At 34.1% G+C, this 57671-nt stretch carries 52 protein-coding genes and 1 pseudogene (2 of these 53 cut by a window edge); 28 read left to right on the forward strand and 25 right to left on the reverse strand.

Annotated elements, in window-relative coordinates; all coding sequences use genetic code 11:
* The 4 genes from H510_RS0105920 to H510_RS0105935 all read left to right on the forward strand — a co-directional run.
* Positions 1-1478, forward strand: partial view of a 3-hydroxyacyl-CoA dehydrogenase/enoyl-CoA hydratase family protein gene (locus tag H510_RS0105920; RefSeq protein ID WP_026903473.1) — the 3' portion only. The gene continues 928 nt to the left of window position 1, outside the view; 1478 of the gene's 2406 nt are visible here — the last part of the coding sequence; the start codon falls outside the window, past its left edge; the stop codon is at positions 1476-1478.
* A gap of 123 nt (positions 1479-1601) precedes the next feature.
* A complete protein-coding gene (locus H510_RS0105925) occupies positions 1602-2777 on the forward strand; it encodes an acetyl-CoA C-acyltransferase (protein WP_026903474.1) in 1176 nt (391 codons plus the stop codon).
* A 148-nt stretch (positions 2778-2925) separates the two neighbouring features.
* Positions 2926-3276 (forward strand): four helix bundle protein, encoded by a 351-nt coding sequence (locus tag H510_RS0105930; protein ID WP_245584792.1) that lies wholly within the window; start codon positions 2926-2928, stop codon positions 3274-3276.
* A gap of 104 nt (positions 3277-3380) precedes the next feature.
* Positions 3381-5171, forward strand: a complete 1791-nt coding sequence (locus H510_RS0105935) for an acyl-CoA dehydrogenase family protein (RefSeq protein ID WP_026903476.1) — start codon at positions 3381-3383, stop codon at positions 5169-5171.
* 679 nt (positions 5172-5850) lie between these two features.
* Here H510_RS0105935 and H510_RS0105945 read toward each other — a convergent pair.
* The 3 genes from H510_RS0105945 to H510_RS0105955 form a co-directional block, all read right to left on the reverse strand.
* The gene (locus H510_RS0105945) at positions 5851-6555 is read right to left on the reverse strand and encodes a hypothetical protein (protein WP_026903478.1); all 705 of its coding nucleotides are present in this window, start codon (positions 6553-6555) and stop codon (positions 5851-5853) included.
* Between the two features lie 182 nt (positions 6556-6737).
* Complete coding sequence (locus H510_RS0105950; protein WP_026903479.1) at positions 6738-7094, reverse strand: helix-turn-helix domain-containing protein; 357 nt, start codon at positions 7092-7094, stop codon at positions 6738-6740.
* A complete protein-coding gene (locus tag H510_RS0105955; protein ID WP_026903480.1) occupies positions 7094-7402 on the reverse strand; it encodes a type II toxin-antitoxin system HigB family toxin in 309 nt (102 codons plus the stop codon). The genes H510_RS0105950 and H510_RS0105955 overlap by 1 nt, the downstream gene beginning before the upstream one ends.
* A 293-nt stretch (positions 7403-7695) precedes the next feature.
* Between H510_RS0105955 and H510_RS0105960 the strand changes: the two genes are divergently transcribed.
* Together H510_RS0105960 and H510_RS0105965 are read left to right on the forward strand one after the other, a co-directional pair.
* Positions 7696-8901, forward strand: coding sequence for an ATP-binding protein (locus H510_RS0105960; protein WP_026903481.1), 1206 nt, complete (start codon positions 7696-7698; stop codon positions 8899-8901).
* A 121-nt stretch (positions 8902-9022) separates the two neighbouring features.
* A complete protein-coding gene (locus H510_RS0105965) occupies positions 9023-9487 on the forward strand; it encodes a hypothetical protein (RefSeq protein ID WP_026903482.1) in 465 nt (154 codons plus the stop codon).
* Positions 9488-9566: 79 nt separating this feature from the next.
* On the opposite strand, the gene H510_RS0105970 is transcribed toward H510_RS0105965, so the two are convergent.
* Positions 9567-9917: a Dabb family protein gene (locus tag H510_RS0105970; protein WP_051291080.1), complete on the reverse strand. Its 351-nt coding sequence runs from the start codon at positions 9915-9917 to the stop codon at positions 9567-9569.
* A gap of 202 nt (positions 9918-10119) precedes the next feature.
* A complete protein-coding gene (locus H510_RS0105975) occupies positions 10120-10977 on the reverse strand; it encodes a transglutaminase-like domain-containing protein (RefSeq protein ID WP_026903484.1) in 858 nt (285 codons plus the stop codon).
* A gap of 122 nt (positions 10978-11099) precedes the next feature.
* Between H510_RS0105975 and H510_RS0105980 the strand changes: the two genes are divergently transcribed.
* Complete coding sequence (locus tag H510_RS0105980) at positions 11100-11885, forward strand: O-methyltransferase (protein WP_026903485.1); 786 nt, start codon at positions 11100-11102, stop codon at positions 11883-11885.
* A 6-nt stretch (positions 11886-11891) separates the two neighbouring features.
* Here H510_RS0105980 and H510_RS0105985 read toward each other — a convergent pair whose 3' ends face one another.
* A complete protein-coding gene (locus tag H510_RS0105985; protein WP_026903486.1) occupies positions 11892-13013 on the reverse strand; it encodes a BamA/TamA family outer membrane protein in 1122 nt (373 codons plus the stop codon).
* A gap of 424 nt (positions 13014-13437) precedes the next feature.
* Here H510_RS0105985 and H510_RS0105990 point away from each other — a divergent pair, with 424 nt between their 5' ends.
* Positions 13438-14925, forward strand: coding sequence for a tetratricopeptide repeat protein (locus tag H510_RS0105990; RefSeq protein WP_026903487.1), 1488 nt, complete (start codon positions 13438-13440; stop codon positions 14923-14925).
* Between the two features lies 1 nt (position 14926).
* Here the strand turns inward: H510_RS0105990 and H510_RS0105995 are convergent, their stop codons facing one another.
* The 12 genes from H510_RS0105995 to H510_RS0106050 all read right to left on the reverse strand — a co-directional run bounded on the left by H510_RS0105995 (position 14927) and on the right by H510_RS0106050 (position 24670).
* Positions 14927-15580, reverse strand: coding sequence for a 1-acyl-sn-glycerol-3-phosphate acyltransferase (locus tag H510_RS0105995; RefSeq protein ID WP_026903488.1), 654 nt, complete (start codon positions 15578-15580; stop codon positions 14927-14929).
* On the reverse strand, positions 15570-16397 hold the full coding sequence (locus H510_RS0106000; protein ID WP_026903489.1) for an alpha/beta fold hydrolase: 828 nt from the start codon (positions 16395-16397) through the stop codon (positions 15570-15572). Before H510_RS0106000 ends, H510_RS0105995 begins: the two co-directional genes overlap by 11 nt.
* A gap of 6 nt (positions 16398-16403) precedes the next feature.
* Complete coding sequence (locus H510_RS0106005; protein WP_036692096.1) at positions 16404-16799, reverse strand: holo-ACP synthase; 396 nt, start codon at positions 16797-16799, stop codon at positions 16404-16406.
* A complete protein-coding gene (locus H510_RS0106010) occupies positions 16789-17598 on the reverse strand; it encodes an enoyl-ACP reductase FabI (RefSeq protein ID WP_026903491.1) in 810 nt (269 codons plus the stop codon). The genes H510_RS0106005 and H510_RS0106010 overlap by 11 nt, the downstream gene beginning before the upstream one ends.
* The gene (locus H510_RS0106015) at positions 17588-18940 is read right to left on the reverse strand and encodes a beta-ketoacyl-[acyl-carrier-protein] synthase family protein (RefSeq protein ID WP_026903492.1); all 1353 of its coding nucleotides are present in this window, start codon (positions 18938-18940) and stop codon (positions 17588-17590) included. Before H510_RS0106015 ends, H510_RS0106010 begins: the two co-directional genes overlap by 11 nt.
* 1 nt (position 18941) lies before the next feature.
* On the reverse strand, positions 18942-19202 hold the full coding sequence (locus H510_RS0106020) for an acyl carrier protein (protein ID WP_026903493.1): 261 nt from the start codon (positions 19200-19202) through the stop codon (positions 18942-18944).
* A 5-nt stretch (positions 19203-19207) separates the two neighbouring features.
* Positions 19208-19756: a hypothetical protein gene (locus tag H510_RS0106025; RefSeq protein WP_245584793.1), complete on the reverse strand. Its 549-nt coding sequence runs from the start codon at positions 19754-19756 to the stop codon at positions 19208-19210.
* Positions 19757-20479, reverse strand: a complete 723-nt coding sequence (locus tag H510_RS0106030; protein WP_026903495.1) for an SDR family NAD(P)-dependent oxidoreductase — start codon at positions 20477-20479, stop codon at positions 19757-19759.
* Between the two features lie 294 nt (positions 20480-20773).
* A complete protein-coding gene (recA, locus tag H510_RS0106035; protein ID WP_026903496.1) occupies positions 20774-21787 on the reverse strand; it encodes a recombinase RecA in 1014 nt (337 codons plus the stop codon).
* Positions 21788-21880: 93 nt separating this feature from the next.
* Complete coding sequence (gene nth / locus H510_RS0106040; protein WP_026903497.1) at positions 21881-22633, reverse strand: endonuclease III; 753 nt, start codon at positions 22631-22633, stop codon at positions 21881-21883.
* A gap of 9 nt (positions 22634-22642) precedes the next feature.
* Positions 22643-23695 (reverse strand): TerC family protein, encoded by a 1053-nt coding sequence (locus H510_RS0106045; RefSeq protein WP_026903498.1) that lies wholly within the window; start codon positions 23693-23695, stop codon positions 22643-22645.
* 3 nt (positions 23696-23698) lie between these two features.
* The gene (locus H510_RS0106050; RefSeq protein ID WP_026903499.1) at positions 23699-24670 is read right to left on the reverse strand and encodes a polyprenyl synthetase family protein; all 972 of its coding nucleotides are present in this window, start codon (positions 24668-24670) and stop codon (positions 23699-23701) included.
* A 113-nt stretch (positions 24671-24783) separates the two neighbouring features.
* Between H510_RS0106050 and H510_RS0106055 the strand changes: the two genes are divergently transcribed.
* From H510_RS0106055 to H510_RS20375, 3 genes and pseudogenes are all read left to right on the forward strand, one after another.
* Positions 24784-25350 (forward strand): hypothetical protein, encoded by a 567-nt coding sequence (locus tag H510_RS0106055; protein WP_155977868.1) that lies wholly within the window; start codon positions 24784-24786, stop codon positions 25348-25350.
* A gap of 135 nt (positions 25351-25485) precedes the next feature.
* On the forward strand, positions 25486-25788 hold the full coding sequence (locus tag H510_RS0106060) for a nucleotidyltransferase family protein (protein WP_026903501.1): 303 nt from the start codon (positions 25486-25488) through the stop codon (positions 25786-25788).
* A 113-nt stretch (positions 25789-25901) separates the two neighbouring features.
* Positions 25902-26117, forward strand: a pseudogene (locus H510_RS20375) (HepT-like ribonuclease domain-containing protein); the annotation flags it as partial.
* A gap of 73 nt (positions 26118-26190) precedes the next feature.
* Here the strand turns inward: H510_RS20375 and H510_RS0106070 are convergent.
* Complete coding sequence (locus H510_RS0106070; RefSeq protein WP_026903502.1) at positions 26191-27030, reverse strand: endonuclease/exonuclease/phosphatase family protein; 840 nt, start codon at positions 27028-27030, stop codon at positions 26191-26193.
* A gap of 98 nt (positions 27031-27128) precedes the next feature.
* Between H510_RS0106070 and H510_RS0106075 the strand changes: the two genes are divergently transcribed.
* The 8 genes from H510_RS0106075 (at position 27129) to H510_RS0106110 (ending at position 41025) form a co-directional block, all read left to right on the forward strand.
* Positions 27129-30011 (forward strand): triple tyrosine motif-containing protein, encoded by a 2883-nt coding sequence (locus tag H510_RS0106075; RefSeq protein ID WP_026903503.1) that lies wholly within the window; start codon positions 27129-27131, stop codon positions 30009-30011.
* Positions 30012-30275: 264 nt separating this feature from the next.
* Positions 30276-33284, forward strand: a complete 3009-nt coding sequence (locus H510_RS0106080) for a SusC/RagA family TonB-linked outer membrane protein (protein WP_026903504.1) — start codon at positions 30276-30278, stop codon at positions 33282-33284.
* 18 nt (positions 33285-33302) lie between these two features.
* A complete protein-coding gene (locus H510_RS0106085) occupies positions 33303-34844 on the forward strand; it encodes a RagB/SusD family nutrient uptake outer membrane protein (RefSeq protein WP_026903505.1) in 1542 nt (513 codons plus the stop codon).
* A 12-nt stretch (positions 34845-34856) separates the two neighbouring features.
* Entirely contained in the window at positions 34857-35753 is an 897-nt protein-coding gene (locus tag H510_RS0106090) for a LamG-like jellyroll fold domain-containing protein (protein WP_026903506.1), read from the forward strand.
* A 132-nt stretch (positions 35754-35885) separates the two neighbouring features.
* Positions 35886-37244, forward strand: coding sequence for a glucoamylase family protein (locus H510_RS0106095; RefSeq protein ID WP_026903507.1), 1359 nt, complete (start codon positions 35886-35888; stop codon positions 37242-37244).
* Between the two features lie 5 nt (positions 37245-37249).
* Entirely contained in the window at positions 37250-39577 is a 2328-nt protein-coding gene (bglX, locus tag H510_RS0106100) for a beta-glucosidase BglX (protein WP_081659205.1), read from the forward strand.
* Entirely contained in the window at positions 39574-40353 is a 780-nt protein-coding gene (locus H510_RS0106105; protein WP_036692098.1) for a carboxylesterase family protein, read from the forward strand. Before bglX ends, H510_RS0106105 begins: the two co-directional genes overlap by 4 nt.
* 6 nt (positions 40354-40359) lie before the next feature.
* Complete coding sequence (locus tag H510_RS0106110) at positions 40360-41025, forward strand: GDSL-type esterase/lipase family protein (protein ID WP_026903510.1); 666 nt, start codon at positions 40360-40362, stop codon at positions 41023-41025.
* Here the strand turns inward: H510_RS0106110 and H510_RS0106115 are convergent.
* The 5 genes from H510_RS0106115 to H510_RS18370 form a co-directional block, all read right to left on the reverse strand.
* Complete coding sequence (locus H510_RS0106115) at positions 41015-42466, reverse strand: ATP-binding protein (RefSeq protein ID WP_026903511.1); 1452 nt, start codon at positions 42464-42466, stop codon at positions 41015-41017. The genes H510_RS0106110 and H510_RS0106115 overlap by 11 nt on opposite strands.
* Positions 42467-42725: 259 nt before the next feature.
* Positions 42726-43616 carry a hypothetical protein gene (locus H510_RS0106120; protein ID WP_026903512.1) on the reverse strand — a complete coding sequence of 297 codons (891 nt, stop codon included), beginning with the start codon at positions 43614-43616 and terminating at the stop codon, positions 42726-42728.
* A gap of 26 nt (positions 43617-43642) precedes the next feature.
* A complete protein-coding gene (locus H510_RS0106125; RefSeq protein ID WP_026903513.1) occupies positions 43643-44368 on the reverse strand; it encodes a YebC/PmpR family DNA-binding transcriptional regulator in 726 nt (241 codons plus the stop codon).
* 119 nt (positions 44369-44487) lie between these two features.
* Positions 44488-45435, reverse strand: coding sequence for an NAD-dependent epimerase/dehydratase family protein (locus H510_RS0106130; RefSeq protein ID WP_026903514.1), 948 nt, complete (start codon positions 45433-45435; stop codon positions 44488-44490).
* Between the two features lie 2 nt (positions 45436-45437).
* Complete coding sequence (locus tag H510_RS18370) at positions 45438-48047, reverse strand: lamin tail domain-containing protein (RefSeq protein ID WP_051291081.1); 2610 nt, start codon at positions 48045-48047, stop codon at positions 45438-45440.
* Between the two features lie 66 nt (positions 48048-48113).
* On the opposite strand from H510_RS18370, the gene H510_RS0106140 reads away from it, so the two are divergent.
* On the forward strand, positions 48114-49109 hold the full coding sequence (locus H510_RS0106140) for an aspartate-semialdehyde dehydrogenase (RefSeq protein WP_026903515.1): 996 nt from the start codon (positions 48114-48116) through the stop codon (positions 49107-49109).
* 103 nt (positions 49110-49212) lie between these two features.
* Entirely contained in the window at positions 49213-50592 is a 1380-nt protein-coding gene (gene dacB / locus H510_RS0106145; protein ID WP_026903516.1) for a D-alanyl-D-alanine carboxypeptidase/D-alanyl-D-alanine endopeptidase, read from the forward strand.
* Here the strand turns inward: dacB and H510_RS0106150 are convergent.
* On the reverse strand, positions 50585-51619 hold the full coding sequence (locus H510_RS0106150) for a sensor histidine kinase (RefSeq protein ID WP_026903517.1): 1035 nt from the start codon (positions 51617-51619) through the stop codon (positions 50585-50587). The genes dacB and H510_RS0106150 overlap by 8 nt on opposite strands.
* 121 nt (positions 51620-51740) lie before the next feature.
* Between H510_RS0106150 and crtD the strand changes: the two genes are divergently transcribed.
* The 7 genes from crtD to hemH form a co-directional block, all read left to right on the forward strand.
* On the forward strand, positions 51741-53210 hold the full coding sequence (gene crtD, locus H510_RS0106155) for a 1-hydroxycarotenoid 3,4-desaturase CrtD (protein ID WP_036692101.1): 1470 nt from the start codon (positions 51741-51743) through the stop codon (positions 53208-53210).
* A 35-nt stretch (positions 53211-53245) separates the two neighbouring features.
* Complete coding sequence (locus tag H510_RS0106160) at positions 53246-53869, forward strand: lysophospholipid acyltransferase family protein (protein WP_026903519.1); 624 nt, start codon at positions 53246-53248, stop codon at positions 53867-53869.
* Entirely contained in the window at positions 53870-54964 is a 1095-nt protein-coding gene (locus H510_RS0106165; RefSeq protein ID WP_026903520.1) for a glycosyltransferase family 2 protein, read from the forward strand.
* On the forward strand, positions 54961-55605 hold the full coding sequence (locus H510_RS0106170) for a carotenoid biosynthesis protein (RefSeq protein WP_026903521.1): 645 nt from the start codon (positions 54961-54963) through the stop codon (positions 55603-55605). The genes H510_RS0106165 and H510_RS0106170 overlap by 4 nt, the downstream gene beginning before the upstream one ends.
* A gap of 69 nt (positions 55606-55674) precedes the next feature.
* Positions 55675-56523: a 4-hydroxy-3-methylbut-2-enyl diphosphate reductase gene (locus H510_RS0106175; RefSeq protein ID WP_026903522.1), complete on the forward strand. Its 849-nt coding sequence runs from the start codon at positions 55675-55677 to the stop codon at positions 56521-56523.
* A gap of 11 nt (positions 56524-56534) precedes the next feature.
* Entirely contained in the window at positions 56535-57224 is a 690-nt protein-coding gene (locus H510_RS0106180; protein WP_026903523.1) for a fatty acid desaturase, read from the forward strand.
* A 6-nt stretch (positions 57225-57230) separates the two neighbouring features.
* Positions 57231-57671, forward strand: partial view of a ferrochelatase gene (gene hemH, locus H510_RS0106185; RefSeq protein ID WP_026903524.1) — the 5' end (the start) only. The gene runs 579 nt beyond the window's last position; the window shows 441 of its 1020 coding nt (coding positions 1-441); its start codon is at positions 57231-57233; its stop codon lies off the right edge, out of view.

A 57671-nucleotide genomic window follows, 5' to 3' on the forward strand; every position in this document is an offset into this window, starting at 1 on the left:
AAGATGCTGAAGGAAAATCAGAAATATTGGCGCTTGATTTAAAAACCCTTACTTATAGAAAGCAAGAGAAAGTAAAATCTGCAACCCTAGAAGCTACAAAATCTATAGAGAATTTAGCAGAACGCATGAAGGTTTTTGCTAAAGGGAAAGACAAAGCTGGCGAGTTCTTTAGAGTATCTTTTGCAGGTTTATTCGAGTATGTTTCTAACCGTATTCCAGAAATTTCAGACGAGCTTTTCCGTATTGATGATGCTATGAGGGCAGGTTTTGGTTGGGAACTTGGTCCGTATGAAGTTTGGGATGCCGTTGGCGTTGCCGAGGGAATAGCTATTATGCAACAGCATGGTCACCAACCAGCAGCATGGGTAAAAGAGATGCTTGATGCCGGAAATACTTCCTTTTATAAAGTAGAAAATGGTATTAAGAAGTATTACGATATCCCCTCTAAATCTTATCAGATTATCCCAGGCAGAGAAGCTTTCATCATATTGGATAATATACGTAGCACCAAAACGGTTTGGAAAAATGCTGGAACAACACTTACTGATTTAGGCGATGGTATTTTAAATCTAGAATTCCACACCAAAATGAACACTATTGGTGGCGAGGTACTTACTGGCATTAACAAAGCTATTGATATTGCCGAGAAAGATTTTAGAGGTTTAGTTATAGGTAATGATGGCGCTAATTTCTCGGCCGGAGCCAATGTAGGGATGATTTTTATGATGGCTGTAGAGCAGGAGTGGGATGAGGTAAATATGGCTGTTAAGTTATTCCAGAATACATCCATGCGTATCCGTTACTCTTCTATCCCGGTGATTTTAGCACCTCACAATTTAACGCTTGGTGGTGGCTGCGAGTTTTGTTTACATGCAGACCATGTACAGCTAAGTGCAGAAACCTATATGGGCTTGGTAGAGTTTGGTGTTGGTTTAATACCTGGCGGTGGCGGAAGTAAAGAGTTTGCCCTCAGAGCATCGGATGAATTTACCGATGGACAAATAGAGCAAAACGTCTTGAAAGAGAGATTTTTAACCATTGGTATGGCAAAAGTATCAACCTCTGGCCTTGAAGCTTATGATTTAGGCTATCTGCAAAAAGATAAATTCTCTATCAGCATGAATAAAAACAGATTGATTGCTGATGCTAAAGAAAAAGCGCTTGAGTTAGCCAATAATGGTTATACCCAACCCGTAAGAAGAACAGATATTAAAGTTTTAGGAAAAAGTGGTCTTGGGATGGTTTATGCCGGTGCCAATACCATGAAATCTGGAAATTACATTTCAGAACATGATCAGAAAATCTCCCAAAAATTGGGTTATGTGATGTGTGGCGGAGATTTATCAGCACCAACATTGGTAAGCGAGCAATACCTGTTAGACTTAGAACGCGAAGCTTTTTTATCTCTTTGCGGAGAGAAGAAAACACTCGAACGCATTCAAAGCATCATCACAAAAGGTAAGCCTTTAAGAAATTAGGGTAAAGAAAAAGGAACAAGGAACAAAGAAAAAGGAACAAGGAACAAAGAAAAAGGATTTTAAAACGGATGATAGGTAAGGTGTCTTTATTCCTTGCTCCTCATCCTAAATAAAAAGATAAATATGGAAGCATACATCATAGCAGGATACAGAACAGCAGTAGGAAAAGCTCCAAGAGGGGTGTTTCGATTTACTCGAGCAGATGATTTAGCTGCCGAGGTGATACAGCATTTAGTAGCCTCTGTACCGGGTTTAGACGTAGAAAGAATAGACGATGTGATTGTAGGTAATGCAACTCCGGAAGCAGAACAAGGACTTAACATCGGAAGAATGGTATCCCTAATGGGTTTAAAAACTGATAAGGTGCCGGGTGTTACCGTTAATAGATATTGTGCATCGGGTTTAGATACCATTGCTACAGCAGTAGCAAAAATAAGAGCAGGAATGGCGCATTGCATTGTTGCTGGCGGAGTAGAAGTGATGTCGGGTATGCCTTTTGGTGGATGGAAAATAGTTCCAAATGCTAAAGTGGCTATGGAAAATCCTGATTGGTATTGGGGCATGGGCTTAACCGCAGAAGCAGTTGCTAAAGAATTTGAAGTTAGCAGAGAAGATCAAGATAAATTTGCTTTTGAATCGCATCAGAAAGCTGTAGCAGCTTTAGAAAATGGGCATTTAAAAGACGGTATTGTGCCTATTAAAGTGTCAGAAACTTATCTAGACGAGCAAATGAAAAAGAAAACTCGAGAATATGTGGTTGATACAGATGAAGGCCCAAGAAAGGATACAAATCTAAAAGCTTTAGCTAAGCTGAAACCAGTTTTTGCAGCCGGAGGCTCTATTACTGCTGGTAATTCTTCACAAACATCAGACGGAGCAGCTTTTGTTTTAGTAGTTTCTGAAGAGATGCTAAAAGAGTTAAATGTTAAACCTATTGCCAGATTGGTAAGCTATTCTGTTGCAGGTGTACCACCAAGAATTATGGGTATTGGCCCTATAGAAGCTATTCCGAAAGCCTTAAAACAAGCCAATTTAAAACAAGATGATATTGATTTAATTGAGCTGAACGAAGCTTTTGCATCGCAATCTTTAGCTATCATCAGAAAATTAAATCTAGATACTAGCAAATTAAATGTAAACGGGGGCGCTATAGCACTAGGGCATCCACTAGGTTGTACAGGAGCAAAATTATCTGTACAAATTTTTAATGAGTTAAAAAGGAGAAATCAAAAATACGGTATGGTAACCATGTGTGTAGGTACCGGGCAAGGTGCAGCTGGGATTTTTGAGGTTTATTAGAAAAAAGAACAAGGAGCAAAGAACAAGGAGCAAAGAACAAGGAGCAAAGAACAAGGAAAAAAGAACAAGGAAAAAAGAACAAGGAAAAAAGAACAAGGAGCAAAGAACAAGGAACAAAGAGTAAGGAACAAAAGAATAAGGATAAAAGATGATGCACAATTTTCGACAGTTAAATATATGGAAGGATGCAATAACGATTGTTAAAGATGTATATATACTTACTGCTAAGTTCCCTGTTGATGAAAGATTTGGATTAATAAGTCAGATAGACAGATGTTCAATCTCAGTTCCTTCAAATATTGCAGAAGGTTCTGCAAGGGGAACCAATAAGGATTTCGCTCACTTTCTAAAAATGAGTTTAGGCTCACTTTATGAGTTAGAAACCCAACTACTTTTAGCTGCTGACTTAAATATGATTTCAGAATCAGATGAAATTTTTGAAAAAATAATCATCCTGCAAAAGATGATCGTAAATTTTATTAAAACATTGAAAGAATAAAGAACAAAGAAAAAGGAGTAAAGGATGTAATACAATTTAGTATTTGAAACTATTTAAGGCTTCTTTATTCCTTGTTCCTTATTCCGTCATCAAATAAAAAAGATATGGCAACAATAGAAAAAAAATCAATCAAAGGAGGTGAGTTCATAATCACCGAAACAGATTTTCAGGATGTTTTTATTCCAGAAGAGTTTGATGAAGAACAATTAATGATTAAGAAAACCTGCGAAGACTTCTTACAAGCAGAAGTATTCCCAAATTTGGATAGGATTGATAAGTTGGAAGAAGGTCTTATGCCATCTTTAATGGATAAGGCAGGAGAACTGGGTTTACTAGCTGTTTCAATTCCGGAAGAATATGGCGGTTTTGGTAAAAACTTCAATACTTCTATGTTGGTAGCTGATGCTGTAGGTGCTGGTCACTCATTCGCGGTAGCTTTATCAGCACATACCGGAATTGGTACTTTACCTATTCTTTATTATGGTAACGAGGAGCAAAAAGCTAAATACATTCCTAAACTTGCTTCTGGCGAGTGGAAAGCGGCTTATTGTTTAACAGAGCCAAACTCTGGTTCTGATGCTAATAGCGGAAGAACAAAGGCTAAATTAAATGCAGAGGGTACACATTACATCATTAACGGACAAAAAATGTGGATTACCAATGGTGGTTTTGCCGATGTTTTCATTGTTTTTGCTAAAATAGATGATGATAAAAATTTAACAGCTTTCATCGTAGAGAAAGATTTTGGTGGCGTAACCATGAACCCGGAAGAGCATAAAATGGGTATTAAAGGTTCTTCTACCCGTCAGGTTTTCTTTAACGATTGCCCTGTTCCGGTAGAAAATATGCTTTCAGAGCGTGAAAACGGCTTTAAAATAGCGGTTAACATTCTTAACATTGGTCGTATTAAATTAGGGGCTGCGGCTATTGGCTCATCCCGTAAGGTGATAGATTATGCTGTTAATTATGCAAATGAGCGAGTTCAATTTGGGCTTCCAATTTCGAAATTTGGAGCTATCAGATATAAATTAGCAGAAATGGCCACCCGCAACTTTGCGGTTGAAAGCGCTGCTTACAGGGCCGGACAAAATATTGATGATGCTTATGATAGATTAGTTGCCGGTGGTATGGATTCTGGTAAGGCTAAACTTAAATCTACCGAGGAATTTGCTGTAGAATGCGCCATCTTAAAAGTTTGGGGTTCAGAAATGTTAGATTATATTGTTGATGAAGGCGTACAAGTTTACGGCGGCATGGGCTTCTCTGCAGATGCTCCTATGGATAGAGCTTACCGCGATAGCCGTATCAACCGTATCTTTGAAGGCACCAATGAGATTAACCGTTTGCTTCTTGTAGATATGCTCTTGAAAAGAGCTATGAAAGGCGAACTAGATTTGATGACACCAGCACAAGCGGTAGCGGGCGAGTTAATGTCTATTCCTGATTTCTCTGAGGAGGATGATACTTTATTTGCAGCAGAAAAGAAAGCGCTTAAAAATATCAAAAAAGCAGGTTTAATGATAGCCGGTGCTGCTGTACAAAAACTGATGATGACTTTAGCCAAAGAGCAAGAAATCTTGATGAATATCGCCGATATTATTGGTGAAGCTTACATTGCTGAGTCGACTATTTTAAGAGTAGAGAAATTAGTAGCCATGCGTGGCGAGGAGGCCGCCGCCGGACAAATTGATATGATGCGTATTTATATGCAACAAGCTGTTGATAAAGTTTATTTAGCAGGTAAAGAAGCATTAAATTCTTTTGCCGAAGGCGATGAATTAAACATGATGTTGATGGGCTTAAGAAGGTTTACCAAAGTTGCACCTTTTAATATCAAGGATGCAAGACAAAGAGTAGCAAAACAATTGATAGAAGCTAATAAATACTGCTACTAGAAGAAAAAAGTATAAAAACTAACTAACTAAATTTTATACTATAGTTCGGGGTGGAATATCACCTCGAACTTTTTTGTTTTTATAGCGTCTGTTTCTCATATTTAAGCCAGCCTGTAACGAGTGCCTAACATGGCTTACCCCATGCTATCGGTTCTAATCATTCTTATTTGAATGAAATTATTAAAGTAATACTAATTTTACCTATGGTAATATATGAACATTTCAAAATAAGTTGACGAACTTTGAAAGTAATTCTTCCCCAAACACCCAAACTATTCCGGGGCCAACAGCCCATAAAAAGCAAACCAAAGCCCCAAACATAATAATAAGTAAGTTTTTCAAGATTTTATTTCTTTGAAACTTATTCGGAAAAAAATAATCAGTGGTTAAAGTACCAAGAAAAAGAATTAGAAATATTATTGGGAGGTATAAGATGATTAACAGAAGTAATTGAATTAATTTTTGTAGACCGACTATTATTAAATTATTCGAGTGTGATTTGATAACATAAATAAATAATATGTAACCTAAAGCGCATAAAATTATTACAGAAATAGCATAAAAGTATCTTTTAAAATCTTCAATTTTTCTCATGTTTTGTTGATTTTTAAATGTGATCTAGCTCAAATTCAATCAAGAATTATAATTTTTAATTGCCATTTTGATTAGATTTTAAATTTTAAAGCCAACTATCATTTATTTTTGAATAACAAATTTCGAAATTCAAGTTATGCTCTTTTTTTATTTGTTCAATTAACTTAACAAATTCAGGTTTTGAACTTTGGGATATATGAACTTTCTTAATTAAAGTTTTCAAATCAATATCCACAAGATTTTCTTTATTCTTCTCATAGTCCTCATTTACTGTTATGCATCTTAATTCATTTTCAAATGAATAAAAATCAAATTTTGTCATAAATGGATAGAATAGATTTCCTAAATCAAAAAAATATTTTTTTTCGTGGATATAATTTATCTCTCCAATATAAATGGATTTTGTTGTCATATTGAATGACTCCTTTAATGAATATAAATCAGTTTGGATGGCAACGCCTGATTTATTTTTAGCATACATTTTCCATAATGCAAAGGACTCTCTTTCAGCATAACTCCAACTAGAAATTAAAAAAGTCTTCCTACAAACATTTTCAATATAATTGATAATTTCTTCACTTTTAGAGCCTGTTTCTTCGTCTCTTAGTTTAATCTTTTCTAACACAAAAGGTGGGATTCTGCCTTCAAATCTATCGCCTAGATTCTCCGAGTTTGAAAAGAAAAGAGCCTTATTATCTAATAAGTTTAAGAATTTCCAGAAATCCATGTATCTCCAAATTGATATATCTAGAGATTTGGATTCTTTAAAAACAGGGTGTTTTACATACATAGTTTAAATTAAATATAATTAAAATTGGTTTTTTTATAGTAATTTATATCAAAATATTTTTTAATAATACTGGTTTTATTAACATATAATTTAAATTAAGATAGAAAACTAAACAAAAATGTTTTTCCGTATTGGTAGTCCCGGATTAAAATTAGGGAAATATCCAGAATCTCTAATCTATCTCAAGCCAAAAACACCTCAGCCGGAATACCCAATTTCTGGTGCAAAACTTTGGCAATCTTAAGCGTTAAAGGTTTTTTACCACTCAATAAAGAAGAAACATAGCTTTTGCTCCCAATCCATTCGGTTAAATCTTTATTTTTTAAACCTTCATCTTCCATTTTTTGCTTTACTACCGCAATAGGGTCTGGTTTTGGAATAGTGAAATGGATATCTTCATATTGTTTTACCAATAATAATGCAACTTGTAAATCTTCACCAGTTTTACTATCAGGCGAAACATTTAAATCAAATTGAGTATCTATCCAAGCCAGTAATTCTTCGTACTCTTCTTCGGTTTTTAAAATATGTAAATTCATCAGTTTTTAAATTTTACAGTAGCTACATCAATTTTATCATACTCTGTATGAGTTCCAAACCACTTAATTTGAATCACTTTATAAATAAAAACAACCCTAATGACTAACCTGTAATGATTACCCATAATATTAATTACCACACGGTCATCACCAATTAAATTCACACTTTTATGTATTGCCTTTAATTCTTGAAAATTTTTAAAATCAGCATTCAGAAATTCATAATACCACTCTAATAATGCATTTTTTGCCTTTGGATATTTAATTGTATAGGCCAAAAGGGTTTTTCTGTTGATGATATTGAACATCTAAAGTTTACTGATGGAGAATATATATAAAAAGTTTACTAATAGAGAACGAATGTGTTTTTAAAAATTATTTCATCTTAAGCTCCCTTATAACCAGTTCTTAATCTATTTAACCACTACTTCTATCTTTCCAATTTGATTTACTAGTAAAAATATCGGATAATTTATCTTATGTATTAGTAAAAATATCGGATAATTTATCTTATGTATTAGTAAAAATATCGGATAATTTATCTATTGCATTAGTAAAAATATCATATTTTGAGTATCTTTGAGTTTAAATATCAGGATATATGAGAAGGATAATGCTAGAGAAACTCAAACAGCATTTGCCCAAAAAAGAGTTTACCATATTAACCGGAGCGAGGCAAACAGGTAAATCAACCTTGCTTAAAGAGTTGGAAAAATATTGTAAAGAAGAAGGTATGGCTGTTACGTTTTTAAACTTCGAGTTTAAAACTATTCTGGCTGATTTGGATGAAAATCCTTTGAATTTACTTAACTACTTGCCACAAAGCGAAGGTAAAAACGTGGTTCTGATAGATGAAGTACAGTATTTGAAAGATCCAACTAATTTTCTGAAACTCATTTATGACGAATACGCCGCCGACATAAAAATTGTAGCTACTGGAAGTAGCGCTTTTTATATGGATAGCCGTTTTGAAGACTCGTTAGCGGGCAGAAAGAAGATATTTACACTGCTCACTTGTTCTTTTGATGAATATTTGACTTTATTAGGTAAAGATGATTTATTGGCAGAGAAAAGCAGAATCATCCAGAATACGAATGCAAAAAGCTTAAAAATTACTCAACTAAAGACCGAGTGGGATAATTATATGATATATGGTGGTTACCCCGCAGTAATTACAGAAACAGATGTGAATGAAAAAGTAGCCCGACTACGTGAATTAAGAGATTCTTTTGTAAAGCGAGATATTTTAGAAGCTGGTGTGCAAAATGAAGCTGTTTTTTACCAATTATTTAGATTAATTGCCGCACAAGTAGGAAGTTTAATTAATGTAAATGAGCTATCAACCACTTTGAAAGTAAGAAGCGAAACCGTTACTCATTATTTGCAGGTGATGCAAAAGTATTTCCATATTTCATTAGTGAAGCCGTTTTATAGAAATTTAAGGAAAGAATTAGTGAAAATGCCCAAAGCATACTTATTGGATACAGGCTTAAGGAATTGTTTAGTTAACAATTTTCAATCGGTACAAATGAGGTTAGATAAAGGCGAACTTTGGGAGAATATGAATTTTAAATTACTTGCCGAGCAATACAATTTTGATGAGCTTAAATTTTGGCGAACGGCAGATGGTAACGAAGTTGATTTTGTTTTACCAGAAGCTGACATTCCTGCTGCCATAGAAGTTAAGTTTGATGAAGCACAAATTAAACCTAATAAATATCAAAAGTTTAGAGACGCTTATCCCGAAATTGATTTTAGATTTAGTTGGTATAATGCTTTTAATGAAGGTTTTTTTAGGAGGATTTGATATGAAATCATTTAATTCCTAAAATTAAACCAAGCTAACATTTTAATTGTAGGACTTTTTTGTGCTCATTTTAGGCTATACTTAATTATTAATTATCTTTAGTGATACTAAATTTAAATACATGAAAAAGATAATTTTAATGATGTGCATGGCTATGGCTTTAAACGTAGCAGTAATGGCTCAAACCAATTCAGAAAAACTGGGCGAGTGGAAGATAGTAACCGTTGTGGAATCTATTGTTCCTATGGGTTTGGGAAGATCACGGATGATTGAAAATACAACTGAAGTGAATACAGAACAGTTTCGTACCGCTCGAACAGATGGAAAGAAATCTAACCAACAAAGTGTAAGTAGAAGCGAGTTAAAAGTTGAGAATTTTGATGAAGCCAAATTGTTGAACTTTTTTAGCGCAGCGGGTATCAATTTTCAAAATATCGCTTCAAACGATGCTATGATTGGAGCAAGAATTATGGAATTAGAGGCAGATGGTTATAAGTTAATTTACGTTACCAGTGCTGTAGAAAGCCATGCCGGAAAGGATGATCCAGGAGGGATTTTTATTACCCGAATGTTCTTTAAAAAGTAAGTTTAATATTTTTAAGCTAGCCTATAATCATTTAGGCTAGCTTTTTTTCTTGATTCCAAAATATATATCCTACGATAATTTATTTTAGGATATTCTCAGAATCATAAATCAAAACCTTCTTCCATAAGTTTTCACTTTCTTTAATAAACACCTTATGGGCAGCTTCTTCCTGATATAAATCATGTGCTTCTTTAGAAACAAAAGTTACCATCAAGCAATAGCTGTAAGAATTATCTACGACAGGTCTGTTAGTGCTAGCAGGAGTTCCTAAATGCATACTAGTAATATGTTTAGATGCTTTTAAGAAAGTTGTAAGAGAGGTTTCAAACTTTAAACGGTCTTCTTTACTTTCTGGGTTTTTTAACCAAAATAGCACAGTATGTACAAATTTTCCATTTTCTTTTTGCGCCATAACAGATTCGGATTTCATCAGACAAAATAAGCTTATGATAAATGCTATGCAATACTTTTTCATTGTTTCTACTTATAAAGTTTAAATATACATTTTAGACGAGGTGTTATTAAGGAATTTGAAAAATTGATATTTCTATAAACACTTAAGGTAATTATAGATGAATATTTTATACAACATTAATTTTTATAAATAGGGTAGGCACTAGGTTGTTATAACATTAGTCTAGAACCTCCAGTAAACCAATTAACTCTTTAACTTTTTCGGTACTACCTAATTCTTCATAAGCACTAATCAGGTTTCTAATCACTCTTTTAATAATTTCTGTATGCGAACAAGGTTCATAAAAATGCTTTTCTGGCTGAATTTGTAATTGTTTTAAAAACATATCTATATCTCTTTTACCAAAGATATAGCCCTTGTTAAAAACATTGATGTAAAATAAAATACCGCTTTCTTCACTTTGTTTTTCTTGTTCATCCTCGTAAGCTAAAATAAAATGCTGCGGAAGGTTCACTCCATAAATGGGAATATCCAGTTTCTGTGCTATAACGGCATAAATAATAGCCAAACTTATTTGATTTCCTTTTTTGCTTTCTAAAACCTGACTGATATAGGAGTTTTGCGGGTCTTTATGATTACTGGTATTGCCAGAAAAACCGTAAATATTATAAAAAATATGGTTAATGAGTTTTACCTTCTCAACCGGACTAGCTTCGTACATCATCTGAAGCCAAATATCTCTTTTAATAGCTTCAATCTGGTTAATGATTTTTTGCTCGTTTAAATCAGGGTACTGATACCTGTTGATGATCAAGGCTCCCCGAAGCAAATCAAAAGCACCGCTTTGATACCATAAAGCTAAATCTTCACGTACATTTTGATATTGGATTTTATGAACTACATTTTCTATACGTTCTTGTAAAAGTGTATCTAGAGATTGCTCCCAAGCACTTTCTAAAAAGCCTATAGCTTCGCTACCATAAGATAAAATTTTATCCTCGATGTGCGAGAAAATCTCCGGATCCGGATCATCCAGTAATTTTATTAAAGAAGCTATTTCTTTTTCGTTAATCATGATTAAAAATTCTAAAATCTCACATCTAGTATCTCAATACTCAATACTCACTACGCAATACTCACTACGCAATACTCACTCCTCTATACTCAATCACAACGCAAATTCATATCTTCGCCATCATGTTTAATATACAGTTCGCCTTAGATTACATCGCCCACAGAATCAATGCCAAAACACGTCATGGTGTACATTCGCCATTTGTGTATAAGCTTATTGATGAAGTCATATATGATTTCAAAGATAAACCCGAATACAAAAGTATCGAAGAATTACGTAAAAATTTACTTCAAGATCATCGAAATATAACTATTACAGATTTAGGAGCTGGCTCGCAGCTTAATAACCAGAAAGTTAAAGCAGTTAAAGAACTGGCTAAGAATGCGCTTAAGGCACCACGTTTAGCTAAGTTGTTATTTCGTTTAGTACAATATACCCAACCTAAAACTTTGATAGAGCTTGGAACATGTTTAGGTGTTACCACAGCTTATTTAGCTAAAGCCGATGAACATTTACAAGTGATAACCATGGAGGGTTGTCCGCAGACGGCTGTAGTAGCACAAGAAAATTTTGATAAATTAGGTTTAAAACATATTCAATTAGAAGTAGGTAATTTTGATGAACGCCTGCCCGTGTTGCTACAAAGTCAAGAACAGTTAGATTTTGTTTTTGTAGATGGCAACCATCGTAAAGATGCAACTTTGAATTATTTTAATTGGTGTTTACCAAAAATACACGAAAATAGTTTGCTCATTTTTGATGATATTTACTGGAGCCAAGGCATGAAAGAAGCTTGGGCAGAAATTAAAGCAAACCCTCAAGTAAGTGTAACGGTTGATTTATTTTGGATAGGTTTAGTTTTCTTTAAAAAAGGGATAGCTAAAGAAGATTTTAAAGTTAAGTTTTAGGAGAGTTTAGAAAGACTCTCCTAAAGAAATATATAAACCAGAGTTTCTTTTTTCGCCCATAGGCTTATTTCCAAAACCATAATCAACTCTTAGGGCTAAACTCTTATCCAAATCAAAGAAAAACCTACCGCCAATACCATAATTAGGTTTTAACCTGTTTATAGAAAAGTTGTTTTTTGCATAAACGGTTCCGGTGCCCCCAAAAGCTACAATACCAAAACGGTCTACCGGGCGGTATCTTATTTCTGCTTGTATGGCTGTATAGTTTTCATCCCTATATCTACCCATGTAATACCCTCTCATGATTTGGTCGTTCCCCATTTGTCTAAGCATATAAAACGGAATTTCTTTGTTACTACTCACAGCTTCCATAAAACCCTGTGCTGCAAGAGTGATTTTTTTATGAGGAGTGTAAAAATACCGGCTATCTAATGTAAACAAAGTGCCCTCAAATTGCTGTTGTTTAAAAAAATCTGGGGCATAACCATAACGTAATCTGGTAAAAAAGCCTTTTGTAGTATAGGTATTGGTGTTTCTGGTATCTATCAACTGTGTTATTTTAAATAAGATAAAGTTTCCTCCGTCTTTATCAAAGAAAGGAGTATTGTTGTAAAATCCGCCTAGTTCTACATCTTTAAAATTTTGTGATTCAAACTCAACACCTAAACCCGGATAATAAGATTTAGCCAGTTGCCTTTCTACTTCAGCATTAAGCCTAAAGCGTCTTTGTATCAGTTTATCTTCGTTACTCCTTAAAGTAGCATCACCAACTCCGTAAAAATTAAAGGGTAAATTATAAAATCTGGCATCGTATAAATGGTGCCATTTATTCCCTCTCGACCATAAATCAGATCTTATAGAAACCTGCGATTGGCCTTTGGTACTGGTATAAGCCAATCCGTATAGTTGCGAAGGTCTAATTAAGCTATCCGTTTTATCAAGATAGAAAGAATATAAACCAGCTCCACCAAATTCAAAACCGGCTTCTTGCGTGTAAGCGATTACAGGAACAGGTATAAAGCTATTGTGTCTGTTGGTATCGGGCGAGAAAAATTTATCAATAAGTTTTTTTTGCGAGAAGCTGTTTAATGATAAGCCAAGCAAAAATAAAAGGAGAATCTTTTTCATATTTAGTCTCAAAGATAATTATCAAAACGAGATTTAGGAGGTAATAGTTTTGATTTTAGTATCTAGTTTATTAAATACTAGAAAGACAAAAGTAGATTAGCTAGGGCTTTTCAGTATGCTCAATCAGTTCTGGCAGACCCAAAAAAGAGGCTGGAAGTTGTAGCTCATACGCCATCAGGTAAATTTTTTATCATCAAGCCATGAGAGATTATATAGAGTCAACTAAAGATTAATTATACTTTTAACGTAAGAATAACGTAAGACTAACGTAAGATAAACGTAGGATAAGACTATGTGAATACATAGAGTATAAATATTTTTTAATCATCAAAACTTACAACATCAGGCATTTTTATTGCTCCTATCACCAAGTTTTACAAATAAACCCTGATATTTACCCATGTTTATCTACTAGATATTAACCATGTTCAAAAAAGTATTTTTATTCACCGTATTTTTTGCCCTTTTAACCACACAGCTTAAAGCAAATTTCGATTTTAATAACAATTGTATCAAAGCCTATCAGGCTATTTTTGATTTAAGAATTCAAGATGCTCAAGCGCATTTAAGAATAGAAAAACAACAACATCCGCAAAACGGAATCATTATTTTATTAGAAAATTATATAGATTTTTTTAGTCTCTTAGTCTCAGAAAATCAAGCCGACTATAACCGCCTTAAAAATTTAAAAAGTACTAGGCTTAGTCTTTTAGAAAATCAAGATCCAAAATCTCCTTATTACCTTTTTGCTCAGGCAGAAATCAATCTACAATGGGGGATGCTGAAAAGTAGATTTCAAGATTATCTTTCTTCTGGCTTGGACATTAAAAAAGCTGATAACTTATTAAAAGAGAATGAGAAAAAATTTCCTACTTTTTTACCAAATCAAAAAAGTATAGGCTTGGTAAATGTTATTATGGGGTCTATTCCGGCTAATATAAAAGGGCTTTTGCAATCTTTTGGTTTTAGAGGTAATGTAGAACAAGGTATAAAAAAGCTTGATCATCTTACCACATCTTTAGCGCAAACACCCTACAACTTTTACAAAGAAGAAGTTATATTTTTACTGTGTTACATAGAAACAGACCTTATACAAAGTAAAAATAGCTATCAAAAAATTCTAAATCTTACGTCTTCTTTTGGTGATGATAGCTTATTGAAAACCTATTTGCAAGGTTATATAGCTTACAGAAATGCTCATAATGATGATGCTATAAAATTTTTGCAGAGAAGACCAACTAAAACCGGGCAATACCTTAATTTTCCTAAACTAAATTATCTTTTAGGTAATGCCAAATTAAACAGAAATGATTCTGATGCTTACGTTTATCTGGCTAAATATATTAACGAGTATAGGGGGATTAATTATGTTAAAGATGCCTACTTAAAACTTGCTTATTACTATTATTTAAAAAATGACATTGCTAAATATCAAACCTTTATCAAGATGGTTAAAGTGAAAGGTAATGTATACGATGAGAAAGATAAACAAGCTTTGAAAGAAGCTAATGATAGCGCTCCCGATGTTTCTTTGTTAAGAGCCCGTTTAAGTTTTGACGGAGGATATTATACTAAGGCTTTGGTTTATCTTAAAGAAAAAAATCAGACTGATTTTAAGTTAGTTAGAGACCAAATAGAGTATTTTTACCGCCTAGGTAGAGTTTATGATGCTTTAAATAGAACACAGGAAGCTTTGGTTCATTATCAAAAAACCATTTATGCAGGTAAACAAAGTGCGTACTATTTTGCTGCAAATGCAGCACTTCAAATGGCTTTAATTTTTGAGGAAAAGGGAGATAAAAACAGGGCTGTAAACTTTTATAACCAAGCTATTGCTATGAAAAATCATGAGTATGAAAACAGTATAGAAAACAAGGCTAAAGAAGGTTTAAAAAGACTTGGTGCCGATTAACCTATTCAGGCTCATCTGTATACCTAAATTGTTTTTTTATAGCTTGCAGATGATGCTGGTTAACTTGATTTTTAAATTCTTCGAAATTGAAATCTTCATGGCTACCACAATCTAGCATGTGAAAATAAATTGATGGCTTTAAACTCTCAAAATACTCGGTTAAATTACTGCTCCACAGCAATTGACATTTACCTTTTACCATAGGTAATAGCTTACAAATACCATCTTTCATATCAATATGTCTAACATACTGCGATTCTAAATTTCCTTGCGGATACATGAGTAATATGTTACCAGGTTTACTTAATATTTCGGCGGCATAGCTTAAACTTTCTAAATAGGTTCTAGAATGAGGGACAATAGAAAAACTTCCAAAATATTTCATCCACGGGTTCTTTTGTAATTGCTTTTTCAAAGACATAAAGTAAAAACCGTTAATTTTTTGTTTAGGATAGATAGCGCAATAACATAAATAAAATGCCCAAAAGCCATCCCAAAAACCTGTATGGTTACACATCAACAAATAAGAAGATTGGTTTTGAAGTTTTACATCATGTATAACCAACTTATTAAAAAGCTTTCTCATACACCACCTCAACAAACGTAAAGAAGCCATAAAAATAGGACGAGGTAATAGCTTAGCTTTAATAATCATACAATAACCTTTTTAAATGATGAGGAAATTGTGCATTTACCAATTCATGGTTAGCATCTAACACTTCTTGTTTGGCTAGGTATATTTTTTTGATAGCAGCTTCTGCAATTTTAGCTGGATAATTTTTATCCCTTGCTCCAAAAATAAAAATACTTTTAATTTGATATTGATTAAGATTTTCTATAAACCTTTGATGATTCATTTTTAGCTGCTTTAAGTAAGTTAAACAAGCATAAAAGGCAAATCTAAGCTCGTAAGTAGCTATTTCTTTATATAAAATTTCGTAAATATTATCATCTATAACCCTTAGTTTTTTGATGGTTTTTAGTAAGTTAAGCATTCCTTTATCACTTAACGCTAGTTTTTCTAATGCTTTGTTACCAAGTTTTTTACTACTTAAAAAAGTTACTAGCCAGCCAGGTTTAAAGCATGATGGTGCTGCAGTAATAAAATCTAAAATTCTTTCTGGTACTTCTTCTACAAGTGTAGTTGCATAATGCGAACCCATAGAATAAGATAAAACAGAAAATTTTTGAAGATTTTGCTCATCACAAAAATCAGTAAAAAGGGTGGCTAGTTGCAATTTTGTGATACCTTGTTTAAGGATAGCTAAATCCTGGTTTTTAAGTTTAGTTTCTTGATGAAAAAATAAATCAAAGCCGTAAAAGGTATAATCAGCGCCTAAATGCTCCTCCAAAATTTTAAACTGTTTACCATGCATACCATAACCGTGGAAACAAAGCATAGCCTTTGGTCCGTTACCAAATTTATAGTAATGAAGTAATGCTATAGGGTGGTTAAAGTAATGATTAGTCATGAGTACTTATTTTTTTACAAGCGCAGCTGCCCAAATATAATCAGCATCATGACTTATGGTAAGACTAATGATTAAATTTTTATAATCATGGGGTAAAACAACCTGTGGTTTACCTGCTATTTTTTCTCTTACTATCTCTATTTTTTTAAAAGGTAATGCTTGAGGATATAGCTGTTTTACAGCTTTATAAACAGCTTCTTTAGCTGCCCAAGTAGAAGCGTACCTAAGCATGCTATCTTTGAAAAGCTCGCAGTAGGCCATTTCTGTTTCACTATATACTTTTTGCTTAAACAAGGGATTAAAAGAAAGTTTAAAATCAGGAAGGAAAACTACATCATTACCTAAAGCAAAATCTTGGTCTGAAATAAGTTGAATAAGCTTCTCTTCCAAATTATCCTTCATCTATGGCTACTCCCATAATATTAAAGCCCCCATCAACAAAATGGATATTGCCTGTAACTTTTTTAGATAAATCGGAAAAGTAGTAAAGTGCGGTATCCGCAACGTCGGCAGCACTTACATTGCCTAACGGAGCAGTAACTTTTCCAATTTTGCGTAATTTTCTTACCCCATTTACGCCACCTGCAGAAGTTGTCATCACTAAACCTGCCGAAACTGCATTAATCCTTACTGCTGTGTTTCTAAAATGATGTGCTAAATATTGCATGATATTTTCCAATGCCGCTTTATTAATAGCCATACCTGCATAATTTGGAAAAACCCTTTGAGATGCATTATAAGTTAAGGTTAAAATAGAAGCCTGTTTAGCCAGTAAAGGTTCGGCAACTCTGCAAACTCTTAATAAAGAATAAGCACTTATATTAAAAGAATCCATTAAATCTTCAAAAGGGATATTGATGTAGTTAGGAGCCTGTTCTGAGGAACCAGGAAAACTACTACACATAACCTGTTGGTTTCCAAAGGCCACACCATGTAAAATATAGTCTATAGCACCCCATTGTTGATAAACTTGGTTAAGAAAAGTTTTGATTTCTAACTCATTTCTTATATCAACCTGATGGCAAATGCCATCTATTAGATGTGTATCAAGTAATATTAGCACCTCGTCTTTGGTTTCAGCTGTATAGCTTACCGCAACCTTGCATCCTGAGGCATGAAGTTTTAATGCGATTTGAAATGCAATAGAACTTTCGTTTCTAACACCAAAAACTACTGCTATTTTATGTTGATTATTGATCATCTCTGGAGATTAATATGGCACTATTGGTACCGCCAAATCCATAATTTAAACAGGTAATACTATTAATTTCTTTGGTGAAACTTTGCTGTTGTAATAAATCTCTGTAATATGCTAATGGCTCTTTAGAGCCTTCCCAAGTAGAAGAGGTTTGAAAGGTTTCTTGCTGTGTATTTAAATTAACAGCATTTAGACAAGGTAAAACCTCTTGCCTTTTTAACATCAGCAAGGCAGTAATAAACTCTACTGCTCCGGCCGCACCTAACATGTGCCCAAACTGTGATTTTGGTGCCGCAATATGATAATTTTTATCTCCTAAACTATCAACAACACTTAATAGCTCTATCGCATCTCCGGTAGGGGTAGAAGTACCATGTACCTTTACTACATCTGGTTTATAAGGTATATTTTTTAAAAGACCTTGCCACAGTCTGCGTTGCCCGTTAAAAGATGGTGCGAACATATCACCATCTCCATCAGAATTATTAAAATAATTATCTATCACCGCTAGGATATTTGCGCCTCGGGCTTTGGCTAAGTCATAAGCCTCTAAGCAAACAATACCGGCGCCAAAAGAGCAAACAAAGCCGTTTCTATCTTTATCAAAAGGTCTTGAGCTTTCATGAGGTTCAAAACCTCTGCTCAATACCTGCATACCATCAAAACCCAAAAAACTTTCTAAGGCTGTACCTTCTGCACCACCTGCTACAACACGGTCTTGTAAGCCAAAACTTATTAAACGGTAAGCGTAGCCAATATTTCCAAGGCCTGTAGCACAAGCAGAACCTATAGCTTCACAAATCCCCTTGTTTTTTATAAAGCAGGAAAGATTAGCAGCCTCACGATAAACCATGGCTCTATCTACATTATGACCACCTGAAAAACGAGTTTTTTTACCTAAAACAAAAAAGCTATGCCATGCTATACGTTGTATTTCATTACCACAGCTACCAGATCCAACTACTACACCCGTTTGTTCAGATTGTACTTCTGAAGTACTCCAACCTGCCATTTTTATTGCGTCAGCAGCACCAAGCATGGTCCATATACTACCAATATCAGCGGTAGCCAAATGTATGTCTGGTATACGGTTAAGTAAATCTATATAAGTTTCGGGGTAATCTTCAACTAAGGTAGAGTAAACGGGTTTTAAATGAGCTTCTTCTTCTGTAATAAAACCTGCAACATGCGAACGTATATTTTTTCCATGTGCTAAGGCTTTATCCCAATATCTGATAAGGGATTGATTGCTGAATAGCTTATGCTCAAACTCCTCTAAATGATTACAAGTAGGGAAAACCCCACCCATGCCCACAACCGCTACTTTTCTGCCTTGGATGCTCATATTAATTTGATGCTTTAGACTTGATGATCAAATCTACTATGTCTTTTACTTTAGAGCCTAAATCGTCAATATCTTCATCCTCAAACTCAATATCAAATTTTTGCTCGGCTTTAGCGGCAATGTTAATCATCTCGGTAGAAGGCGTTTTTAAATCAGCAATAAAATCTGTTTCTTCGCTAACATGATTTAATTTCTCCTGATCTATAGTTCTAATAGTTCTTAAAATCTCTACAATACCATCAATAATTTCTTGTCTTTCCATTTTGTTTATTTATTATTCTTTTTAATGGCTCTACCAGTGATACCTAAAAGCTCGGCTACTAAGGTAAAGCCATCTCCAACTTCATAGTTATTTAAATTCTCTTCGGTAAAATCTTTAAAATGACTGTCTAAATCTATCCCTTTTGGACATTTATAAATGCGGCCATCAACAACCATTTGCCTAAATTTATAAAATATAATTTTACCTATACTGATAAAAGTATCTCCTTCTTCTAAATAGGAATGAAAAGTAACTCCACCTACACTAATAAAAGTTGGGATAAACTCGTCATCATTTTTTTTTTGTGGGTTGCTGTTTTTCTTTGCGAGTTGAAGAAAAGCCGCACAAGAACCTGTGGTGGCTTGTGCAAAAGCTTCTATTTGGTCAACTCCTCTAAAAATACCGAAATGATCTTTAACATCGAGTGCATTCGGGGTGTAACTAGCAATAATACCGGTATTTGGATGATGCCAATGATAATGATGTACCAATAACTTACTTGGCCCGTGTATCAACATGCTACTAGGGTGGGCACCTACCAAGCTCTCCATCATTTAAAAAATCCCTCCATTGATATTGATATTACTACCATTAATATAAGCCGCTTTCCTAGATAGAAGAAAAGCTACAGTTTCTGCAATATCATCTGCTTTTCCAAAACGTTTTAGTGGAATATTACTTAAATATTTGTCTTGTTCTTTTTGCGGAATGGCTGCTGTCATATCTGTTTCAATAAACCCAGGAGAGATACTTAATATCCTAATTTCATGATGTTCATAAATGGCACCTACTTCTTTAGCTAATGATTTTGAGAATGCAATAAGACCAGCTTTTGTAGCGGTATAAACAGCCTGAAAAGCATTTCCGGTTTCGGCAACGCAAGAACTCATATTGATGATTACACCTTTTTGATGTACACCAAAAATTTTTAATGCAGTTTTGGCAATTTGTATAGGTGCTTTTAGGTTTACTTGTATCAGTTTATCAATATCTTTTTCTGGCTGATAAAGTAAAGGTTTATCTAATGTAATACCTGCATTATTGATAATAGCATATAAATCGTCTCCATGTTCTGCTTTAAGGGTTTTGCAAAATGAAGAAACCTCTTCAGGATTAGATAAATCTGCTGCTAGTATATAATTCCCCTCTTTTAATTGAGTAATATTTTCTGCTTTAGAAGCATGTAAAATAAGACAATAGTCTTTATTTAATGCTTGTGCTATGGCTAATCCTAGTCCTCTGCTTGCTCCTGTTATTAAAACTTTTTGTTTGCTCACGGTATGCCTGTTACCTATTTACTGTAAGCATCAAAAATAAAAAATCTTAATAGATTAACAATTTTTAAGGGAGATATAAAATTTAAACAAAAGTTTAGGGACTAAACACTTGTTTTTGAATAACCTGCTAGCTTTTAAAAAGCATAAATATCGGTTAAAATAATTCTTGGGTATCTGATTTGTATCCATAGCTTGTGGTTTTTTATCTTTTTTAAATTAAATTATTAAGGATAAAAAACCACAAGCTATCATAACTTTATGGATACTATTTCTGAAATACGAAGATGATAAAGATTACTCTTTCTCTTCTAAAGGTGCAGCCATTACAGCGGCTCTTATTTTTGCTTCTAGTTCATCAGAAAGTTCTGGGTTATCATGTAATAATTGTTTAACACCATCTCTTCCTTGGCCTAATTTGGTATCGCCATAGCTAAACCAAGAGCCCGCTTTTTTAATAATTCCGTAATCAACACCAAGGTCAATAATTTCACCAACTTTAGAAATACCTTCACCAAACATAATGTCAAACTCGGCAATACGGAAAGGAGGAGCTACCTTATTTTTAACAATTTTAACCTTAACACGGTTACCAGAAACCTCGTCGCTATCTTTAATTTGTGATATTCTTCTGATATCTAAACGTACAGAAGCATAAAACTTCAAGGCGTTACCACCTGTAGTAGTTTCTGGGTTACCAAACATCACCCCAATTTTATCTCTTAATTGGTTGATAAAAATGCAGCAACATTTAGTTTTACTGATGGTTCCTGTTAACTTTCTTAATGCTTGAGACATTAAACGAGCTTGTAAGCCCATTTTAGAGTCGCCCATCTCGCCTTCTATCTCTCCTTTTGGAACAAGAGCAGCAACAGAGTCAATCACGATAACATCTATAGCACCAGAGCGAATTAAGTTATCCGCAATTTCTAAGGCTTGCTCGCCATTATCTGGCTGTGAGATTAAAAGGTTTTCTATATCAACACCTAATTTTTTAGCATAAAATTGGTCGAAGGCATGTTCGGCATCTACTATAGCAGCTATACCACCAGCTTTTTGCGCTTCTGCAATTACATGTGTTGCTAAAGTTGTTTTACCAGATGATTCTGGTCCATATATTTCTATAACTCTACCTTTTGGTAAACCTCCAATTCCTAGGGCTATATCTAACCCAATAGAACCTGTAGAAATAGCTTCCATCGGCTCTATTGCAGCATCTCCTAATTTCATTACGGTGCCTTTACCGTATGATTTTTCTAGTTTATCCAGCGTAAGCTGTAGGGCTTTTAATTTTTCGTTTGAGGCACTCATGTATATTTTTTAATGAATATGAAAAACAATAATACTAATTTTTTTAGCAAATATAAAATAATTCTGTTAATCTCAAATGTAAGGAATAGAAAATTATTTGATAGCTCTTTTTTTCAACGCTTTAGCTATTTGTTTCTTTTGGGCAAGTTTTTTCTTTTGAGCAGCCTTCTTTAGTTCAGCTTGTTCTTTCCTTAACAAAGCAGCTGGTGTATTTTGTAAAGCGTAATATTTGCAGAAATAGCTGATAGGACAAATCTCGCATTTAGGATTACGAGCAATACAAACATATCTGCCATGTAAAATAAGCCAGTGGTGTGCAATATGTATTTTATCTTGTGGCAAGTATTGGGTTAATTGTTTTTCTACAGCTAAAGGTGTTTTTGCTGCAGATGTTAAACCTAAACGATTAGAGACTCTGAAAACATGTGTATCTACCGCCATGGTAGGGGCATTATAAATAACCGATGCAATAACATTGGCTGTTTTACGGCCTACACCAGGCATTTTCTGTAAATCTTTCACATCTTCTGGTACAATACCACCAAACTCTTCTACCAAAATTTTAGCCATGCCCACCAAATGTTTTGATTTATTATTAGGATAGCTAACAGAGCGTATATAAGTAAAAACTTCTTCTGCGGTAGATGCCGCTAGAGATTCTGGCGTTGGATAGCGCTCAAAAAGTTTTGGTGTTATTTGATTGATACGTTTATCCGTACATTGTGCTGATAGAATAACCGCAATGAGCAATTCAAACGGATTGCTATAATGCAATTCTGTTTCTGCTTGCGGCTGATGTTGCGAAAAATAAGCTACAAATTCTTGATAACGCTCTTTCTTAAGCATAAAGCACCATTAATAAATTGTTTTTTCTTTTTTAGGAAATGCTAATGATGCAACAACACTAATCACCAATATACCAATGATGATGTATAAAGAATGCGCTGTGGTAAAGCCCCATTCTTTTAAGTAATGATGCCCTAACATTTTAATACCAATAAATACTAATAAGAAGGCTAAACCTGTTTTTAAGTAATGGAATTTATGGATCACATTTACCAATAAGAAAAACATAGAGCGTAAGCCGAGTATGGCAAATATGTTAGAAAAGAATACAATATAAGGGTCTTTAGTTACCGCAAATATAGCTGGGATAGAATCTACTGCGAAAATTACATCTGTAAACTCTATAATTAATAATACCAAAAAAAGAGGAGTGATATATTGTTTACCATCTACTTTATGGAAGAACTTATTACCAACAAAATCTGGATAAACAGGGAAAAACTTAGAAGCTAGCTTTACTACTTTGTGGTTTTCGGGGTCTATCTCATCTTCTCCTTCGCGGTTGATAAACATCATAATACCCGAATAAATTAAGAATGCTCCAAAAAGATAAAGTATCCATCCAAACTTACTAATAAGGGTTGCGCCAATAAATATGAATAGAAAACGCATGATAACAGCACCCAAAATCCCCCAAAATAATACCCGATGGTAATATTTCTCTTTTACGCCAAAAGCAGAGAATATCAATACCATTACAAAAATATTATCTACAGAAAGGGCATATTCAATAACATAGCCTGTTATAAATTCAAGAGATAAATTATTTTTGTATTTGATGAGATTTTCTTCAAATGAAGTGCCGTTTAAGACAATATTATGTTGGTTTTTTTGAACAACTTCTACCAGATGGGCTCCATCCTGAATATCATGAAGGATATGACCTTGTACCCTTAAAAAGAAATAAAAACCAATTGCACAACTTACCCAAATGGCACTCATGATACCGGCTTGATTTAAAGATACGGGTTGGTCTTTTTTATTAAACAAACCTAAATCAAGAGCCAACATCAAAATGATGAATAAGGCAAATGCACCAAAAAATATAACTTCGTTACTCATGTATTATTTCTTTCTTTCTGTTGTAAAGCGTACTAAATTTTCTAATCCTGTTAAAGATTCGCTTGCCGGAAATTGAGCTAAAATTTTAAAAGCTTCTTCCTGATAGCTCATCATTTGCTGCTCGGCGTAAGCCAAACCGCCACTATTTCTAACAAAATTAATGATGGTATTAATTTTATCAGGGTCATCGTTGTGGTTTTTAACCAAGTTGATGATTTTCTTTTTCTCCGCCTTTTCTGCTTTATTTAAGGCATATATCAGTGGAAGCGTAACCTTTTTTTCTTTAATATCTATACCTTTTGGTTTGCCTACATCATCAACACCAAAATCAAATAAATCATCTTTAATTTGGAAAGCTATACCAATTTTCTCTCCAAAATTGTGCATGAGTTGTATGGTTTCTTCAGTAGCACCGGCTGATGCCGCACCCGCTGCACAACAAGAGGCTATTAAGGAAGCTGTTTTTTGTCTGATAACTTCATAGTAAACATCCTCGCTAATATCCATACGGCGAACTTTTTCTACTTGAAGTAGCTCTCCTTCGCTCATTTGCTGTACTGCATCTGATACAATTTTGAGAATGGTGAATTCTTGATTGTTAACGGATAGTTGTAAGCCTTTGGCTAAGAGGTAATCGCCAACTAAAACAGCAATTTTATTTTTCCAAAGGGCGTTAACAGAGAAAAAGCCTCTTCTCTCGAAAGAATTGTCTACTACATCATCATGAACCAAGGTTGCGGTATGTAGCAGTTCTACCAAAGCCGCACCACGATAAGTAGACTCGGTTATGCCGCCACAAACGTTGGCAGCAAAGAATACAAACATCGGACGAATTTGCTTCCCTTTCCTCTTTACAATATAATGAGTAATGCGGTCTAAAAGCGGAACTGAACTTTGCATAGAAGTTTTAAACTTCTCTTCAAAAGCATCAATTTCCTTTTCTATGGGTTTTTTGATTTCGTCTAGTTTCAGCATCCTGAATTTAAAACAAGCTTTGATACTTTGGGTTTGCAAACATAATGTAAAAAAGCGGATTTATACTTATGAAAGCAAAGCTTTAAGAAAAATTGTTTAATATTAAATCGAAAATGAAGAAGCACATGAGAATGATAAAAATATGGATGTTTATAGCCTTTACTTTTATAAGTATATCGGCTTCGGCCCAGCTACAGTCTGGCAAAAGATTTAACTTTTTTAACCGTACTGAGGTTTCTTATTCTTTAGCTATCAATGAGGTTTTAGGTACTTCTGGTATCAATGCATTTAGGATAAAAACCATTTTTGGTAAGCAAAACAACTTTTTTGGTATAGGAGGCGGAATTGCAACCACAAGTTTTAATACCATTGATAGAAGTGGTGGAGGTAATTATAATACCATTTCTTTTTTAGCAGATGCACATGCTTTCCCATTTAAAAATGAGGATAGTGGGAATAATATCTTTGTTAAGGCTGCTGCCGGATATTCGCCTCGTATTTTTAATGGTTACGACCAAGGTTTTACTTACGATGCCGGTTTAGGTTATATCATCACCACCAAAAAGGGAGGGAGATTATTTATACAAGCATTGTATTTACAACAAAACTTAAGTCAGTTTAATTTTATTGAGACGGTAAAACTGCAATCTGTTGGGCTTGGTGTTGGTATAGGGTTTTAAGAAAGTATAGCGTATAAAGTACAGAGTAGAAAGAACTTGAAATGCGAGATTTAGGAAGTTCTAATGAGTGGTAAAGCATTTGATAGTATATGCTGATATGTTTGAATATGGTATTTTAAAGATTTACTTTTGAGTATGAATATAGAAAAGTCTAAACTAAAGCAGATTAGGGAACTTTGCAAAGCAAATAAAGTAAAATCACTTTTTGCTTTTGGCTCAGTTATTCGAGATGACTATAATGAATCATCCGATATAGATTTAGTTGTGGATTTTGATGAACAAGACCCATTTAAGTATACTGACTTATATTTCAATCTAAAAACGAAGATAGAAGAGATTTTAACCAAGCAAATTGATTTACTTGAAGAAAGAGGAATAAAAAATCGCATTTTTAAGCAAGAGCTAGAAAGTACAAAAGTTAAGATTTATGGATATTAAAATCAGAACTTGGTTATTGGACATACAGCAGTGTATTGATGAAATATTTCTATTCATTGCAGATCAAAAGGATTTTAAAGCCTATCAGAAAGATTTAAAAACTAAAAAAAGCCGTTGAACGAAATTTAGAAATTATTGGAGAAGCAGTTAATCGTATCATAAAAATGGATGCTAATTTCCAGTTTCAGAATGCGAAGAATATCATTGGGACCAGAAATAGAATAATTCATAGTTATGATAATATATCAGATGAATTAATCTGGACTATAGTATGTAGAGATTTACCAGAGCTAAAACAGCAAGTAGATAAACTTCTAAAAAGCAATTAATTATAGTCTATATATCTTACTACTAACTCCCGATATCTATCGAGACTAACAAACAAACCACATAACAAACTACTCAAAACCCAATTGCTACCAATACAGGGAAATGATCTGATGGATATTTACCCTGATAGCTATCTGTAAGCAAGCCCCATCTATATGTTTTAAAATGTTTGCTAACAAAAACGTGGTCTATGATGCTGTTACCCTTTAATTGAGCGCCAAAACCGTTAAAAGAATTACTATGAGCATAAGGCTGTTTAACTTGTTTATAAGTATCTTTTAAAATATCGCTATCTGTAATAATTAAATAAGGGTCGCTACTGTGGTTTCCATTTAAATCGCCAGTGAAAATTACAGGTTTATCTTTTGCAATAGTCTTAATTCTCTCCAAAATAAGTTTACTGCTTTCTTTGCGGGCAGTAACACCTTGATGGTCATAATGAGCATTAAAGAAGTAAAAGCTTTTCTTCGTTTTTTTATCCTTTAAATAAACCCAAGAGCAAATACGCTTACAACATTTAGCATCCCAGCCTAAAGAAGGTGTCTCTGGTGTTTCCGATAACCAAAAATCGCCTTGAGCTAAAAGTTCAAATTTATCTTTTTTATAAAGGATAGCAGAGTGCTCGCCAGCTTGTTTACCATCATCTCTACCCTTACCATAAATAGCATATTGGGGCAAAGCTTTTAAAATATCTTGTAATTGATGATGAAAACCTTCTTGCGTACCTAAAATATCAAAATCATGAAACTCAATTAACTGACTTACAACAGCAGCTCTGTTTTTCCATTGGTTTTCTTTATCAGTTTCGGTATCTAATCTGATATTAAAAGTTCCGGTGGTATAAGTTTGCGCAATGCTTAGTTTACCTATGAAGACAAGGAAAGAAAAAAATATCAGTAATTTAGATTTCATAATCAATAATATTAAAACAAAGGCTTGGTTTATCTTATTAAGAACAAAACGACCAACTTGTTAAAGTATTTTAAAATCTAAATATAAACAGAATAGTCATGCTAAAATCTATTGTAGCATTTATTTTATATTATCTTTTTGTTGTCTCAACCGTACTTGCTGAGATACAGAAAATAGGTGTTCCTTATGTAGAAAATTATGCCAAATCAGTTTATCAGGCGGGTAACCAAAACTGGGGCATCACTATAGATGAACGAAACATCATGTACTATGGTAATTCTGAGGGATTGTTGTCTTTTGATGGTAGGTCTTGGCAATTACATCGTTTGCCCAATAAACTTATTGTACGTTCTGTAGCGGCCGATAAAAAAGGAAAAATTTTTACTGGTGCTTTTGGCGAGTTGGGCTATTGGTCTTACAACGAAAAAGCAATTTTAAAATATCATTCAATCACCCATTTAATACCTAAAAGCTTTAAGTTAAACGATGAGATTTGGAAGATTTATATAGATGGTAATCGGGTTATTTTTCAATCTTTTGCAGCGATATTAATTTATCAAAACAGTAAAATAGAGGTGTTGCGCTCTACCAACCCATACTTGTTTTTGTTGCAATCTGGTAAGCGCTTCTTTGTTGAGGAATTAAAAAGAGGTTTACATGAGTTAAAGGGAAAACAGCTAAGTTTTATCAACGGAAGTGAAATTTTAAGTGGTAGTGCCATATTATCTGCAATGCCTTTTGGTAATGGTTTTTCTCTTATAGGAACTTCTAAAAGCGGTTTGTTTTTATACGATGGTAATAAAATAACACCTTGGAAAGTGCCAGCAAGCGATTTTTTAAAAGTGGCGCAACTTAATAATGGCGTAAAAATATCAGAACAGTATTATGCTTTTGGGACTATTTTAGATGGGGTAGTAGTAGTAGATAAAGCTGGTAACATTGTTCAGCATATCAATAAATCAAGCGGGTTGCAGAATAATACCGTTTTAAGTTTGTTTTTAGATGATGCACAAAACCTTTGGGCAGGTTTAGATAATGGTATTGATAGAATTGAGTTAAACTCGCCTTTATCTTTTTATTTTGATAAAGCAGGCGTTTTTGGAACGGTTTATTCTAGTATCATTTACGGCGGAAAGATTTATTTAGGTACCAATCAAGGTTTGTTTTACAGCAATTGGGATGCAAGCGGAAAAATGCAAAAGTTTAATTTTCAGCTTATTCCAAATTCTCAGGGGCAGGTTTGGGAGCTAGTTGTTATCAACGGAGAATTGTATTGTGGCCACAACTCAGGAACTTTTAAAGTTAAGGGGGCTGTTATCAATAGAATTTCTTCTGTAAATGGTGGTTGGACTTTAAAGAAAATGCCTTTACTTGCTGATAAACTTATACAAGGAACTTATACAGGTTTGGTGATTTATAATCAAACACAACTTGGCGATACCTATCAGTTTTCTCATAAAATAGAGGGTTTTGGCGAGCCTTCCAGATATGTAGAGCAAGATATCAAAGGGAATATCTGGGTAAGCCAAGCTTACAAAGGTATTTTTAAGATTAATCTAAGTAGAGACTTAATACGAGTTACTAAACTCAAAAACTACAGCGAGAAAGACGGATTGCAATCCAGTTATGGTATTAACATCTTTAATTTGGATGGTCGCATCATTTTTTCTTCAGAAAAAGGATTTTATGTTTATGATGAGATCACAGATAAATTTAAACGCTACCAAGAGCTTAACCAAAATTTAGGTTCCTACGCAAAATCAAACAAAGTTATTAAAGCAAGCGATAACTTATATTGGTTTATAGACCATGGACGAGTTGCTTTAGTAAACTTTAAAGATGCTGGTGAAGTTAAAATAGACTCTAATAAGTTTAGTGTTTTAGATGGGAGAATGGTTCAGGATTATGAAAATATCTCTAAAATTAACAGTAATTTATATCTGATCAGTGTTGACGATGGCTTTGTGCTTTACAATCAAGAAAGCAAAGAGCAACAGCCTAAAATCCCATCCGTAGTTATAGGAAAAATAACCAATATTACAGGCTCTAACTTTTTAATCACGGGTAGTGGCTCGCTCAGTAAAAATATAGAAATACCAGCCTCAGAAAGTAGTATCAGAATAAATTATGCTTTACCTTATTACAGGCAGGCAAATGTTCAATATCAATATTATTTAGAAGGTTTCTCTGATGATTGGTCTGAGTGGTCTAGTCAATCGCAAAAAGACTTTACCAATTTAAGTTTCGGTACCTATAGATTTAAAGTTAGGGCAAAAATCAATGAAACCATTATTACACCAGAAACAGTTTTTGAGTTTGAAGTTTTACCCCCATTTTATGCTACTAAAACAGCTCTTTTTGTTTATCTAGTTTTACTAATTTTAGTAGTTTATCTGGTAAGAAAATGGTATTTCAGAAAACTTATCAAACATCAAGAGCATATCAAACAACAGCTTCAACAAGAAAAAGAAGAGCACCTTAAACGTGAAGCCTTGGCAAACGAGCAAAGGATGATTAAGCTTAAAAATGAGAAATTACAGGCAGAGCTTGAAAGCAAGAGTAGAGAAGTTACCAACTCTGCCATGAATATTGTTTACAAGAATGAGTTACTTCAGAAAATAAAATATGAACTCTCTAACCTAAAAGATGATACAGGTAAAAGACTGTCTGAAGAACAACTTAGAAAAATACAAAAGGTTATAGATGATGGTATGAGTGATGAGCGAGATTGGAATTTATTTGAAACCAGTTTTAACGAAACTCATGAGAACTTTTTTAAGAAATTAAAACATAATCACCCCGATTTAGTTCCAAATGATTTGAAGCTTTGTGCCTATTTAAGATTAAATATGAGTAGTAAAGAAATGGCCTCTTTATTAAACATTAGTGTACGAGGTGTAGAGATTAGGAGATACCGTTTGCGTAAAAAACTAAACATACCGCATGATAAAAATTTAGTAGAATTTTTGATAGAACTTTAGTACTACATCATTACCTCTCATGGCTTTTATTTAATCATATTTCTTGTGCTTATAAATGTACTGCTGTGATGTAGTGTTAAAATTGCTCTTGTAATCTTTAAACCGTGTTTTGGCGTTAAAAAAGCTAATTTTTATCTTATATAAAAAACTCTTTCTTTAGTTTGATGTAGTAATGTAGAGGTGATTTTCTTTGCCAATCAAAGAAATAGACTGAAGTTTGTGATACCAAAAAACCAATTAAATAATTTCACAACTAACTAAATTATGAAAAGAAAGATTTTACTATTTCTATGTCTTTTCTCGTTCAGTTTATCATCTTTTGGACAGAACCTTAGTGTAACAGGTAAAGTTTCTGATACCAATGGAGAGCCACTGATAGGGGTAGCAGTATTGTTAAAAGGTTCTAACATTGCTACACAGACAAACGCTCAAGGGAATTATACCATAAATGTCCCTTCAAATGGAACCTTAGTATTTACTTATTTGGGTTATGCTGCCCAAGAAATTGCAATCAACAATCGTACGGTTATCAATACTTCCTTAACAGAGTCTTCTCAAAGTCTTGAACAGGTAGTAGTCATTGGTTATGGTACGCAAAGAAAAAGAGATTTAACAGGTTCTATAACTTCTATTAAAGGAGAGGATATAGAAAAGTCTCCAAACGTTAATCCTATATCTTCCTTACAAGGTAAAGTTGCTGGTTTAACCATTGTAAATAATGGTACTCCGGGTTCTCAACCAACAGTCAGAATAAGAGGTGTTAATAGTACTAACTCTAGTTCTGTTGATCCTATTTATGTAGTTGATGGAGTTATCCAAACCAATATAGACTATGTAAACCAAGGCGATATAGAAAGTATCGAAGTATTAAAAGACCCATCATCAACTGCTATTTTCGGGGTTCAAGGTGGTAATGGTGTCATTGTTATTACTACTAAAAGAGCGGCTAAAGGCCAAACCAGAATTTCTTTACAAAGCTCTGCAGGCATACAAACTGTAACAAACAAAATAAATGTAGTTGATGCAGAGGGTTTTAAAAGACTATATACAGCGCAATTAGCAAATATTAACGCAGCACCTTTTGATTTTACTAACTATACAGCTAATACAGATTGGCAGGATTTGATGTTTAAAACCGCTGCAATGCAAAACCATAATTTAAGCATTTCAAACAGCGGCGAAAAAACAACAACCTTGTTAAGTATTGGCTACAACAACCAAGAAGGAGTTTTACGAAATACTAATTTCCAACGTTTTAATGTGCGTTTTAACGAAGAAATTAGAATTAACGATAACATTAAAGTTGGTGGAGATATTGTAGGTTCACATTATATTAGAAATCCTGCCGATGTTGGTTTAAATAATGCCTTATGGGCAGCTCCAATCGTACCTGTTCAAGCAGATGAAAACACTTTCTACAGTATGCCATCTTTCCAAAGAGCACAAGTTGGAAATCCAATTGCTACTTTATATAGAAATGATGGTAATGAGGTTAATAAAGGTTATCGTGTGGTAGGGAATATATTTGGTGAAATAAAATTCTTAAAAAATTTCACATGGCGCTCTAGCTTCTATACAGACTTATCTTTCAACGGGATAAGACGTTATTCGCCATTAGCAAATAGAATTATAAATTTAGGCGAAGGCACAGGTGTTACAGAAACAGTAGTTGATAGAAATGTTCGTACATCAGTTACTCAAGGGCAAAATGAGTTTAGAAAATATCAACAAGATCATACTTTAACTTTTGATAAAACTATAGAAAAACATAAAGTTACAGCTTTAGCTGGTTTTAGTACACTTTATACTGGAAGTGCGCTATTGAGAGTTACTAGAAGAGATACCTCGCTAAATATTCCAAATAATCCAGATTATTGGTATTTAGATATTGTAAATAACTCTAATCCAAGTCCAAATATCGAAGCTGGGAATGGCGCAGAGTCTGCACAGCTCTCTTATTTTGGTAGGGTAAATTATGCTTATGATAATAAGTATTTGGTTAATTTATCCATAAGAAGAGATGGTATTTCAAAATTCGCTCCAGCTAATAGATGGGGAACTTTTGGTAGCGTAGGTTTAGGATGGGTAGCAAGTGAAGAAGATTTCTTCAATATTGATAAAATTGACTTTTTAAAGTTTAAAACTTCTTGGGGTACTTTAGGTAATGCTATCGGATTTGCGGAAAATCTTTTCTTACCAGGTTTATCTATTTCTGATGTAGGCGTTTTCGGTGATAATGTTTATCCTTCAGTAAAGCCAGCTTATTTTCCAGCTCCTGATCTTAAGTGGGAAGTTATACGTGGATTTGATGCTGGTTTAGAATTGAAAGCTTTCGATTATAGATTAAGTGCTGATATTGCTTTCTATGATAGAACAACTAATAATATTATTACCGACATTGAATTAGTAAACTTAGATGGAGATTATAAAACTAACTTAGGAACTATAAAAAATACAGGTATAGAGGTAGCTTTAAGTTGGGCTGATAAACTAGGAGAACTATCTTATTCTTTCTCACCTAATTTTAGCTACAACAAAAACAATGTTGAGTCTATAGGAAATAATTTTAACTTCCAGATTTTAGGTAATAACGGAGCGAATAGAACTGTTTCTGGAGAACCTATAGGACATTTCTTTGGATATCGTCAAACAGGTATTATCCAATCAACTGCAGATTTAGACAGAACTCCGGCTTTCGGTGATTCGCTTCCAGGAGATATTTCTTATGCCGATACCAATGGAGATGGTGTGATTACACCAGCCGATCGTGTAAACTTAGGTAATCCTTTTCCTAATTTCAATTATGGTTTAAACCTTTCTTTGGGATATAAAAACTTTGATTTCTTAGTTGAGGGCCAAGGAGTTGCTGGTAACTATGTTTATACACAAAGAAGAACAGCCAATTTTGCAGTTTTTAATTATGAAAGTAACAGGTTAAACGCTTGGACTGGTCCGGGAACTTCTAATGTAGAACCCATTCTTGACAATACCAGAGGTAATAACTACTTGTTTAGTAGCTATTTCTTAGAACCAGGAGATTATTTCCGTTTACGTACCGTACAATTAGGCTATACTTTAAATAGTGACGCTATTAAAAAAATAGGTGTTAAATCATTAAGAATGTATGTTAGTGGTCAAAACATCAAAACCTGGAGTAAAACAACAGGTTATACACCAGAAGCGCCAATAAATGATGTTTTAGGAGGAGGTGCTGATAATGGAGTATTCCCTTTACCTGCTATCTATACCTTTGGTCTTAATGTAACTTTTTAACCTAAAAGTATTATTGATATGAAAATACTATTTAACATAAAATACAGCTATGCAAGTTTCGCTTTAATAGTTTTAGCGTTTGCATTAAGTTCATGTAGTAACGATTTCTTAGATCGCAGAGCCCAAGGAGCCTATAATCAAGATGATTATCCATATCCAGAAGGTTCAGGACCTTATGACCAATTCATAAACGGAGCCTATGCTACCTTAAGAAGTTATAATGTTACAGTTTTTCCTTTTCTAGCTGCTACTAGCATGAGAAGTGACGACGCTGATAAAGGAAGCACACCATCAGATAGTCCTGATGCTTTGCAATTTGACAATTTTACTTTAACACCAACCAATGGTTTGGTAAATGCCCTTTGGGTTGGTCATTTTAACTTAGTTAATGATTGTAATTTTGTCTTAGATAGAATTGCTAATGATCCTAACCCCAATACACCACAAGCATTAAAAGTTGATGCAGAAGCACAAGCTAGATTTTTACGTGGTTATGCATACTTCATGTTGGTAAGATGCTATGGCAGAGTACCTATTTTAGATACGTTAATTTCAACTGAGGTATCAGAGTCAAATATTCCACAAAGTACACCAGCACAGGTTTATGCATTTATAGAGCAAGATTTACAATTTGCAGCTAATAACTTATTACCCGCATCTGGTTATGATAGAAAGTTTATTGGTAGGATTAATTCTGGTGCTGCCCATGCTCTATTAGCAAAAGTTTACTTAACCCAAGGTAAATGGGCACAAGCCATGAGCGAGGCTAATATTGTGATGACTTCTGGACAGTATGATTTATCAGTTCCTTATGCAACTATTTTTAATGAAGAAGGAGAGAACTCCAAAGAGTCTATTTTTGAAGTGCAAGCAACCGCAACACCAACAGTACCAACAGATTTTGGTTCTCAATATACCCAAGTTCAAAGTGTTAGAGGCTCTGGAGACTGGAATTATGGTTGGGGTTTTAATGTTCCAAGTGCAGATTTAGCTAATGCTTATGAACCTGGCGATCCAAGAAGAAGACGTACAATTTTCTACAGTGTTCCAGATTCTGTAACCATTTTTGGCGAGCGTCCACAAGCAGGCTTACCTAACCCTCGTTATAACAATAAAGTATATACCAACCCTGCTAAAAGAGCAACTATTGGAAGCCGTTCTGGCTGGTGGATGAATGTACGCTTATTACGTTATGCTGATGTAGTGTTAATGTACGCTGAGGCAGCTAACGAATTAGGAGGTACAGAAAATACAACCAGAGCTTTACAGGCTTTAAACAGCGTAAGAGCAAGAGCAAGAGGTGCGAATGCCAATATTTTGCCTAACGTTACTACTACAGATCAAGAATTACTACGTCAAGCAATCAGAAAAGAAAGAAGAATAGAGCTAGCTATGGAGCATGAGCGTTTCTTTGATTTAGTAAGATGGGGTACGGCTGCTACTGTTATGCAAGGGGTTGGTAAAAACTTTATTCCAGGCAGACACGAGCTATTGCCAATACCGCAAGCTCAAATTGATTTAAGTAAAGGAAGGTTAACTCAAAATCCAGGTTATAATTAATCTTATTAGGATATGAAAATTTTTAAAACATATATATCAGGAAAATTAATGCTAAGTGCACTAATAGGTCTTGGTTTACTATCTTCTTGCGAAAAAGATGGTAACCCTAATAATTTGCCAGATGTAAATCCGGCAGATTACGAAGGTAAAATTGATGGTTATACAAGTTCAGATGAGATTTTCCCTCGAAATTTGGTAGCTTATTGGTCTTTTGATGATACTAAAAACGAAGTTAAAAGCAATACAGCACCAACGCAAACAGCAAACGATTCTTTTGTTGATGGTGGCGTAAGAGGTAAAGCCATCAGTTTAAACGGCGGTTATTTGTACTATGCAACACAATTGAATGCATTTAAAACAGATTCTTTAAAGAGCTTTACCATTAGCCAATGGGTTAAAATCACCAATAATGGTTCTAAAAGAACCATGATTTTTCAAATTGCCAGACCAGGTATTTTTAATGGTAGCTTAGATTTTAGGTTAAATACCCAGAGTTTTCCTGCTACTACTACCAATACTTTAAGGATGAACCCAAGGTTTACTAGTGTTAGTGGAGGCTCTCAAGATAATCTAAACAATACTTTATCTCCAACTATTGGTGCTGATAAATGGACGCACTTAGTCCTTAAATATGAACCTACAACAGGTGTATTTAATATGTGGGCTGATGGAGTAAACGTTGGTTCTTTTAATAATAGAGGAACGACTCCCGGCAATTTGTTTAGATCTTATGAACCTAGTGAGATTATCATTGGAGGTAATTACAATACCATTCCGGGAAAAACGGTTAGTACTGATGTTTCTTTCGCTAACATGGTTGGACAAATAGATGAAATAAGAGTGTACAACAGGGCTTTGCCTGATGCACACATCAGAGCCTTATATAATTTAGGTAAAGCAAACAAATAAATAGGTTGGTTTTTTGTCATAATGGGCGGAGCTGGTAAAAATCCAGCTTCGCTCTGCCTGACAAATTTAAACTCCTTCGAAATATAACATTCTACCTTTTAAAAGATTTAGTGAAGACGTAAAAATGATATCATGTTAAGACCCTTTTTATCTGCCCTTGCTGCTGTTGTTATTATCCTTTCGGGATGTAGCAATGGTAAGAAAATCGTGAATACCCCTTTAGAAAATCAAAATAAGTTAAGTGATGAACAATTGATAGATTTGGTTCAAAAACAAACTTTTCAATATTTCTGGGATGGTGCAGAACCAAATTCGGGAGCCGGCAGAGAGCGTATCCATTTAGATAATTATTATCAACAAAATGATAGAAATGTAGTAGCTACAGGCGCTACAGGTTTTGGCTTAATGGCTATTATAAGTGCCATTGATAGGGGCTATGTAACCAAGGCAGAAGGTACAGCCCGATTAGAAAAAATACTCAATTTCTTAGAAAAAGCAGACCGTTTTCATGGTGCTTGGCCACATTGGTTAGAAGGTGAAACCGGTAAAACCAAACCTTTTTCTACAAAAGATGATGGTGGCGATTTGGTAGAAACTTCTTTTGTAGCACAATCTCTTATTTGTATCAGAGAATATTTTAAATCAGGAAATACACAAGAAAAAGCTTTGGCTGCTAAGGCAGACCAGCTTTGGAAAGAAATAGATTTTAACTTTTACAGAAACAACCAAAACGTATTGTATTGGCATTGGTCGCCAAATTACGCTTGGCAAATGAATTTTCCTGTAAAAGGATATAATGAATGTTTAATTATGTATGTGCTTGGGGCATCGTCTCCTACATATCCTATCCCGGCAGAAGTTTACCATGAAGGATGGGCAAGAAACGGAGCCATCAAAACAAATGTTAGTGTTTATGGTCATCAAATTACATTAGACCATCAAGGAGAGAAAAATAGTGTAGGACCCTTATTTTGGGCCCATTATTCTTACCTAGGTTTAAACCCGAAAGGTTTAAAAGACCAATATGCAGATTATTGGCAACAGAATAGAAACCACACTTTAGCTATTAGAGATTATGGTGTAGCAAACCCAAAAGGATTTAAAGGTTATGGGGAAAATAGTTGGGGTTTAACCGCTAGTTATTCTGTAAACGGCTATGCCGGCCATACCATTAACAGAGATTTAGGCGTAATCTCGCCAACAGCAGCTTTGTCTTCTTTTCCTTATACACCAGAAGAATCTTTAAAAGCTATGCGCCATTGGTACGAGAATTTAGGCGATAAAGTATGGGGCAAATATGGTTTTTACGATGCCTTTTCTGAATCAGCAAACTGGTATCCAAAAAGATATTTAGGTATAGACCAAGGTCCAATTGTAGTGATGTTAGAAAATCATCGCAGCGGTTTACTATGGAATTTATTTATGAAAGCCCCCGAGGTGCAAGCCGGTTTAAAGAAATTAGGTTTCCAAAGTCCGTATATATCAAATTAATTACCATGAAGAACAAGTTTTTTATTTTATTAGCCTTTACCGGATGTTGTATTGCCATATTAACAGCATGCGCACAACAAAAAAATATACAAAGCCGTCCACAAAATAAAATGGATGTCTTTATCAGTGATTTAATGTCTAAAATGACCATTGAAGAAAAAATTGGTCAGCTAAATTTATTAACAGGTGGCGAAGCCATTACAGGGACTACCGGAAACGCTGATTTAGAAAATAAAGTAAAACGTGGTGAAGTAGGAGGCTTTTTTAGCTTAACTACGCCAGCCAGAATTAGAAAAGTTCAAGAACTTGCAGTTAACAACACTCGCCTAAAAATTCCTTTAATTTTTGGGTTAGATGTGATACATGGTTATAAAACAACTTTTCCTATTCCACTAGGTTTATCTGCCACTTGGGATATGCCTTTGATAGAAAAAACAGCTCGTATTGCAGCAGAAGAAGCTTCCGCAGATGGTATCAATTGGACCTTTTCGCCAATGGTAGATATTTCCAGAGACCCACGTTGGGGCCGCGTTTCTGAAGGTAATGGTGAAGATCCTTTTCTAGGTGCAGAAATAGCAAAGGCTATGGTTAAAGGTTACCAAGGCGATGATTTAGCTAAATACAATACCTTAATGGCTTGCGTAAAACATTTTGCCCTTTACGGAGCAGGCGAAGCCGGAAGAGATTATAACACCGTTGATATGAGTAAAGTGAAGATGTATAACGAATTTATGCCTCCTTATAAAGCTGCCATTGATGCAGGAGCAGGAAGTGTGATGACATCTTTTAACGAGATTGATGGGGTACCAGCATCGGCAAACCAATGGTTGTTAACTGATTTATTACGTAAAGATTGGAAATTTGATGGCTTAGTAGTAACTGATTATACTGCTATCAATGAAATGATAGACCATGGCATAGGTAACTTACAAGAAGTATCAGCCAAAGCGGTAAAAGCGGGTGTAGATATGGATATGGTGGGCGAAGGTTTCTTAACAACTTTAAAAAAATCTTTAGATGAAGGTAAAGTTTCTGAAGCTGATATCAACAGAGCTTGTAGATTGATTTTAGAAGCTAAATATAAATTAGGTTTGTTTGAAGACCCTTACCGTTATTGTAACGAGGAAAGAGCTAAAACAACCATTTTTACTCCAGAAAACAGGAAATTTGCTCGTGAAGTTGCTGCTAAAAGTTTTGTGTTGTTAAAAAATGCACCTATTGCTGGGCATACAAATGCTGTATTACCTTTAAAAAGAACAGGAACTATTGCTTTAATTGGTCCTTTGGCAGATAGCCGGGTGAATATGCCAGGCACCTGGAGCGTTTCAACAGATTTAGCTAAAGCTATTTCGGTAAAAGACGGTTTACAGAAAGTTGCTGGTCCGCAAGTGAAAATTCTTCATGCTTTAGGTTCTAATTTAATTGAAGATGCAGCCTATCAAGCTAGAGCAACCATGTTTGGAAGAGAAATTCCTAGAGACAATCGCCCCAAAGAACAGGTTTTACAAGAAGCCATTGCTATTGCTAAAAAAGCCGATGTTATTGTTGCCGCTTTAGGTGAAAGTTCTGAAATGAGTGGCGAAAGTTCTAGCAGAACAGATATCCAAATCCCAAAAATACAAAGAGAGCTTTTAGAAGAATTGGTTAAAACAGGTAAACCTGTGGTTTTAGTGTTGTTTACAGGCAGGCCTTTAGATTTAAGTTGGGAAAAAAAGAACGTTCCGGCTATCTTAAATACTTGGTTTGGTGGCACAGAAACAGGTTTGGCTATCGCCGATGTTTTATTTGGCGATGTTAATCCATCAGGAAAATTAACCGCTACTTTCCCTCAAAATATTGGGCAAATTCCTTTGTATTATAATCATAAAAATACAGGCCGACCGTTAGCAGAAGGTAAATGGTTTACCAAGTTTAAATCAAATTATCTGGATGTGAGTAACGAGCCACTTTATCCTTTCGGGTATGGTTTAAGCTATACAACTTTTGATATTCAAGCGCCTGTATTAGATAAAACTACCTTGCGTTCTGGCGAGCAAATCAACATCAGCGTAAGCGTAAAAAATACAGGTAAAGTAGATGGCGCAGAAGTTGTACAATTATATATTAGAGATTTGGTAGGTTCTATCACCAGACCAGTTAAAGAGCTTAAAGGTTTCCAAAAGGTGTTTTTAAAAGCTGGCGAAACTAAAAATCTTACTTTTACTTTAAGCGAGGAAGACTTGAAGTTTTATAATAGTAATTTAGATTTTGTAGCAGAACCTGGTGATTTTAAAGTTTTTGTTGGAAATAGTTCTGCAAACGTGAAATCTGCCGATTTTAAATTAGAAAAATGAGAATTTTAAGCAGCATATTATTATTAGTTATCCTGAGTTTTGAAATGAAAGCTCAGGATATTTCTAAGTTTAAGGATGAAACTTTTATCTATAAAGGAGATACTTTACCAGTAAGGGTTTTGTATCCTAAAAATTTTGATGCTACAAAAAAATATCCGCTCGTACTGTTTTTACATGGTCGTGGCGAGAGCGGAAATAATAATAAAAGTCAGCTGATACATGGCTCTAAATTATTTTTAGAAAAGCAAGATGAATTTCCTGCTATTGTGGTTTTTCCGCAATGTTCTAAAGATAGCTATTGGGCCAATGTGAACATCGTTACAGATAAAGAAAAGGGCAAAAGGCATTTTAATTTTCTGCAAGGAGGTAAACCTACTAAAGCCATGTCTTTGCTGTTGACTTATTTAAAAGAACTGAAAAAATTAGCTTATTTAGATGAGGATAGATTTTATTTAGGAGGCTTATCTATGGGAGGGATGGGAACTTATGAAATGTTACGCAGGCAGCCCAACACATTTACAGCAGCTTTTGCTATTTGTGGCGGAGACCATGTTAAAAATGTAAGAAAATATGCTCATAAAGTTAATTTATGGATTTTTCATGGGGCAAAAGATGATGTTGTGATACCAGAATTTTCGTTATTGATACATGAGGAATTGAAACGTTTAGGTGCAAAACCGAAATATACGGTGTACCCGGATGCTAACCATAACAGTTGGGATCCTGCTTTTAAAGAGCCAGAGCTTTTACCGTGGTTATTCTCAAACAAAAAGTAAGTACGCATGAAGCATATTTTTAAGTCTTTATTGGTTTTTATATTCTTGTTTTTAGGAGTTAGTGTACAAGCACAGCCCCAGAAAGCGCCATTTTACAAAGAGATAGCGCAATACAAAAAGCAAGATTCGCTACAATTTCCTCAAAAAAATGCAGTGTTATTTGTTGGAAGTTCTTCTCTAAGATTATGGAAAGATTTAGAAAATGTTTTTAAAGCTTACGGAGCTATTAATCGTGGGTTTGGTGGTTCAACTTTAGCTGATGCTATTTATTATGCCGATGATATTATTTATCCTTATCAGCCTAAGCATATTTTTATTTATAGCGGAGAAAATGATATTGCCAGTGGTGCAAGTGTTGACGTTACGGTGGATAGGTTTAAAATCCTTTTCAATCTGATTAGAAAGCAAATCCCAAAAGCAAGAATTTCTTATATCTCTATTAAACCCAGCATCAGCAGAGAAAAATTTGATGCTGCTTTTCAGGATGCTAACGCTAAAATTAAATCGTTTTTAAGCTCGAAACCGGCAACAGATTTTATTGATGTTTACCAAGCTATGTTAGCCGAAAATGGTAAGGTAAGACAGGATATCTTCATTCAGGATAATTTACATATGAATCAAAAAGGTTATGATATCTGGATAAAAGCGTTGAAGCCGTATTTTACGGAGTAGTATTTTTCATTTTTAATGTAATGTTACCAATGTTATAGCTGTATACAGATGCTGGTAAAAACGAAAATGATAAATCATCTAATTGTTTTAATCCAGATTGATCAATAGAAGTAACCAATGCATGCTGAATCTTGTTACTCCTACAGAAATTTATTAAGCTTTTTAACTCTTTTGGCTTGTCAAAATATCTATTACTCCACTTTATTTCTACTCCCCAAACTGGTTTAAATTTTCTATCATCAACTAATACTAAATCCACTTCTCCTTCGCTTCTACCTTCTTTCCATCTAGCATAAGTTAGGTCTAATTTTTCTCTATGCATCCATTGAGATAATACGACTGTCTCTACCATATTACCCATTTCAGTATCAGTTTCATTAATAGGAGAGAATAAAGCTGTTCTTAAAGAGGAATTAGTTAAATAAACTTTGAAACTAGTTATACGTTTTAAACGCTTTGTATTTATATCTACTTTATTTAAAACCTTAATAAGGAAAGCAGCTTCTAAATATTCTAGATACTTTTTTAATGTGTCTTTTTGTATGCTACTTTCTTTACTCATGGTTTCATAAGAAAATTCGTTTCCTGTATTATAAGCCAGATATGTGAAAAAGCGATTTAACTCTTGAACGTCTTTAATACCATATAAACTTGGTAAATCACGCAGCAATACTTTATCAACAATATCATTTTTTACATATCTACCCATGTCGCTCTGGATCTTTTCACTTAACACTACTTCAGGGTATCCGCCAAAATTGAGGTAATGAACAAATTCTTTATTTAAAGTTTTAATATCGTGTGTAAGACAATATGGGATTTGATTATCACCGTAACTTATATGTCCATCATAAATAAGATGATTCATTTTCTTTAGATGTATATATTCTTGAAAGGTTAGAGGAGGGAGCATAAAATCAGTAAATCTTCCTGCGCCACTTTCAGTACTGTGCCATTTTAAAGCCGCCGCTGCAGAACCTGATACTATAAATTTAGTTTCAGGATAAGAGTCAACTAATACTTTAAGGTGGCGTTCCCAATCTTTAAGATATTGTATTTCATCAAAGAAAATATAACAATGATTAAGATTTTCAAGATGAAGAGATTGTTTACATAGATTTAGTATATCTTCTAAACTTAAATGAACATAAATAGGATTATCGATACCAATAAAAAATATCTTTTGTGGATTTATATTTTCTGCTAATAATTCTTGAATGCTATGAAATAACATGACTGTTTTGCCCACCCGCCTAGGCCCCATTAGTACTAAAGCTCTACGAATATTTTTTTCAATTACATATGGATAAAACAAGTTAAAATATAGGCGTTTAGCCATAGAACTGTACATCTCAGGGATGCTCTTATTAACCCACCAAGGATTTTCATAACGCAATCTCTCAATTATTTTCTCTGTCGGAATAAGATTTATTTTACTCATAAAACTTTCTATTTATACAAAAATAGTAAAATAAAAAGTTTTTAATCTTCTTATTTTTACATAATAATATCCTATAGATGTTTTTAGTTATATTATGTGATAAGTTGATTTTAAAATCTTAGAATATGCTAGTATTTCTCAACCACTAAGCTAGCAGAATTCTCATAGCTGGTTTAAGATATAAAAAGAGGCAACTTTAACGCTATTAGTAGGTTTTATATTATTAGGGAGGTACGAAGCTATTTTACAATTAAGTTTTTTACTTATTCTGTTTAAATCTAGGTTTAAAACCTAAAGGTTTCGCTGTAGAAGTATGCTCTTCCTTTATTTCTTCTTGCGAATCAGCTACTATATTTTCTTCAGCATTAACACCTTCTTGTTTAATTGTGGTAGTCTTAGCCTTAAATCTAGGTTTAAAGCCTAAAGGTTTATCTTCTTGAACTAGTGTTTCAATAGTTTTTTCTGGCTCTAAGTTAGTGGGTTCTTCCTTTATTTCTTCTTGTTGAATAGGGGTTTGGGTAGCCTTAAATCTAGGTTTAAAACCAACAGCGGGTTTGCTTTCTTCAGTTTTGGTAGCTGAAATAGGTTCCTCTGTCTTTGTTTCTTCTGTTTTTATAGTTGTAGCACTTGCCTTAAATCTAGGCTTAAAACCAACTGGAGTAGTGGATTTACTTTCTGCTGTTTCAGGAGTTGGAATAGGCTGTTCTGCTTTTGTTTCCTCACTTTTTACCGGCCTAGCTCCGGCTTTAAAGCGGGGTTTAAAGCCAGCGGGTTTGGCTATAGTTGTTTCTTCTGTACTTGGGTTTGGTGTAGTATTTTCTTCAGTTTCTTTTAGTGCTACGGTAGCAGCTTTAAATTTAGGTTTAAAGCCAGCAGGTTTAGCTATTACAGCTTCCGCTTCGGTAGTTTTTTCTTCTTTTACAGCCGTTATAACTGTTTTTTGGTATAAAGCTTTTAAGCTGTTTTCTTCTTCTTCAGATAAGCGAAAATCTTTACGCAGCTTGTTAAACCAGTATTTCTTGGTATGGTCAAAGCTTTTTTCGCCCATTAAAGTAAAATGACTTTTGAATTGTGTGTATAAACCATTGTCAGCTTGTCTAAGCTTATTAAGGTCTATTTTCTTTTTTAAGAAAAACTCTTCAAAAGTCATTTTTACAATGTTTTTTAGCTTAAAAACTATTCTGCCATATTATGATAAACTGCTTGTACATCATCGTCTTCTTCCAGTTTATCTAATAATTTTAAAATATCGGCAGCTTGTTCTTCATTCACTTCTGTGTATGAAAGCGCAATACGTTCTAATTTAGCTTGTTTAACTTCAATACCTTTTTCTTCTAAAGCTTTTTGCATTTTACCAAAATCTTCAAAAGCGGCATGTATCACTACTTCGTCTTCTCCTTCTTCGTTGGCCTCAACAAAAATCTCTTCTAAGCCAGCATCAATCAATTCAAATTCTAATTCTTCTAAGTCTAAATCTCCAGGAGTAAATCTAAAAGACGATACTCTTTTGAAAATAAAGTCTAAAGAGCCAGTTTTCCCTAAAGCACCGTTACATTTATTAAAATAGCTACGTACGTTAGCTACAGTACGGTTGGTATTATCTGTTGCGGTTTCAACCAAAACAGCAACGCCATTTGGCCCATAACCTTCATATACAATCTCTTCGTAACCTGCGGTACTTTTATCTGAAGCTCTTTTTATGGCCGCATCTACACGGTCTTTAGGCATATTCACTGCCTTGGCATTTTGTATGGCAGTTCTTAATCTCGAGTTGGTTTCCGGACTTGGTCCACCTTCTTTAACAGCAATGACAATATCTTTACCAATACGGGTAAATTGTACCGCCATTTTAGCCCAACGCTTAAATTTTCTTTCTTTACGGAATTCGAATGCTCTTCCCATTGTGTTTTTGTTATTTTTGAGTCCGATGTCGGATAACCGAAGTCGGATATGTCTTTATCTATTTTTAGATGTTGCTGTTACATCAACTATATTTCAATCCCAAAACTATAAAAAAATGCTTAACCCTTTCCCAGATTTCTAAGCATTTCGTTAGTTATTTTTTGGAGGTCAAATTTAGGCGACCAATTCCAGTCTTTTTCTGCATAGCTATCATCAATAGATTTTGGCCAACTGTTGGCAATGGCTTGTCTAGGGTCGTTTTCGCTATAAGTTAAGGTAAATTCTGGGATATGTTTTTTGATTTCTGTAGCCAGTTCTTCTGGGTTAAAACTAAGCCCGTTAAAATTATAGCTCGACCTGATGTTTATATTTTCTGCAGGAGCATCCATCAATTCAATGGTACCACGTATCGCATCATCCATATACATCATGGGTAAATCTGTTTCTGCAGAAAGAAAGCTTTGGTAAGTCTTCTTTTTTAAGGCATCATGAAAAATATGGATAGCATAATCTGTTGTTCCTCCGCCCGGCATGGCTTTCCAGCTGATGATGCCTGGGTAGCGTATACTTCTTACATCTAAACCAAACTTCTGAAAATAGTACTCGCACCATCTCTCGCCAGCAAGTTTACTAATGCCATAAACCGTATTTGGGTCCATAGTACAAAACTGCGGTGTTTGGTTTTTTGGTGATGATGGCCCAAAAACCGCGATAGAACTTGGCCAATAAACTTTTTGTGTGCCATACTCGATAGAAAAATCAAGCACATTAAGCAAGCCATTCATATTTAAATCCCAAGCTAATTTTGGGTTTTGCTCGCCAGTTGCAGATAGTAATGCGGCTAGTAAATAAACTTGTTTAGGCTTGTATTTTGTAAATACGGCTTTTAGGTTTTCTTTGTCTAAAACGTTTACAAACTCAAACGGGCCAGCATTCTTAATGTCATAATCGGGCCTGCGGATATCGCAGGCTATCACTTTATTATAACCATAGGCTTTTCTAAGGGCGGTAACCAACTCGGTGCCTATTTGCCCATTAGAACCTAGAACTAATATATGTTCTGTCATTTTTAATTTAATTTTGATGCCAAGGCTACAGCTTTTTTAAACTTTTTAATGTTAGCCTGTAAGTCAAAAAACTCAGCATAAACAATATAAACACCCGTTTGTAAAAGGTTATTATTTTCATTTAAACCATCCCAAGTAAAACTTCCTTCAGCAGAAACGTTTTGGTTTTCAATCAGTTTTTTTACCAATTGTCCTTTATCATTAAAAATAGAAATTTTAGCTACAAACCCGCTGTTAGGTAATTTATAGTTAATGGTTAAAATATCTTCAAATCCATCATTATCAGGCGAAAAGCTTTTTCCTGATAAGGTTAATTCTTCATTTGTAACGTTATTGTTTTGCGTTTGAGAATTTTGATATGCGGGTGTGGCATAACCTACAGTTGCCGTAGCTGATTTAAAATTACCCGGTTTATTAGTCTCCTCATTTGCTGACACCCGTTCTAAAGAAATGCCTTCAACATCTCTCAATAACTCAAAGTGCATATCAGCATCGTAATTAAATTGGTCTATGCGCCTGTTGTTTTTATCTAACAATACAACAACACCTTCAGAATCATTATATGCAGGCATGCTAGCCATTTGAACAAAATGAGTAGGATTTAAAGTTTGATAAGCCGTTTTTATTTGATCTGGATTGGTACTTAAAACCCAATAGCTGCCTGGTTCTGCTAGTATGGTCGATGCACTTACTGGTCTAATATTTATTAAAGAATCTCTATCTGTATTCAGATTTGAAAGATAAAGATCCTTCAAGTCTAAAATTTTATCAGAACGATTATAAACTTCCACAAAATCTACTCCCCCTGGTTTTGGGTTAAATAATATTTCGTTGACAACTAAATCCTTTGGTTCTAATAATGCTGGATAGGTAAAAGCTAAAGCTTGATTATTGATTATACTAACACCACAATCTGCAATATTATTTAGGGTAAGGGTGTAATTTAAGTTTCTGGCTAATGCAGTGGTATATTTGAGTTCTGCCTGTGAAAAATCTGGTGCTAAAAGGCTAACGCTTTGAGGGCTTCCTACGCCATTATTAATACTGTAATTGCTACTAAAAGATGCTTGCAAACTATCTAAACCACGGTTAAAAGTTACCCATAAGGTTACACTATCTCTTAATTCAACGGCAGAAGCTACTAAAGCATCGGTGGTTCTGTTACTCAAATAAATGCTGTTTTGCATGCCTGGTGTACCACCTATAGCATTTATACTTGATGTATAAAGTTGTGATGTTTTGCAAGTACTAAGGGGGTCTATCAATTCTAAGGTCCAGCCGCCAGCTCTTTTCGTGGTATTTCTATACCAAGTATCGCTGTAGCTAACAGTATTGATGAGTGTGCCTACATCATTAAAGAAACTTAACCTATCTGAAGTATTGTTTAACGATGGCCACGGCGAAATTCCTAAAACTCTGCCAAAAGGTTTTAAGGCGTTGGTATCTGCCCGGGCACAAATAATTAAATATTCGTTTGCTTTTATGGTATCTCCTGTAAAGGTGTAGGTTGAAGTGGCATCACTATATTTATAACCATTAAGTGGGATATCTTCTGTAGTACGGTTCCAAAGTTCAATAAACTCTACTTCGGGTAAACCAACGGGTGGTGTTGGGTCTGCAAATATTTCATTAATAACAATATCATTGAAAATAGCTCTGTAAGGTTTTTTATAGTTAAAGTTTCTGTTTATAGTACTAGCAACATTGCCACTTAAATCTCTAATGTTATTAATACTGATGTTATAAGTATTGGTGTTTAAGCTATTTGCTAAATTTAAGACCACCGTATTACCACTTACATTTGCCGTTGCTGGGATGATATTTCCAGGATTTATCAGATAATTTAAACGATTACTGGCTTCTGCTGGTGTAATAGCTTCATTAAAGTTTAAAGTAATTTTATTTGAGTCTGGTATAACAATATTTAATACAGGCGGAGTAATATCAACAACCAAATCTTGCACAATAATATTATCAAAAAAGTGTTTTTGAAAAAATGTAGCTGTAGATTGTTGAACTAAAAAGCCAAACCAATTGGTTGTAGTAAATGTATTATCGGTAACTGTTCCTTCAGAACGATAAGCATTTCCAGTACCAGTACTATCTCTTTCTAAGTTGAAAGTAGCATTAGCAGTTCTGCTTACTTTAATTTTGAAATTATTATTAGTTGTACTGGATACCAAACCATCTCCACCATCAATAATTTTAGTACTTGTAGCAGTTGTTCCGCTTCTTTTGTAAAGTGCTATTTCATCAGCTGTATTACCAATTCGAACAAAATAGCCGTTAATATTAGTTGCCTTAAGGTCAGATGTATTACTAATGAGGTAAACATCAACATAATTTGCACCTGATGTAGCAAATTGGAGGTTGCAATTAAACTCCCATGTACAGCCTAGAGCCTTACTATTTTCTGTTGCTATATAAAAATTGGTATTAGTGGTAGTATTATTAGAACGCAGTTGCTCGTTTACAACAATAAAGTTCAAATTTACATCTTGTCCTATCCAAGTGGGGCTGTTGGTAAAATTACCGTCAGAAAATGCATCATTTATTTGTGCAAAAGAGTTTTTATAACATATAATCAAAAATAATAGTAAAATCTTTCTCATATTTGGCGTTCGAAATTTTTTGTAAAATAGTTAAACAATAGAAAGTTAGTATTAAATTTTTAAAAAATGAAAGTTGCAGTTGTAGGCGCAACCGGCCTAGTAGGTACGGAGATGTTAAAAGTATTAGCAGAGCGCAATTTCCCAGTTACAGAATTGATTCCAGTGGCTTCAGAAAAAAGCAAGGGTAAGGAAATTGATTTCAAGGGAAAGAAGTACAAGGTTGTAACTGTTGATGAGGCTATTGCCATGCAGCCAGATGTAGCTTTGTTTTCTGCCGGAGGTAGCACTTCTACAGAGCAAGCACCTAAATTTGCTGCTGCTGGTACTACGGTAATTGATAATTCATCTGCGTGGAGGATGGATCCTACCAAGAAATTGGTTGTCCCAGAAGTTAATGCATCTGTTTTAACTAAGGAAGACAAAATTATTGCAAACCCTAATTGCTCTACCATACAAATGGTAGTTGCTTTAAAACCTTTGCATGATGAATATAAAATAAAAAGAGTTGTGGTTTCTACTTACCAATCTGTTACAGGTACTGGTGTTAAAGCGGTAGACCAATTAATGAACGAGCGTAAAGGTATTACTGATGGCCCTATGGCTTATGCTTATCCTATCGACTTAAATGTTATCCCTCAAATTGATGTTTTCCAAGATAATGGATACACCAAAGAAGAGATGAAAATGATTAAAGAAACCAATAAAATTATGGGCGATGATAGTATTAAAGTTACTGCCACAACCGTAAGAATACCAGTGATGGGTGGTCACTCAGAATCTATTAATATCGAGTTTGAAAAGGATTTTGATTTAGCTAAAGTTCGTGAGTTGCTAGCAGCTACAAGCGGTGTTATTGTTGTTGATGACCCTGCAAATGCTAAATATCCAATGCCAATGGATGCACATGGTAAAGATGAAGTTTTAGTAGGACGTATCCGCAGAGATGAATCACAGGCAAATACCCTAAACATGTGGTGCGTTGCTGATAATTTAAGAAAAGGTGCTGCTACCAATGCAGTCCAGATAGCAGAATATCTTTATAGCCAAAAGTTAATAGGTTAATTTTTTATATAGATAAACTTAAAGGAGCGGAATTTTAATTTCGCTCCTTTTGTTTTTAACCGTTTTTCTGGTTTAATGGATGATAATTTTTAATTTCACTGTGATGAAAAATATCCTCTTAGCTTTAAGCATCTTCTTTTTATGTTCAAACGGTTATAGCCAAACGCAAAATCAAAAAATACAAGTAGCCTACCAGAAATTTATAGCTGATGAGCAGTTGAAACATGCCTCAGTTTCTTTTACTGTCACTAATGTAGCTAATGGGAGTTCTATTTTTTCTGCTCAGCCACAGTTGGGCATGGTACCAGGTTCAACATTAAAGGTTATTACAGCGGCAACAGCTTTAAGTGTTTTGGGAGAAAATTATCGGTTTAAAACAGAAATTGGCTATCAAGGTGTTCTCAATAATGGTGTTTTACAAGGAAATATCATTATTAAAGGTAGTGGCGACCCTACTTTGGGTAGCGATAGGTATGCATCAACAACCAAAACTGTGATTTATGCTAAAATTTTAGACGCCCTTAAACAAGCCGGAATTAAGAAAATTACAGGAGAAATTATAGCTGATGATGCGGTTTGGGATTCACAGTCTTTACCAGATGGATGGATTTGGCAAGATATGGGTAATTATTACGGAGCTTCTACCAGTGCAGTTTGTTGGGGAGAAAACGAGTTTGATGTCAATTTCAATCCCTCAACAGTTTTAGGAAAGCCAGTTACTATCATTAACGAAAAGCAGATTTATCCTTTTTTAACTTTAGTAAATGAGGTAGGTACAGGTGCTGCCGGCTCTGGAGATCAAGTTTATGGTTACTCATCACCTTACAGTGATTTCATTTATTTAAGAGGTACTTATGCGCAAAATCTTAAGAAAACCATCAGGTTTGCTTTGCCTGATGCTGCTTTAGCCATGGCTTATGATGTTCATGATTTTTTAAATCAAAATGATATACAAACATCAGGATTTAATACTACTAGGAAACTTCAATTACAGTCTGTAGCAGTAAAGGGCATACAAAATAGTTTGATGATGATAGAATCTCCTAAGCTTTCTGATATTATTTATCAGTTTAACCAAAAAAGTTTAAACCTTTACGGCGAGCAATTATTAAGGGTAATGTCTACGGATAATAGCATATTAAAAGGCTTAACTTTTATAAAAAACTTCTGGAAAAATAAAGGTATTGTTAGCGAAAGTCTAAATATGTACGATGCCAGTGGTTTATCACCAGCAAACCGGGTAACTTCTAAAACTATGGTTGATGTTTTGTTGGCGGCAAAAAAAGAAAAGTGGTTTAATGCTTACCTTAATAGTTTTCCGGTTTACAATAACATGAAAATGAAAAGCGGCACCATTGGTGATGTTTTGTGTTATGCTGGCTATCATGAAGATAAATGCTTTTCCATTATGGTAAATAATTACAGCGGTTCAACATCAACTATAAGGCAAAAGATTTTTACACTTTTAAACTCAATTAAATAATCAAGCTAAAAGTTGCGCCTTTATTTTCACCATCGCTATGGGCTTTTAATTTACCTCCCATTTGTTCTATTGTTTTTTTACTTAGGCTTAAGCCCAAGCCTATGGTTGGCTCTCCGCTTGTCCCCACTCTTCCTACAGTTGCAGAATTTGTGAATAGCTTTTTAGCAAAATCAGCTGTAAAGCCAAGTCCATTGTCTTTTACTTCTATTTTAAATTTATTCTGATAAGGTTTTAATTCAACGATTACTTTACTTTTAGGATAGGAGAATTTTATAGCGTTGCTTAGTAAGTTTTGGATAACTAAACCTAATTTATGCTCATTTGTAAAAGTCATAGTTTCCTCAGTACAAAAATGTTCAACAATTTCAATCTCTTTTTTGTCGGCTTCTGTTTTTGTTAGTGTTATATAGTGCTTTACTAGTTTTTTTAAGTCTACGGTTTTATGCTCAGTATCATGGTCTAAATAATGATATTTTAAATTCAGAAGTAATTCATCAATATTTTTAAGTTGTGTACCAGCAATAAAATCAATCTTGTCAACAATATCCTTATTTTCTATTTTTTGTATTTCTAAAACATGGCATAAACCTTTTATCTGTAAAAGTGGAGATCTTAAATTATGTGATAACAAAGTAGTAATCTCTCGATTTTCTTTAAGTAAACCGTCTAATTGTAAAATATTTTGTTGAATAAGCGACATTAAAACTCCGGCCTCATCCTTATAGTGTGTAGGTAAATGCGGAAGCTTTTTATCAGAAATATAATCCTGAAGTGCATTTTTAGAATATATAAGAGGCTTAATAAGACTATTTAAAATAAGTAGGGTAGAGGCTGTGGCAATTAATGTTAAAACCAATGTGATGAGGATGATGGTACTTTTTTCTAAACCACCTTCTACAATTAAAAGAAAAATAATGATACCAATTAACGGAATATGAATCCCTAAAAATGATATAAAGAGAAATTTAAGACTATAACTCTTTTTTAAAAACTTTACATCATGTAGTTTGGTGTATACTTTAGTCATAAGTTTCGGGTCTAAAGCTTATTTTACGTAAGATTTAATTAAAAGTTATCTACATATCGGTAATATTTGTTCAAAAATCATCAGTTTTAAAACAATTTAGAAAATAAGAAGTAATGATATCATGTCTAAAGCAATAGTTATTGGTGCCGGTATAGCAGGTATTGCAAGTGCTGTAAGGTTAGCTTTAAAAGGTTATCAGGTTGATATTTACGAGTCTAATGCCTATCCTGGTGGTAAATTGTCTGAATTTAAACAAGATGGGTTTAGGTTTGATGCCGGACCTAGCTTGTTCACCATGCCACAATATGTAGAAGAGCTTTTTAAATTGGCTGATGAATCACCGGAAGATTATTTCCAATATGATAAACTAGACGAAGTTTGCCGGTATTTCTGGGATGATGGTACACATTTAACTGCTTGGGCAGATGTTGAGAAATTTGCTGATGAAATAGCTGCTAAAACCACTTCTAAACGCGAAGAAATTTTTACTTTTTTAGCCAAAAGCAAACAGATTTACGAAATTACCAATCATGTTTTTTTAGAAAAGTCTTTACACAAACTGGCTACTTTTTTAAATATTCCTACGTTAAAATCTATTTTAAGATTACCACAAATAGACGCTTTTAGAAGCATGGCCAAGGCTAATGAATCATTTTTTAGTGATAAAAAAATGGTGCAATATGCTAATAGATATGCTACTTATAATGGATCTAACCCTTTCCAAGCGCCTGCAACTTTAAATGTTATCCCACATCTAGAGCAGCATTTTGGAGCATATTTTCCAAAAAAAGGCATGTATGATATTACCCTAAGTTTGGTACGTTTAGCAGAACGACTAGGTGTGAAATTCTATTATAACAGCTATGTTGAGCAAATTATAGTAGAAAATAAAGAAACAAAAGGCATCATTATCAATGCAAAAAAGCATTTTGCAGATGTTGTTGTCTCTAATATGGATGTATATTTTACTTATAAAAACCTGCTAAAAGACGAGAAGCAGCCACAGCAAATATTAAAGCAAGAGCGATCAAGCTCGGCACTTATTTTTTATTGGGGAGTTAAAAAGCAGTTTAAAGCGCTGGGCTTACACAACATTTTCTTTAGCGATGATTATCAAAAAGAGTTTAATACCATTTTTAAAGAAAAAGTTATTGATGATGATCCAACTGTTTATATCAATATCACCTCAAAGCTTAAAGCTGATGATGCGCCAGAAGGTTGCGAAAATTGGTTTACCATGATAAACGTACCCAATAACATTGGGCAAGATTGGGATACTTTAATCGCTAAAGCAAAGCTAAATATCATTAAAAAACTCAATAAAAATTTACAAATAAATTTAGATGAACTTATCGTTACGGAAGCTATTCTAGACCCAAGAACTATAGAATCTAAAAGTTTTTCTTATCAAGGTTCTTTGTATGGTACAAGTTCTAACAACCAGTTTGCGGCGTTTTTACGTCATGCCAATTTCTCATCAAAAATTAAAAACTTGTATTTTACAGGTGGAAGCGTACATCCTGGTGGGGGAATACCTTTAGCCCTGTTATCAGCCAAAATAGTTAGTGAAATGATACCTTCAACAAGCTGATATCAAGAAAATAAAACTAATTTTACAAGTAAGCTATGGTAACACCAAAAGAAAACAGATTGATTTACAGATTTTTCTCCTGGTATATTCAATATATCATCAAGAAAGATTTTTCAGCTGTTTCTTTTAACAAGATTGATGTCGACAACGATAAGGCAATTTTATTACTAGCAAACCATTGTAGTTGGTGGGATGGTTTCTTACTTTTTTACCTCAATAAAGTTTATCTCAAAAAGAAATTCCATGTGATGATTGTGGAAGATACAGCCAAAAAAGTTTGGTTTATGAAATATTTGGGTGCTTTTAGTGTTCAAAAGCAGTCTAGAAGTGTGGTTAACTCGTTACAATATGCAGCCAAACTTTTAGAAAACCCAAATAATTTGGTATTGATATTCCCTCAAGGTCAGCTCTTTTCTAACCATGTTTCAAGTATAGGTTTCGAGAAAGGTTTGCTTCACATCATACAACATGCGGGTAAGAAATTTCAATACATTTTCGCAGTAAGTTTATTTGATTATTTTCAAAACAGAAAGCCCTCTATTTCTATTTACCTAAAAGAATGGCAAGCTCAAGAATATACAAGTTTACAAGTTATTAAAAACGAGTTTAATAAGCATTACGATGATGCTAAAGGCCAGCAAAGTAAAATTGTAGTGTAAATGATGATCTTGTTTTATATCATATTTTTCTTTTTGATTTTGCGCTTTACGGTTACGCTATTTAATTTTATTTCTAATCCAAAATTAACGGCTAGCCCAAAGCATTATCAAGATTTGGTTTCGGTACTCATACCCGCCAGAAACGAGGCAGCAGATATTTTACCGCTTTTAGAATCACTTAAACAACAAGACTATAAGCACATAGAAGTTTATGTTTTAGATGATAATTCTGATGATAATACCTATGAAATTTGTGAAACATTTGCTCAAACCGATGCTCGTTTTCATACCTTAAAAGGCGAGGTTTTAAAACAAGGTTGGTTGGGAAAAAACTTTGCTTGTCATCAATTAGCTAAACATGCTAAAGGCAAATATTTACTTTTTTTAGATGCTGATGAATTGGTGAAAGACGGTCTTATTAATAGTGCCGTACATAGAATGCACATGAATAAGCTTGATTTATTAAGTTTATTTACCAACCAAACCATGAAAACCCGTGGCGAGCAGTTAGTAGTACCTATGATGCATTATATCCTACTCAACTTATTGCCGTTAAGGTTAGTTTTTTTATCAAAAAATCCTGCTTTTTCTGCTGCTAGTGGTCAATTTATGATGTTTAATGCTACAACTTACCACGAATATAAGTGGCATAAACAAGTGAAAGAGCAGGTAGTAGAGGATGTTGAGATTATGAAGCGTGTTAAACAGGAAAAGCTTGTTGGCGAGGCTTTATTAGCAAATGGATATATCTTTTGCCGCATGTATAAAGGTTATACTGATGCTATCAATGGTTTTTCAAAAAACATGCTATCGGGTTTTGGGAATTCTATACCGGGTTTGTTGGTTTATTTGTTTTTAGTGCTCTTAGGACCGGTTTTAATCTTGTTTTACTTGAATTCGCAACTGTTTTTTTTCTGTTGTACACTCATCTTATTAAGTAGATTAATGATTTCCCTACTCTCTGGCCAATCACCAATCATCAATATTTTATTTCATCCCATCCAAATGTTATCATTGGGGCTAGTTTCATTTCAATCCATCAGAAAAAAAATCACAAATAAAGTAACCTGGAAAGGTCGTAAAGTAAGCATATGAATTTTAGATTAGGTAAAAAGGAACTCTCTATCATCTTCATTATCGTTTTCCACATAGTGGGTTTAATAGGTTTTTTAGTTCCTGCTTTGTATGAGTTATTTCTGTCTTTAGTACCCTTTCATTTACTTTTAATGGCAGGTATTTTAATTATCAACCAAAAAGAATTTAGCTTAAACTTTTGGGTTACTGCCTTAACAGTTGCAGTGGCAGGATATATAGTAGAGCTTATTGGTGTAAGTACCGGGAAAATATTTGGGGTTTATAGCTATGGCAGTACCTTGGGCTTTAAACTGGCAGATATACCTTTAATGATAGGGGTAAATTGGTTTATTATGGTTTTTTCCATGGGTTCTTATTTAAAGAGGAAATTTAAACATCAACCCACCATAAAATCTTTAGTTGGTGCAGTTTTTTTAGTTGCCACTGATATTTTAATAGAACCAGTTGCGATACAGCATGATTATTGGAGTTGGGAAGGCTACACAGTACCTTTTCAAAACTATGTAGGTTGGTACATTGTTTCATTTCTTTTGTTGAGATTTTACTATGCTGTTGATTTTAAGAAAACAAATCCGGTTGGTTTGGTATTATTCATAAGTCAGTTTTTGTTTTTTGCCATATTAAATATTGCAGAGCTTTGATTTAGTTTTTAGATTTTTAAACAAGAATTTGCCTAATTTTACGGCATAAAAGCTTGATTATCTTGCACCATGAAATATAATTTACAAGTAACCATTGATAGCGATTCTGGATTTTGTTTTGGAGTAGTTTATGCTATAGATATGGCAGAAGAAATACTACAGGAAGATGGTTATTTATATTGTTTAGGAGATATTGTTCATAATGATGAAGAGGTAGAACGCTTAAAAGCTAAAGGCCTAAGAATTATTGATAATGAGGATCTTAAAACACTTAGAAACGAAAAAGTTCTTATAAGAGCACATGGCGAGGCGCCTGAAACGTATAAGGTTGCACTAGAAAATAATATCACTTTAATAGATGCATCTTGCCCGGTGGTCTTAAAATTGCAAAATCGTATCAAAACCACGCATGACGCTAATGAGAAAATCTTGATTTTTGGTAAACATGGTCATGCAGAAGTTATTGGTTTACAAGGGCAAACTAATAATGAAGCTTTGGTTTTTCAAGATATAAAAGAATTGGAAGATGTAGAACTTCCGCAAAAATTCACGTTATACAGCCAAACAACAAAGTCTACAGAGAAATTTTACCAAATTAAAGAAGAGCTTATTGCTAAAGGTTACGAGGTAAAGGCTAATGATACCATTTGTAGACAAGTTTCTAACCGCGATAAAGACTTGCCAGATTTTGTTAAGAAGTTTGATAAAATTGTTTTTGTGTCGGGTAAAAAATCTTCAAACGGTAAAGTTTTATATGAAGTATGTCGCAAAAATAATCCTGCTACTTATTTCATCAGTAAGGCAGAAGATTTAGAAATCATGATGTTTAACCCAGGAGATAAAATTGGTATTTGTGGTGCAACCTCTACCCCAATGTGGTTAATGGAGGATGTGAAGAAGGTTTTAGAGACATACTAAATTTTTATATCGTGAATAAAAAATCTTATAAAGGTTTGCTTATTGCTTTGCTTGTCATAGCCTTTTGGTTTTGTTCACTATCTTTTTTCTTAAATTTTGAGGTTAATTTCTCTAATCCTCTTATTTATGTTTTTATTCTCATCCAAGCACACTTATATACGGGTTTATTTATTACCGCACATGATGCTATGCATGGTACAGTTTATAGCGCTAATAAGAGGGTAAACAATGCCATTGGGCAAATATGTACCGCTTTATATGCAGCTTTTCCTTTTAAAGCACTAAATAAAAAACATCATTTACACCACAGTCATGTACACTCTCATGATGACCCTGATTACCATCATGGTAACTTTTTTCAGTGGTATTTTCATTTCATAACACAGTACATTACTTGGTGGCAAATAGTTATTATGGCTATTATTTTTAATATTTTAAAACTTTGGTTTGATGAAGTAAACCTTATTTTATTTTGGGTAATTCCATCTTTGTTAAGCACTTTACAACTTTTTTATTTTGGCACCTATTTACCTCATAAAGGAGAACATGATAATAAACATCAATCAAGATCTCAAACAAGAAATCATTTTTTAGCTTTTATAAGTTGTTACTTTTTTGGTTATCACTACGAGCATCACGATTCGCCGGGTACACCTTGGTGGCAATTATGGAGTTTAAAAGATAAAGCAAATCATATATAAATAGGAATGGGAAAAAAGGGAATTTTATTGGTTAATTTAGGAACACCAGATAGTCCTAAAACTGCTGATGTTAGGAAATATTTAGATGAGTTTTTAATGGATGGTAGGGTTATAGATATTAATCCTGTTTTAAGAACTTTATTAGTTAAAGGTATTATTGTACCGTTTAGAGGACCTAAATCAGCCAAAATTTACAAAGAAATTTGGACCGAGCAAGGTTCACCGCTCCTAATTTATGGTAATAACGTTAGGGATGCTATAGCAGAAAGACTGGGTGAAGATTATCAGGTAGAGTTAGCTATGCGTTATCAATCTCCTTCTATTCCTGATGCTCTTGAGCGATTAAAACAAGCCAAATTAGATAGTATTAAAGTTATTCCATTATTTCCTCAATATGCTTCGGCATCTACCGGTTCTGTTCATCAATTGGTTATGGAAATTGTTAGC

Origin of the sequence: Pedobacter glucosidilyticus DSM 23534, from assembly GCF_000425145.1 — a bacterium.
In the GTDB taxonomy this organism is placed as follows: Bacteria; Bacteroidota; Bacteroidia; order Sphingobacteriales; family Sphingobacteriaceae; genus Pseudopedobacter; species Pseudopedobacter glucosidilyticus.

Coding starts and splice junctions, on each gene's coding strand:
- H510_RS0106020 (WP_026903493.1), bottom strand. CDS start 19,202: ATGGAAAGACAAGAAATTATTGATGGTATTGTAGAGATTTTAAGAACT.
- H510_RS0106120 (WP_026903512.1), bottom strand. CDS start 43,616: ATGACTTTTGAAGAGTTTTTCTTAAAAAAGAAAATAGACCTTAATAAG.
- H510_RS0105935 (WP_026903476.1), top strand. CDS start 3,381: ATGGCAACAATAGAAAAAAAATCAATCAAAGGAGGTGAGTTCATAATC.
- H510_RS0106050 (WP_026903499.1), bottom strand. CDS start 24,670: ATGCTGAAACTAGACGAAATCAAAAAACCCATAGAAAAGGAAATTGAT.
- bglX (WP_081659205.1), top strand. CDS start 37,250: ATGAAGAACAAGTTTTTTATTTTATTAGCCTTTACCGGATGTTGTATT.
- H510_RS0106085 (WP_026903505.1), top strand. CDS start 33,303: ATGAAAATACTATTTAACATAAAATACAGCTATGCAAGTTTCGCTTTA.
- H510_RS0105965 (WP_026903482.1), top strand. CDS start 9,023: ATGAAAAAGATAATTTTAATGATGTGCATGGCTATGGCTTTAAACGTA.
- H510_RS0106105 (WP_036692098.1), top strand. CDS start 39,574: ATGAGAATTTTAAGCAGCATATTATTATTAGTTATCCTGAGTTTTGAA.
- H510_RS0105960 (WP_026903481.1), top strand. CDS start 7,696: ATGAGAAGGATAATGCTAGAGAAACTCAAACAGCATTTGCCCAAAAAA.
- H510_RS0106055 (WP_155977868.1), top strand. CDS start 24,784: ATGAAGAAGCACATGAGAATGATAAAAATATGGATGTTTATAGCCTTT.
- H510_RS0106140 (WP_026903515.1), top strand. CDS start 48,114: ATGAAAGTTGCAGTTGTAGGCGCAACCGGCCTAGTAGGTACGGAGATG.
- H510_RS0105930 (WP_245584792.1), top strand. CDS start 2,926: ATGATGCACAATTTTCGACAGTTAAATATATGGAAGGATGCAATAACG.
- H510_RS0105985 (WP_026903486.1), bottom strand. CDS start 13,013: ATGAAAAAGATTCTCCTTTTATTTTTGCTTGGCTTATCATTAAACAGC.
- H510_RS0105950 (WP_026903479.1), bottom strand. CDS start 7,094: ATGAATTTACATATTTTAAAAACCGAAGAAGAGTACGAAGAATTACTG.
- H510_RS0106070 (WP_026903502.1), bottom strand. CDS start 27,030: ATGAAATCTAAATTACTGATATTTTTTTCTTTCCTTGTCTTCATAGGT.
- H510_RS18370 (WP_051291081.1), bottom strand. CDS start 48,047: ATGAGAAAGATTTTACTATTATTTTTGATTATATGTTATAAAAACTCT.
- H510_RS0105955 (WP_026903480.1), bottom strand. CDS start 7,402: ATGTTCAATATCATCAACAGAAAAACCCTTTTGGCCTATACAATTAAA.
- H510_RS0106080 (WP_026903504.1), top strand. CDS start 30,276: ATGAAAAGAAAGATTTTACTATTTCTATGTCTTTTCTCGTTCAGTTTA.
- recA (WP_026903496.1), bottom strand. CDS start 21,787: ATGAGTGCCTCAAACGAAAAATTAAAAGCCCTACAGCTTACGCTGGAT.
- H510_RS0105975 (WP_026903484.1), bottom strand. CDS start 10,977: ATGATTAACGAAAAAGAAATAGCTTCTTTAATAAAATTACTGGATGAT.
- H510_RS0105970 (WP_051291080.1), bottom strand. CDS start 9,917: ATGAAATCCGAATCTGTTATGGCGCAAAAAGAAAATGGAAAATTTGTA.
- H510_RS0106090 (WP_026903506.1), top strand. CDS start 34,857: ATGAAAATTTTTAAAACATATATATCAGGAAAATTAATGCTAAGTGCA.
- H510_RS0106115 (WP_026903511.1), bottom strand. CDS start 42,466: ATGAGTAAAATAAATCTTATTCCGACAGAGAAAATAATTGAGAGATTG.
- H510_RS0106045 (WP_026903498.1), bottom strand. CDS start 23,695: ATGAGTAACGAAGTTATATTTTTTGGTGCATTTGCCTTATTCATCATT.
- H510_RS0105980 (WP_026903485.1), top strand. CDS start 11,100: ATGTTTAATATACAGTTCGCCTTAGATTACATCGCCCACAGAATCAAT.
- H510_RS0106150 (WP_026903517.1), bottom strand. CDS start 51,619: ATGACTAAAGTATACACCAAACTACATGATGTAAAGTTTTTAAAAAAG.
- H510_RS0106170 (WP_026903521.1), top strand. CDS start 54,961: ATGAATTTTAGATTAGGTAAAAAGGAACTCTCTATCATCTTCATTATC.
- H510_RS0106075 (WP_026903503.1), top strand. CDS start 27,129: ATGCTAAAATCTATTGTAGCATTTATTTTATATTATCTTTTTGTTGTC.
- crtD (WP_036692101.1), top strand. CDS start 51,741: ATGTCTAAAGCAATAGTTATTGGTGCCGGTATAGCAGGTATTGCAAGT.
- H510_RS0105945 (WP_026903478.1), bottom strand. CDS start 6,555: ATGTATGTAAAACACCCTGTTTTTAAAGAATCCAAATCTCTAGATATA.
- H510_RS0106005 (WP_036692096.1), bottom strand. CDS start 16,799: ATGAAGGATAATTTGGAAGAGAAGCTTATTCAACTTATTTCAGACCAA.
- H510_RS0106130 (WP_026903514.1), bottom strand. CDS start 45,435: ATGACAGAACATATATTAGTTCTAGGTTCTAATGGGCAAATAGGCACC.
- H510_RS0105995 (WP_026903488.1), bottom strand. CDS start 15,580: ATGATTATTAAAGCTAAGCTATTACCTCGTCCTATTTTTATGGCTTCT.
- dacB (WP_026903516.1), top strand. CDS start 49,213: ATGAAAAATATCCTCTTAGCTTTAAGCATCTTCTTTTTATGTTCAAAC.
- H510_RS0106110 (WP_026903510.1), top strand. CDS start 40,360: ATGAAGCATATTTTTAAGTCTTTATTGGTTTTTATATTCTTGTTTTTA.
- H510_RS0106025 (WP_245584793.1), bottom strand. CDS start 19,756: ATGATGGAGAGCTTGGTAGGTGCCCACCCTAGTAGCATGTTGATACAC.
- H510_RS0106175 (WP_026903522.1), top strand. CDS start 55,675: ATGAAATATAATTTACAAGTAACCATTGATAGCGATTCTGGATTTTGT.
- H510_RS0106160 (WP_026903519.1), top strand. CDS start 53,246: ATGGTAACACCAAAAGAAAACAGATTGATTTACAGATTTTTCTCCTGG.
- H510_RS0105990 (WP_026903487.1), top strand. CDS start 13,438: ATGTTCAAAAAAGTATTTTTATTCACCGTATTTTTTGCCCTTTTAACC.
- H510_RS0105925 (WP_026903474.1), top strand. CDS start 1,602: ATGGAAGCATACATCATAGCAGGATACAGAACAGCAGTAGGAAAAGCT.
- H510_RS0106015 (WP_026903492.1), bottom strand. CDS start 18,940: ATGAGCATCCAAGGCAGAAAAGTAGCGGTTGTGGGCATGGGTGGGGTT.
- H510_RS0106000 (WP_026903489.1), bottom strand. CDS start 16,397: ATGACTAATCATTACTTTAACCACCCTATAGCATTACTTCATTACTAT.
- H510_RS0106095 (WP_026903507.1), top strand. CDS start 35,886: ATGTTAAGACCCTTTTTATCTGCCCTTGCTGCTGTTGTTATTATCCTT.
- H510_RS0106010 (WP_026903491.1), bottom strand. CDS start 17,598: ATGATCAATAATCAACATAAAATAGCAGTAGTTTTTGGTGTTAGAAAC.
- H510_RS0106060 (WP_026903501.1), top strand. CDS start 25,486: ATGAATATAGAAAAGTCTAAACTAAAGCAGATTAGGGAACTTTGCAAA.
- H510_RS0106125 (WP_026903513.1), bottom strand. CDS start 44,368: ATGGGAAGAGCATTCGAATTCCGTAAAGAAAGAAAATTTAAGCGTTGG.
- nth (WP_026903497.1), bottom strand. CDS start 22,633: ATGCTTAAGAAAGAGCGTTATCAAGAATTTGTAGCTTATTTTTCGCAA.
- H510_RS0106165 (WP_026903520.1), top strand. CDS start 53,870: ATGATGATCTTGTTTTATATCATATTTTTCTTTTTGATTTTGCGCTTT.